Annotated in this window: 43 protein-coding genes, 3 pseudogenes and 1 riboswitch; of the genes and pseudogenes, 10 read left to right on the forward strand and 36 right to left on the reverse strand. The window is 38.8% G+C overall.

The features are described from left to right. Nucleotides 1-253: 253 nt before the first annotated feature. Nucleotides 254-385 carry a hypothetical protein gene (locus N9I19_RS14545; RefSeq protein WP_317778191.1) on the reverse strand — a complete coding sequence of 44 codons (132 nt, stop codon included), beginning with the start codon at nt 383-385 and terminating at the stop codon, nt 254-256. 310 nt (nt 386-695) lie between these two features. Next, nucleotides 696-1,646: pseudogene (locus N9I19_RS14550) on the reverse strand (IS4 family transposase); the annotation flags it as partial. Between the two features lie 966 nt (nt 1,647-2,612). On the opposite strand from N9I19_RS14550, the gene N9I19_RS14555 reads away from it, so the two are divergent. Then, nucleotides 2,613-4,277, forward strand: coding sequence for a beta/gamma crystallin-related protein (locus tag N9I19_RS14555; protein ID WP_317778192.1), 1,665 nt, complete (start codon nt 2,613-2,615; stop codon nt 4,275-4,277). A gap of 191 nt (nt 4,278-4,468) precedes the next feature. Here N9I19_RS14555 and N9I19_RS25465 read toward each other — a convergent pair. The 13 genes and pseudogenes from N9I19_RS25465 to N9I19_RS14620 all read right to left on the reverse strand — a co-directional run. Next, a pseudogene (locus N9I19_RS25465) lies at nt 4,469-4,540 on the reverse strand (IS6 family transposase); the annotation flags it as partial. Between the two features lie 624 nt (nt 4,541-5,164). Continuing rightward, nucleotides 5,165-5,980, reverse strand: coding sequence for a lipid II flippase Amj family protein (locus N9I19_RS14565; RefSeq protein ID WP_317778193.1), 816 nt, complete (start codon nt 5,978-5,980; stop codon nt 5,165-5,167). Between the two features lie 161 nt (nt 5,981-6,141). Further along, nucleotides 6,142-6,309: a hypothetical protein gene (locus N9I19_RS14570; RefSeq protein WP_155727302.1), complete on the reverse strand. Its 168-nt coding sequence runs from the start codon at nt 6,307-6,309 to the stop codon at nt 6,142-6,144. 29 nt (nt 6,310-6,338) lie between these two features. Beyond that, entirely contained in the window at nt 6,339-6,503 is a 165-nt protein-coding gene (locus tag N9I19_RS14575; protein WP_156404358.1) for a hypothetical protein, read from the reverse strand. 240 nt (nt 6,504-6,743) lie between these two features. Next, nucleotides 6,744-7,736 carry an anti sigma factor C-terminal domain-containing protein gene (locus tag N9I19_RS14580; RefSeq protein WP_317778194.1) on the reverse strand — a complete coding sequence of 331 codons (993 nt, stop codon included), beginning with the start codon at nt 7,734-7,736 and terminating at the stop codon, nt 6,744-6,746. After that, nucleotides 7,726-8,229, reverse strand: coding sequence for an RNA polymerase sigma factor (locus N9I19_RS14585; RefSeq protein WP_317778195.1), 504 nt, complete (start codon nt 8,227-8,229; stop codon nt 7,726-7,728). Before N9I19_RS14585 ends, N9I19_RS14580 begins: the two co-directional genes overlap by 11 nt. Nucleotides 8,230-8,598: 369 nt before the next feature. Then, entirely contained in the window at nt 8,599-8,979 is a 381-nt protein-coding gene (locus tag N9I19_RS14590; protein ID WP_061463106.1) for a hypothetical protein, read from the reverse strand. Nucleotides 8,980-9,252: 273 nt separating this feature from the next. Continuing rightward, a complete protein-coding gene (locus tag N9I19_RS14595; RefSeq protein ID WP_317778196.1) occupies nt 9,253-9,759 on the reverse strand; it encodes a hypothetical protein in 507 nt (168 codons plus the stop codon). Between the two features lie 276 nt (nt 9,760-10,035). Beyond that, nucleotides 10,036-10,668 carry a type 1 glutamine amidotransferase family protein gene (locus tag N9I19_RS14600; RefSeq protein ID WP_317778197.1) on the reverse strand — a complete coding sequence of 211 codons (633 nt, stop codon included), beginning with the start codon at nt 10,666-10,668 and terminating at the stop codon, nt 10,036-10,038. Between the two features lie 221 nt (nt 10,669-10,889). Then, nucleotides 10,890-11,537, reverse strand: a pseudogene (locus tag N9I19_RS14605) (transposase); the annotation flags it as partial. 386 nt (nt 11,538-11,923) lie between these two features. After that, the gene (locus tag N9I19_RS14610; RefSeq protein WP_317778198.1) at nt 11,924-13,237 is read right to left on the reverse strand and encodes an HAD family hydrolase; all 1,314 of its coding nucleotides are present in this window, start codon (nt 13,235-13,237) and stop codon (nt 11,924-11,926) included. A gap of 251 nt (nt 13,238-13,488) precedes the next feature. Next, nucleotides 13,489-14,196 (reverse strand): DNA alkylation repair protein, encoded by a 708-nt coding sequence (locus N9I19_RS14615; RefSeq protein WP_317778199.1) that lies wholly within the window; start codon nt 14,194-14,196, stop codon nt 13,489-13,491. Nucleotides 14,197-15,152: 956 nt separating this feature from the next. After that, complete coding sequence (locus N9I19_RS14620) at nt 15,153-15,722, reverse strand: hypothetical protein (RefSeq protein WP_317778200.1); 570 nt, start codon at nt 15,720-15,722, stop codon at nt 15,153-15,155. Between the two features lie 238 nt (nt 15,723-15,960). Here N9I19_RS14620 and brnQ point away from each other — a divergent pair, with 238 nt between their 5' ends. After that, on the forward strand, nt 15,961-17,295 hold the full coding sequence (gene brnQ / locus N9I19_RS14625; RefSeq protein ID WP_284469525.1) for a branched-chain amino acid transport system II carrier protein: 1,335 nt from the start codon (nt 15,961-15,963) through the stop codon (nt 17,293-17,295). Between the two features lie 197 nt (nt 17,296-17,492). On the opposite strand, the gene N9I19_RS14630 is transcribed toward brnQ, so the two are convergent. The 8 genes from N9I19_RS14630 to pdxR all read right to left on the reverse strand — a co-directional run bounded on the left by N9I19_RS14630 (nt 17,493) and on the right by pdxR (nt 31,138). Continuing rightward, nucleotides 17,493-18,035, reverse strand: a complete 543-nt coding sequence (locus N9I19_RS14630; protein ID WP_089362774.1) for a DinB family protein — start codon at nt 18,033-18,035, stop codon at nt 17,493-17,495. A gap of 164 nt (nt 18,036-18,199) precedes the next feature. Continuing rightward, the gene (locus tag N9I19_RS25470; RefSeq protein ID WP_472673206.1) at nt 18,200-18,358 is read right to left on the reverse strand and encodes a YuzK family famiily protein; all 159 of its coding nucleotides are present in this window, start codon (nt 18,356-18,358) and stop codon (nt 18,200-18,202) included. Nucleotides 18,359-18,638: 280 nt separating this feature from the next. Beyond that, nucleotides 18,639-19,514, reverse strand: coding sequence for an L-serine ammonia-lyase, iron-sulfur-dependent, subunit alpha (sdaAA, locus tag N9I19_RS14635; protein ID WP_089362772.1), 876 nt, complete (start codon nt 19,512-19,514; stop codon nt 18,639-18,641). 40 nt (nt 19,515-19,554) lie between these two features. Further along, nucleotides 19,555-20,217, reverse strand: coding sequence for an L-serine ammonia-lyase, iron-sulfur-dependent subunit beta (gene sdaAB / locus N9I19_RS14640; protein ID WP_061465145.1), 663 nt, complete (start codon nt 20,215-20,217; stop codon nt 19,555-19,557). A 47-nt stretch (nt 20,218-20,264) separates the two neighbouring features. Further along, nucleotides 20,265-21,299 carry a PTS sugar transporter subunit IIC gene (locus N9I19_RS14645; protein ID WP_317778201.1) on the reverse strand — a complete coding sequence of 345 codons (1,035 nt, stop codon included), beginning with the start codon at nt 21,297-21,299 and terminating at the stop codon, nt 20,265-20,267. Nucleotides 21,300-22,086: 787 nt separating this feature from the next. Then, a complete protein-coding gene (locus tag N9I19_RS14650) occupies nt 22,087-26,418 on the reverse strand; it encodes an endonuclease (RefSeq protein ID WP_317778202.1) in 4,332 nt (1,443 codons plus the stop codon). 53 nt (nt 26,419-26,471) lie between these two features. Beyond that, the gene (locus N9I19_RS14655) at nt 26,472-29,282 is read right to left on the reverse strand and encodes a bifunctional metallophosphatase/5'-nucleotidase (protein WP_317778203.1); all 2,811 of its coding nucleotides are present in this window, start codon (nt 29,280-29,282) and stop codon (nt 26,472-26,474) included. Between the two features lie 464 nt (nt 29,283-29,746). Further along, the gene (gene pdxR / locus N9I19_RS14660) at nt 29,747-31,138 is read right to left on the reverse strand and encodes a MocR-like pyridoxine biosynthesis transcription factor PdxR (RefSeq protein ID WP_317778204.1); all 1,392 of its coding nucleotides are present in this window, start codon (nt 31,136-31,138) and stop codon (nt 29,747-29,749) included. A 184-nt stretch (nt 31,139-31,322) separates the two neighbouring features. Here pdxR and N9I19_RS14665 point away from each other — a divergent pair, with 184 nt between their 5' ends. Beyond that, nucleotides 31,323-32,186, forward strand: coding sequence for a DMT family transporter (locus N9I19_RS14665; protein ID WP_317778205.1), 864 nt, complete (start codon nt 31,323-31,325; stop codon nt 32,184-32,186). Between the two features lie 150 nt (nt 32,187-32,336). Here N9I19_RS14665 and N9I19_RS14670 read toward each other — a convergent pair whose 3' ends face one another. Then, entirely contained in the window at nt 32,337-33,122 is a 786-nt protein-coding gene (locus N9I19_RS14670) for a PhzF family phenazine biosynthesis protein (RefSeq protein WP_317778206.1), read from the reverse strand. A 384-nt stretch (nt 33,123-33,506) separates the two neighbouring features. On the opposite strand from N9I19_RS14670, the gene N9I19_RS14675 reads away from it, so the two are divergent. After that, the gene (locus tag N9I19_RS14675; RefSeq protein ID WP_317778207.1) at nt 33,507-34,214 is read left to right on the forward strand and encodes a 4'-phosphopantetheinyl transferase family protein; all 708 of its coding nucleotides are present in this window, start codon (nt 33,507-33,509) and stop codon (nt 34,212-34,214) included. A 161-nt stretch (nt 34,215-34,375) separates the two neighbouring features. Here the strand turns inward: N9I19_RS14675 and N9I19_RS14680 are convergent, their stop codons facing one another. Next, a complete protein-coding gene (locus N9I19_RS14680) occupies nt 34,376-34,906 on the reverse strand; it encodes a GNAT family N-acetyltransferase (protein ID WP_317778208.1) in 531 nt (176 codons plus the stop codon). Nucleotides 34,907-35,293: 387 nt separating this feature from the next. On the opposite strand from N9I19_RS14680, the gene N9I19_RS14685 reads away from it, so the two are divergent. Further along, entirely contained in the window at nt 35,294-35,488 is a 195-nt protein-coding gene (locus N9I19_RS14685) for a hypothetical protein (RefSeq protein ID WP_317778209.1), read from the forward strand. A 137-nt stretch (nt 35,489-35,625) separates the two neighbouring features. Here N9I19_RS14685 and N9I19_RS14690 read toward each other — a convergent pair whose 3' ends face one another. The 4 genes from N9I19_RS14690 to N9I19_RS14705 form a co-directional block, all read right to left on the reverse strand. Continuing rightward, the gene (locus N9I19_RS14690) at nt 35,626-36,327 is read right to left on the reverse strand and encodes a GntR family transcriptional regulator (protein WP_061465163.1); all 702 of its coding nucleotides are present in this window, start codon (nt 36,325-36,327) and stop codon (nt 35,626-35,628) included. 304 nt (nt 36,328-36,631) lie between these two features. Continuing rightward, nucleotides 36,632-37,252 carry a VanZ family protein gene (locus N9I19_RS14695; protein WP_089362766.1) on the reverse strand — a complete coding sequence of 207 codons (621 nt, stop codon included), beginning with the start codon at nt 37,250-37,252 and terminating at the stop codon, nt 36,632-36,634. Between the two features lie 244 nt (nt 37,253-37,496). Next, nucleotides 37,497-38,513, reverse strand: coding sequence for an ABC transporter permease (locus N9I19_RS14700; RefSeq protein ID WP_317778210.1), 1,017 nt, complete (start codon nt 38,511-38,513; stop codon nt 37,497-37,499). Continuing rightward, on the reverse strand, nt 38,510-39,235 hold the full coding sequence (locus N9I19_RS14705; RefSeq protein ID WP_317778211.1) for an ABC transporter ATP-binding protein: 726 nt from the start codon (nt 39,233-39,235) through the stop codon (nt 38,510-38,512). The genes N9I19_RS14700 and N9I19_RS14705 overlap by 4 nt, the downstream gene beginning before the upstream one ends. Nucleotides 39,236-39,352: 117 nt before the next feature. Here N9I19_RS14705 and N9I19_RS14710 point away from each other — a divergent pair, with 117 nt between their 5' ends. Beyond that, complete coding sequence (locus N9I19_RS14710; protein ID WP_089362763.1) at nt 39,353-39,952, forward strand: TetR/AcrR family transcriptional regulator; 600 nt, start codon at nt 39,353-39,355, stop codon at nt 39,950-39,952. Nucleotides 39,953-40,020: 68 nt separating this feature from the next. Here the strand turns inward: N9I19_RS14710 and N9I19_RS14715 are convergent, their stop codons facing one another. Together N9I19_RS14715 and N9I19_RS14720 are read right to left on the reverse strand one after the other, a co-directional pair. Next, nucleotides 40,021-41,280 (reverse strand): MFS transporter, encoded by a 1,260-nt coding sequence (locus N9I19_RS14715; RefSeq protein ID WP_317778212.1) that lies wholly within the window; start codon nt 41,278-41,280, stop codon nt 40,021-40,023. Nucleotides 41,281-41,737: 457 nt separating this feature from the next. After that, complete coding sequence (locus N9I19_RS14720) at nt 41,738-41,929, reverse strand: hypothetical protein (RefSeq protein ID WP_317778213.1); 192 nt, start codon at nt 41,927-41,929, stop codon at nt 41,738-41,740. A gap of 332 nt (nt 41,930-42,261) precedes the next feature. Continuing rightward, nucleotides 42,262-42,404, forward strand: a riboswitch (cyclic di-AMP (ydaO/yuaA leader). A gap of 172 nt (nt 42,405-42,576) precedes the next feature. On the opposite strand from N9I19_RS14720, the gene N9I19_RS14725 reads away from it, so the two are divergent. Further along, nucleotides 42,577-43,911 (forward strand): TrkH family potassium uptake protein, encoded by a 1,335-nt coding sequence (locus tag N9I19_RS14725; protein WP_411730449.1) that lies wholly within the window; start codon nt 42,577-42,579, stop codon nt 43,909-43,911. Between the two features lie 23 nt (nt 43,912-43,934). Further along, a complete protein-coding gene (locus tag N9I19_RS14730; RefSeq protein ID WP_317778214.1) occupies nt 43,935-44,591 on the forward strand; it encodes a potassium channel family protein in 657 nt (218 codons plus the stop codon). A gap of 49 nt (nt 44,592-44,640) precedes the next feature. Here N9I19_RS14730 and N9I19_RS14735 read toward each other — a convergent pair whose 3' ends face one another. The 5 genes from N9I19_RS14735 to N9I19_RS14755 form a co-directional block, all read right to left on the reverse strand. Then, entirely contained in the window at nt 44,641-45,045 is a 405-nt protein-coding gene (locus tag N9I19_RS14735) for a DUF2283 domain-containing protein (RefSeq protein ID WP_176431908.1), read from the reverse strand. Between the two features lie 138 nt (nt 45,046-45,183). Next, nucleotides 45,184-46,017 (reverse strand): STAS domain-containing protein, encoded by an 834-nt coding sequence (locus N9I19_RS14740; protein ID WP_289336966.1) that lies wholly within the window; start codon nt 46,015-46,017, stop codon nt 45,184-45,186. Between the two features lie 425 nt (nt 46,018-46,442). Then, the gene (locus N9I19_RS14745; protein ID WP_317778215.1) at nt 46,443-47,147 is read right to left on the reverse strand and encodes a class I SAM-dependent methyltransferase; all 705 of its coding nucleotides are present in this window, start codon (nt 47,145-47,147) and stop codon (nt 46,443-46,445) included. A gap of 261 nt (nt 47,148-47,408) precedes the next feature. Continuing rightward, a complete protein-coding gene (locus N9I19_RS14750) occupies nt 47,409-48,092 on the reverse strand; it encodes a class I SAM-dependent methyltransferase (RefSeq protein WP_317778216.1) in 684 nt (227 codons plus the stop codon). Between the two features lie 459 nt (nt 48,093-48,551). Then, nucleotides 48,552-49,169, reverse strand: a complete 618-nt coding sequence (locus tag N9I19_RS14755) for a class I SAM-dependent methyltransferase (RefSeq protein WP_317778217.1) — start codon at nt 49,167-49,169, stop codon at nt 48,552-48,554. Nucleotides 49,170-49,573: 404 nt separating this feature from the next. On the opposite strand from N9I19_RS14755, the gene N9I19_RS14760 reads away from it, so the two are divergent. Continuing rightward, entirely contained in the window at nt 49,574-49,852 is a 279-nt protein-coding gene (locus tag N9I19_RS14760) for a PadR family transcriptional regulator (RefSeq protein WP_375166274.1), read from the forward strand. 16 nt (nt 49,853-49,868) lie between these two features. Then, nucleotides 49,869-50,588, forward strand: coding sequence for a pentapeptide repeat-containing protein (locus N9I19_RS14765; protein WP_317778218.1), 720 nt, complete (start codon nt 49,869-49,871; stop codon nt 50,586-50,588). Nucleotides 50,589-50,972: the final 384 nt, after the last annotated feature.

The following is a 50,972-nucleotide window of genomic DNA, read 5'->3' on the forward strand; positions in this document are numbered from 1 at the left end:
CAATAGAGGAAATAGAAGAAGGTATCTACAGACTAAAACAAGCTCTAATTTAAAAGTTACATATCCATCCATATGGAACGGTTTAACTATTAAACGTAATGTTTAATGTTAATTAATTTTAATATGAAGGTAGAAGTGACTAAAAGGAAGGCGAATTTATTTTGGCTATAATAGATATTGACCAATTGCTTTTAGATACTGAAGAAATTGCCGAAGAGTCAATTCCATTCTATCTCGATACATTTGACATTGATCAATTATTAGATAAAACGAATAACTGGTAAAGCAAAGCATGCCCAAAGTGGATATGCTTTTTTTCTTCCTTGTCTCTTAAATACATTCCCGGTTTAATTGTCATTTTGTTTAGCTTGATTGATACGTTCATTGTCATCGTCCCCTTGTTTTTAGACATTTGCTGTGTCATCAATCTTAACCCTAACCTTAAGGTTAGGGTTAAGATATTAACTAACGGTAACTTTGTAACAAAGTTTGATAAAATTAATACACGAAACCTTATAAAGGGGTACCACCACATGCCCATCAAGCTAACAACATAAATTAATAGAGCCAAATAATAAAACTATCCAGTACTGGGAAATTAGGCATGTCAAAGAAACCTTTAAAAAAGCGATATTTTTTGCTAGGCAGCTTGTCTAACCTTCACCGTCGTTTGATACACAACCCCAAGAATATCAAAGACAGCCATATAAATGGCACTCAAGGCGTTCTTTTTTGATTGTTTTACATTCATCGTTTTCAAAGAATGACTTCCATGTTTTAAATAAAATCTCAATCTGCCACCGCAAGGAATAGAGGGAATGGACATAATCAGTGGGGACTTCTTCTGGGAGATGTGTTCGTAATATAGACGGTCATGCCCATCAAGTGCTTACTTTTATCTTTCATGACAATGCCTTTCTTCTTTACTCGTAGTGCTTGGTTTTTTAGGCGTGTTTGCGTTTGATCGTCGGTTCGTCTATGGATAATAACACGTGCTGGGAGCTTCTGATTTTGTCCAATGTATGCCTTTGATATTTCCAGCGTTTCACCAGGGGTTAGACTAGACATCATTTGTGTCATATCAACCTGGATGTATTCGGTTTTTTTTTACCGTTCCATTGTTGAAGAATTCTGGGTCGAAATTCTTGATATAAATACGTGTATTTGGCTTCAACCGAGAGATAAAATAAGCCTCTTTATCATGAATGGCTTGTAAGTCTCCTATATCAAAGTAACCAAGATCACGTAAACATAAATCGCCTTTCTCTACAGTTTCAAGGCAGATTGTACCGTATGTTTTATCATTGTTTTTTCCTGGTCCTAACTGTACGTTTAAAAATTGGCCACTTAATAAATCGTATTCCAATTGGATTTTCACCCCTGCAGTATTACTACTGCCTCCAGAGCCTTGATAATTTGTGGCGAAGGAATCAGGTAGCTGAAATACAGTCGCATCTAGTAAGTGATGTACTAGCGACTTCTTGGCTGAGCCAAACGCACAGGGCGATAAGTCCATTTGCTTGATACTTACTAGTTCGTTGTACAAAGCCCACCTGTTTGGCAGTTTCTTGTAGGACTATTGGGGATAGAAAACGTTGTAATTCTTTTGCAAAAAGTGTCAGTTCACTGGAGACGATAGGATTCATAAAAAAACACCATCCTTTCTCGTAAACTTCTTACGATAAGCATAGCGTTTTTTCATTTTTGAAGGTATTGTTTAAACTTAGCTTGATGGGTATGGGGTTCGCCGAGATACGTGTAAAAATAGGTCACGTGGATACATTTTTTACCAAACGTTTTTTTCGGTGATATTTGTAACATAAACGAATGTTTCCGTTACGTTTTCTATTTATCATACCGCCTACATTTTAACAAATATACTCTAAGTAAAATCCGACATAAAAAACTCTAATTTTACTACTCTAAGCGCTTTTTATAATCGTCTATAAAAGTGACTTTTGGATTCTTTCAAAAAGCAACTGTCATACGGTTAATACTTTCATAAAAACAAGAAACATCTCTATTGTTAGAGATGTCAGAGTGTAGACAAACTCCTTTTCCAAAAGAATTGTTGGAGAAAAAGGGGTTTTTTTATCTTTTAATTAGCATATTTATTTGTAAATTTGAAAGAAGGACACAATATATTGTTGCTAAACTTTTTATAAAAAACAGCTGTCGACTTTGTCGACAGCCTGACATCTCTATTGTTAGAGATGTTCCTTGTTTTTACGAATTTTAACTTCAATAAATAATCGCTATTAAAATTAGAGGAAATTGGAAATATTTGTTGAATATTTACGGAGAAATTCATTTCTAACACGTTTGACAGGCGCAATTAGATGTGACTTTTTTACTTGTATTTCTCGTCCGCCATAAAAGTAAGAGATATGCCATTTATTACTCCTAAATATCCCCTTTAAATGACGAGATAAAAATACGATCAATATCAGAAAGAAGGATTTATATTTTTTACTATTACTAGTAGACTTTACCAAATTATTCACTGGATTTTGTACGTTTAGACACATTTTGAACACGATTTAACCCCTTTACTGTACGCTAAGAGATATTTGTTCAGAAAATCATACCATATTTATAAAGGAGGATTACCTATGAACTTTAATGAAAATTCTTCAAATTCAACAGAATGTGCACAGACACAAGCGATGAACGGTCACAGTCCTTTATTCGATCGTATAAGTACAGATGGAAAACCTTACTGGGACTATATTACAAGATATGCCCCTGTTATTTATCAAGATATAAATACAGGGTCAGATTATGCAAATGGAGTAGTGGATTTAATTGCAAAATTTAATGCAGATGGGAACTGGAACATGGCTGACCAATGGGAAACAATAGGAGTAGTTCCTCAAATCCCATATGTATATGCTTCTGTTCAAGAAACGAAGACACATCTCTTTTTAGGATATTATTTTTATCATGCACGTGATGAAGGGTACTTTAACTCAGAGGACCACGAAAATGACTTAGAAGGAATCATGCTGGCGGTTCGAAAAGATGGAAGTTATGGTGTTCCTGTGGCTATGGAAACAATACATCATAGTGATTTCCTACGGTATCGTTTAAAGGATTCTAATGTGCAGCCAGGATATGCTGGAATCGAAAGTACTACAGTCCGTTTCTCTGAAGTAACCCATCCGGAAATTTTTATAAGTGCTAGTGGTGATCTGATTGGCGATTACGGGCATAGTGTGAGTGCTTTTACTGGTAAGGAAGATTCTGGAAATGATGGGATTGTTTATAAATTCGGAGAGCCTTCATATCCCGGACAGCCTACTCAATTTTCACCATTGTGGCAACATACTTATAATTATGGAATCTTGCCAATAGATGAATTATGGGAGAAAAAATTCCACTATAACAATACGCCGTTTCAATCGTTTGGTGTTTTTCCAAATACAAGAGCCGGAGGCACCGCAAATGCAAACGCTCCTTGGAATTGGTCTGATGAAGATCAAGATGGAACAATAGGAAAGGGAATCTTTTTCACGGATCCAGCTTATTTGTTTGATATTGACTTTAATGGATTAGGGACATTTTCTCATGAATATGTGTACAATCCCTATTGGACACATAAAGTGACACTCAAGTCTGTCACCCCTCTGGCTTATAAAGACCCTAGCAGTATTCTACCTGATATATATATTAGTATGGATACATATCCATTGAGTAAAAAGAGATATATAAGTGAAAAAGTGTGGATGAAATCCGATGCTGCTTTAAATGTACCGCACACCGTCATTTTTGGTGGTGACCAAAAAACCGCAAATACTACTTTTTCAGAGCCTACAAATACACTTCATATCGCAGTGTCTAATATTAATCCTCGATTGTGGCTGGAAGTAAAGGATTATGATCCATCAGACGCGGATGATGATATGGGATCTATTGTAATACCTTTAGATACAGGGAATATTGCAGGAAAAGCTTATGTATCAGAAGCAATAATTGACTATGAAGTGATATCAAACCCGAGTTTTCCATTAGCGCCAGAAGGAGTCTATATTTACACGGATGCTAACTTTTCAGGGACCTCTAAGCAATTGACAAGTAGTGTTACGAACTTTAAAGATATTAATATGAATGATGCAGTGAGTTCTATTAAGATTGTTGGACCTTATGATGTCATAGGCTACTCAGATGCGAACTTTACAGGACGTTCCACAACATTAGTAACAAATGATAATCTAGGTTCTACCCATATTGGTAATGATGAGATGTCTTCCATTCGAATTACACGAAGAACCATCTAGAATAGATTGGGTTCTGTTGCAAAGTTTTAAGCACAATATGGAATTAAAATACAATTATTTAAAATAAACGCTAGATACTATATAAAAGAATGTTTGACATATTCAATATTTTGCGATGTTTTTAAAGTTTTCAACAGAACCCGTTCCTTTTTCCGTATCTGATAGATCGGACTGCCATATTAATAGACTCAACGCATCATGGTTGTCGGATGAACCGAAATTCTACGCTCTTTCAGAATTACAGAAACATCAAAATAGCTTAAAGGGTTGCAGCTAACGTACTAACTTAAAATTCGCGCAAAGGATTATTTGTATCGTAACAATATTGAACGTTATATTACAAAATATCACCGAAAAATAACGTTTAGTAAAAAAATATTCCCTATGAGCTAGTTGGGGGTTTCTATTGGTGAAAATAGTATTATTGGTTCAGGGAAAAGAATTCTAAATATCCTTTAGGATTCTTTTTCTTGTGAAGAGTCAACAACTTGGGTATGAACTTTCTATAGATAGAACCGTTATAAGATGAGGGCAGATTGAAATAGGGGATCTATCACATATACTGCGCGCATAAAGGGTGCTTGAACTCCTTTACATGGATTTTATTGATGCCTTTAGAAAGGAAGATACTACGGAGGCCATTCAAAAAATCATTAAATTATTGGATAATGAACAATAAAAAAAGACGCCAATAAAGGGCATCTGAAGCTTTGAAACAAAGTTTGATCAAATTAATACAAGAAACCTTGATAAATGAATAAATGGAAAGGGCATGTTTTGAAAAAGATTGATCAAAACATGCCCTTATTCTATTTAAAAGATTGATCATTTTTGTGTTTCTTAATCAACTAACGCACCCGTTAGTTCATTAAGAAATCAGATATTTATTAGACAATAAATTTAGTAAACCACGCAATATATCCTGCCCCTGGAATAAAAAATACTTGGGCTAGAATCGTTCCTAATAAACGAGAAGTAACCATCATAAGAGATACACCCTTGAGATTAAGGTAACTTCCCTTTTGATTTATTACGTCATCAGCAAGAATAGATATTTTAGGGTCAATAAAAATTATAAGTAAAATTGTAGCTATTCCATTTATTAGACCCGATGCCATAATAGCTGTTGTTGCTCTTTCTGGAGCTATTAAAGCAGCATATAACGCAGATAACACTCCAATTGTATAGATTGCAGTTATTACCATATTAATTAAGAACAATCTTATGGGAATATCTTTCAATCTAATATCCTTTAAGTAAGAAAACTTTGGTAAATGAATGTGTTTTACCCCACGTTTAATGTATTCGAAAGTTAATCCCTTTTTTATTAAAGCTGGTATAGAACCTCTTTCTTCAGATAAATGAACAATAGCCCTTGAAAAAATTGCAATAAAAGTAGGAAGTAAAAGAATACCCATAATTGTTCCTAATGTTGATGAACCAATAATGATTCTATATTGGTTTTCAACAAACTCTAGGGTATTTACTTTTGGAGCATTATCAACCAGGCTCCCTGTAAATGGTTGCTGCATCATATTCGCTAATCGAGAAATCATAACCATCAAGTTAAATAAGGATAGAGCTGAAGCTAACAATCTTACTCTTGCACCAGATAATCTGACTGCATATGCAAGTGTTTCGATAGAATGGATAATAAATATAAATAGAGATATAAGAATTAATTTTTCTGTTAAGAGTTCCAAAACAAATTACCTACTTTAATATTTTTCTTCCCATATTACCACATATATTTCCAATTTGTGTTATGGAACTATCCTGCCCCGATAGTTGCATAAAAAAAGGAGCTGCTGATCAGCTCCTGGTAATGAAGTAAAGCACCCGTTAGTACATTAAAGCTAGTTTTTTATTTGTGATTTTTTAATATCTGAACCTCTTCTTCGAGATTATCTATTCTTTGTTGAAGTGCTTTCTTCGGTTCTGAAATCCTTCGACCTAATATAACGAAGAAACCAATAATAGCAATAATTCCTCCAGCAAAAGCAATAATAAATAACAGTGCAACATCAAACATATAAACAACTCCTAATTTATTTAGGGATTTCAGATTGAAATAAATCGTCCCCAGTATGACAACAGAATTAACAAAAATAAGATAGCAGAAATAACCAACACTTTTTTACTGTTATTTTCACCTTCTTCTTTCTTTTGCATCATTTTCTTTCTATATTTCATTTGTACCTTTTTCTTTTTATCATCTAATTTCATATTGCAGGTAGACTCCTTAACGAAGATAATTAAGTTAATTTTACCATAAAAAACCACTTTGTTATGGAACTATCCTGCCCCGTTAGTGGCATAAGAAAAAGGCTGCCTCAGCAACTCCCTTAATGAAGTAATGCACCTGTTATGCATGCCAGCTGGCAGCCTGATCTTCAACTTAATTGTAATTCATTATATTTTTTCTAGTTTTTAAATTGATAAGTTCATTTAGTCTTTTACCTGCTTTCAATACTTATCAATCGTAGCGCCAATGACGGAGGCGCGAAGGAAATCTAGTTTTTTGAAACGTCTAAGCTCCACTGCCGTACCAGTCACGACTGCCCCGTTAAAACGGATTTCCCCTTTTGAAGATTGGGTGTTTTCCTTGATTCCCTTCAGAGCTTCTTTAATAGAGCTTTTATGGCTGTCTGTTTTAGTCAGTTGCTCCAACTCGTGAATGAATCCCTGCCCACTTTCTCCAGAATAAGGAACTTCTTGGCTGACATCAAATCCAAAAGCACCGCCACCGCCCTTAGTTTTTAAGCTATCAGAATCCAGCTCCTTTGTCATTCTGTCCATTAGAGCGACAGTTGTTGTATCGACCCATAGCCAATTGACATTTTCATAGCCAAGCTTCTCACCCATCTCTGCTAAAGTCATTGGCTCCTTAAAGGAAAGGGCAACCTCGATTAACGTATTTTTGTCCAAATCAACGGCAGTATCAAGTTCATCTGGTAAATAGTCATAGGACAAACCTGGATAATAAAAATCAATTTTTCTTTCATTATTGAAGTCATTATAACGGACTGTTCGTTGCGCCTTTTCGTTATAAACATTGACTTCAACCATTCCACTTCCTCGTTCAATGGTGTCTATCCTTCCGAACAATGGGATTTTCTCGGTCTTTTTATCCCATACTATTGAACGGTCACCAATGCTTTTACGATATGTAGTTTCTTTTGTTACACTAAATAAATTGTAATTATAGCTGCTATCCCCAAATGATATATTTGCCCCATGAACCATCTCATATATACCATCCTGATGCTCTAGCCGTTTATTGAGGATGTATTGACTGCCTGTGAAAAGAGTGGTCAACAGGATGGTAGTTGTAAGTACAGCAATGATTACATACTTGATTGTCTGCCTCCTTTTTGTTTTTTTGAGGGCCTTTTGCAAGGAAGGCGTGTTGATAAAATCGATTTCTTTCTCTTTTTTTGATTCGTGATTATCGCTCATGGTTAGCCTCCTTATAAATCTTCGCTAATTGTTTCCTGGCTCTGAATAAATTCGTCTTAATAGAACTGATAGGTTTCTCTAATAACTTGGATATCTCTTCATACGATAAGCCTGATTGATACTTTAATAACAAAAGTTCTTGAAAGTGCGGCTTTACCTTTGATAGTGCATCCCCAACCTCTCTATTCCTTTCTTTTTCAAGAAAAACCACCTCTGGAAGCTCCTTTTTATCCGTCTCTAAAAGTCCTTCATTTAAATTGAGATCGTACCGCCGTTGCTTCCGGCACTGATCATAATGAAAATTTAATGATACACGTATCAGCCAACTCCTTATCTTAGAAGTCTGAATTGTATCGTAATAAAGCAGATACTTATAAGCCGTTTCCTGAACAACATCCTCTGCATCGGCTTGTGAAATACCCAATTTCCGCAAGTATCTATATACGATATTAAGCTCTGAATTAAGCTCGTTATTCTTATTTATGTCATCCATCATCGTCCTCCTGCCTACTAGACGTATACCGTAAAGAAAAGTTTACAATTTTAATCACACAAAATAGTTTTTTAGTAAATAGTTTCTAATTTTAGTAAGAATCGCTATGTATCTTTGAAACAACGTTTTATAAAATTAATACAAAAACACCCTGGTAAATGAACAAATAGAAAGAGCATGTCCTGACTAAAAGATAAATCAAAACATGCTCTTAACTATTCAATTGAATGGTTCTTTTAAGGTTTGATCATTCTCCATACTTCTAATTGAACTAACGCACCCGTTAGTTCAACAAGATAAACCATAAAACCTCCATTAAACAAGGGTGGTTAACATAATTTTCGATTTGTCGCTATTTCAAATTACGGATTATTTCATATAAATTACTACAAGCATCCATAAAGCTAAAACACCAAGGATAGCGAGTGTTATACGCGTAGATAGTATCCGTACTTCAAAGTTGGTTTTCTTAGATGGTTCAGGATATGCAATTACATAAATTCCCTTTAATAGTGCGAGCCATGCAATCAGTGTAATGAAGCCTTGCCAGTTAAGTGCCCATACATTATGCAGGATAACAGTACCTAACCCTAGGAAAATTGATAGAAAGCCATACATAATCCCAAATCCTCTGTCTTCGACCACTAGTTTTTTCAGTTCACGTAGTACCGATGGACGTACGAAAAGTATTCCCGATATGATAACTGTCGTCCATCCCCAAAACAGTCCTAAAAAGGTACTTGCTTCCATTGTTGTCTCACTCCTTTCGATTATATTTATATTTCAGGTACTTCCTTTTTAGAATTGAATCGGAAGAGGCGTTTTCATATCCTTTTGATATTAATGATGTATGAATATCGTATTCATGTGAGGTTTGAGGTTTACATAACCATTCATATCAGAAATAGGAGCAGTTAAAAATTCAATTATTTGTTGAACTAACCTGCCCCTTTAGTGCCATAAGAAAAGGTTGCCGCAGCAACCCTTTGTTAAACTATCGACCTTTAGTTGAAGGATGGTTAATTAAAACTTGATGTTTAATAATTCTTTCATTTCAAGAAGAACATCAGAATGTTTTTCTTTTGATAAATACATCATTTTCTGTCCTGCTCCATTTGCTTCTTGCTTCTTTCCGTTCGGTTCTTGAAACATAATCCTTCCATCATTAAAAAAATTCATCGTGTACACTTTGTTATCCATGGTTTCTTTATCGGATAATATAAAAAAGTAATTCCCTTTTTTATTTAATTCTTTACTCTTCTCCAATAACTCCTTATTAGGAGGTTGCACAACTTCCATTTTGTTTACTTTTTCTATAAAAGCCTGTATTTCATTAATATCTGTAATGACCTTTGAAGTTGACTCGGAAGATACCCCGTTCTCATCAACACTTTGCACTAATAAGGTTGTATATTCATCTTTATTAGGTATTTCTAAAATTTCACTTTTCGTTTTTGTAGTATCTAAACTACAAGCATTTAAGAATACTATCATTAAAATGCAAAAAGAAAACATCTTGAAAAATCTCAAATTTCATCCCTCCATTTCTTCCTTCTACATTATATGTAAATTGAAAAATTATCCATCCTTATTGAACTAACCTGCCCCGATAGTTCCATAAAGAAAAGCTGCCTTAAAGACAGCTCCGATCTTCAGCTAACGCACCCGATAGTTTAAGTATAATTATCACAATCTCTATTAACTTCTCTAAAATTTTTAAGTTATGTACAAAAACTATACTTTGACATCGCATAAAGTATGGAGATTATTTCAAGTAAAATAAAACTGCCAAGTTGATTTTTAAACTCACTTATTTATTGAGTTCATTAGTTGGAAGAAGTATTCAAGTTTGTGAGTCTTATTTAGGCTATACCACGAATGTAATGTATCTGGTGCAAATACATCTAATTTTTTCAGTACTTCCATCGCAAATTCCAAAGGAGCTACTCCTGATGCAGTAACCAAATTTTCACCAGTTACTACAGGTTCCATCTCATAAAAATTTTCTCCTTTATAATTAGGACAGACCATTTTAATATACTCTAAGCTATTGCTTGTATGCTTTCTAGAATCTAGATACCCCATATTCGCTAGTCCCTCAGTTGCACCACAAATAGCAGCAACATTAGTGCCAAGCTTTAAAGCCTCGCCAATTTTTTTCAAGATAGGTTGATGAATAGCTTCTCCCCAAGTATTCCCTCCAGGTAGAATTACAAGATCTTTACAATCAAAGTTACATTCATTAAGGGAAATATCTGGTTTTATACTCATTCCCCCCATCGTAGTAATATTTTCTTTATTCGCTCCTACTGTAATTACTTTTAAAGGTGCTAAATCTTTTTTGAAATATCTTCCTGAATTTAGTTCAGCAATTAAATATCCATATTCCCAGTCTGACATTGTATTAAATACATATAGATAAACTTTTTTTATTGTCATCCACTAACACTCCAATCATAATTTTCATAGTTTATTTTTTCCACATCAAAAGCTACTCCACTAAAAAAAAGAACGTACGTTCCTATCAATGTGATTATATACCACAATTAACCAATAGTCTATTTCTTATGGAACTAACCTGCCCCGTTAGTTCAATAGACTTATTGTAGAGGTGACATATACTGTGACATAAAAAAAAAAGACGGTTTTACCGTCTCGGTTTGTCGACAAAAGCTTGTAATGGCTGGTGTTTTATAAGCTGCATCTGCGGCAACGGCTTCAGGCTTTCCAACTTTCTCAATCACTTGTTCAACCAGTGGCTCTAACATATGGCTATCATGCGTATTTCCAGGTGTTACAATCGACCCTAGCACAAAACCATTGCGGTCTGCAGCCGTGTGAAATGAATAGGCAAACTGTTTTGTCCGTTCATCTTTCACATAGTAACCACTCTCAGGATACTTTCTTTCGGAAGCTGTCATTAAGATGCGATAGAAAATCTGTTCAAACAGGTCAGTATCTTTAAAGCGTCGCTCGTAATTTTTCCCGAACGTTGAGAAGTGAGGCACTTTATCATGGAAACCGTAACCTAAAAACCAACGGTAAGCCATATTCGTTTCAACTTCTTCAATTGTTTTACGCATCGAACGAATACCGAAGGTATATTGAATCAATGTTAATTTAACTAAAATAACTGGATCAATACTTGGGCGCCCTATCTCTGAATACATATCTTTCACCAAGTCATAAATGAAAGTGAAGTCAATGGCCGCCTCAATTTTACGAACCAAATGGTTCGCTGGCACCAGTTGATCCAAAGTAATCATTTCAAGTTGATCTCGCTGAATAGAATGATGTTTCGAAAGCATCGTCATCACCTCAAGTTTTAATACTCCTATTTTAAAACAAAAAAGACTGTAGGCAAAAGCGGTTATATCTAATTGTTAAAACAAAGTTGATTGGAACGGAAGGTGCGAGACTCCTGCGGGAAAAGCGCGTCCAAGGGAGACCCCACAGGCGCAAAGGCGCCGAGGAGGCTCCCGGACCGCCCGCGGAAAGCGAGTGCCTGGAGTGGAAATCAACGTTCGAATTTTTAAAACCCTCAAAAAAAAATGTAGACAAACTCGATTTTCATCGAGTTTGTCTACAGTCTGAGACGGTTTTACCGTCTAATAGATTGCACTAGTTTTTTAAATAAAACTAATATAGCGAAAAGAGAAGTTAGAATTAATCCTGGAATATTGGACGAATCTTTTTATGGATTCGTCAACAATTTTTCTTCATTTGACCCAAGCTTGATCGTGTATTCAGTCGGTATCCATAAGCCTGTATTCTCATTTCTTCCTTGGAGAACATATTTCGGGTTGTTTTTGCCCATCCGTTCTGCAGCTGTTTTCGCAAGCTTGCCGATATCACCTGTTTTGAGGCGGTTGATAATTAAACCGAGTTTCAAACTCTTTATTGTCAGCATTTCATAATCTGTGCTGCTGTCTCCCGCTACGAATATCGGACCGTATCCGCCCCGCGTTTTGGAGATGGCGTGTTCGATCACTTCCACCTTACCTTCTCGAGCAGTGATCGGCCAATTGTCTTCATATTCTGCTTGAGTAATTCCTTCCTTCTTTTTTAATCTCATCCCAAAGACATTTTCCTTTGGAACGTTGTAGCCGTATTTTGGATTTGACGAAAATACCTCCACCACCTCTTCCATCGAAGCCGAAATAACAAAAACGTCAATCCCATTCTCCATAAAAGTATGCATTAAGTTTGCGATTTCCGAGGCCAGACGCAGTCCTGTTGTATAGGTAACTTGAACAGTACCGGCTTTTCCTAACATTGACCCAGGACTGATAAGCGTCACCGATGCCATTTCCGCCCCTAAATTATAATCATTTGAAGCCTCTGCAAGCTGCTGTACTTCTTCGGTCGACATGTTGGCAAATAAATAAAGCACCCATGGATATCCGATTTCAACACCGTATGTTTCCCCAATGGCTTCATACAGAAAGTACATTTTCGCTTTAAAATCTTTAAACTGATCAGTTGAATGAAGCGTTTCTAATCTCTCTTTTCCATTCATCCCATTATAGTTGGAATAAAGAAATTCGTAATCGCGCTTCAGATCCTCGGCGATTTCCTTAAGAGTTACCGCATTTCCTTGAAGGTTTTTAAACTCTTGTGAAAAGGGTCCATTCGGCACATTCTTTTTGATCACTTCATAAAACTCTTCCGGTTGCATGTTATATGCCAAGTGATCAATTTGATAAAGAAAGAGGGCCTCCTCCGTATCATTCATGATGCTCGTATGATCCCAATCAAAAACAACATAAGGTTTTCGATTGGGATCGTATCCTGTACTTCCAGCACAATGCTTATCAATTAGGTTTTGAACAGACTTATAGGTGTCAGGAGCCCATTTCCCTTCATCCAGCACTTGAATACAATGGCCCTCCCTATTTTGCGGAGTCGAAACTGCTTTTCCGCTTGCAGCCGCTCCTAAGGAAGCATACAAAAACAAGCAAATAACGATCATGCCAAATAAAGCTTTTAATTTAGTTCTCTTATTCATATTATCCCTCCCTGAAAAATGCAAAAGACGCCTGCCCAATAGCTCGTTATTAGCTATTGAAACAGGCGCCATTGCCGATTGATTCTTTTATGCATAAATATTATCACGAATTTTCAAAATAATCAAATATTTATTCATGGTTCTTTTCTTAACAATTGTAACTTTATAAAAAAGGATTTCTGTGATACTTATTCAATTAAGCGCCTGTTTTGCTCAAAAATCACAAAAGAGCTACATTCATACGGCTAATTTTAACATCTTACATGTTTGCGTTTAAAACCAAGCCTTCCTTTATCAACTGCTTTTTGAATACTTTCGTAAGCATTTAGAATACTGCTTTTTTTCTTGTCCCGTTTGACTTCTACTATTCCTAATGCCTTTGCGATCTCGACTGCCTTTTCATGGAGTGGCACATATGAAATCGCCACGGTGTATAGAAAATTATTCATAGCGGATTTCGTTCGTTCTGGCGAATCGTGAATCGTATTTTTCACAATGTCAAGCATATTGGAAATCTTGCTTTCTGAAAATTCAACGTCTAGTCGATTCCCTAAAAGCCAGCAGTAGCAACTCCAGCCCGCTGACATTCTCAGCTCTTCACCGCTTGCGATCCATTTATCTGCAACTTCTTGTGCAATATCTGACTCTGATAAAGTTACAGCCACTACAAAATCGGACAGCATATAAAAATACGCAGCATCCATCCAACGATCATAATCCGACTCAGTCATGGCTTTTGGGTCTGCAATAATGCCTGCAAAGTACATTGCATCGTAGTTCCCCGTGAAATAAAGCTCTTCAGCTAAACTTTGACTTATTTTTATTTTCTTTGCAATTGGTTTCATAGCTCCTGTAGCCACGCCAAAAAGCGGCTCATGCGCACCATTGGATATGTATATTTTTTTAGTTCGTTCCTTGCCAAGGGCTTCAAGCTCCTGCATAACCATTTCTAAATTCATCGTTTAGCACTTCCTTCTTTTTGGAGTTTTTCACCTAATATTTTACCCATCAAATATATGACCATTATCCTATAACAAACTACCATTTGTCAGCAGAACTACCGTCTAAGCATATCAGTGTTACGCAGGAATCCACTAAATGCATGTTGGCACTTTGTTCTCGAACAGATGGTAAGAAACAACGCCTTCTGTTACAGCCAAGGCTCATCCTTTTTATAAAAAGCGTTTTACCAGGTCTATTGTTGTGGTTTTTTCTAGATTTTTTGTTTTTTTAATTTTCATGGGAGTTCATTAAGAATAAGGCGATACTTCAATAAAGAAATAGGGTATATCCTGTTATGTATTACTATTAGTTCATTTATTTAATTTCATTTTAGACTTTAAATTTAAGATAAACTCGTACCCGAAAGCTACTAACAATCCAGTCCAAAAAATTACAACGGAAGTAAAAGGCTCAATTCCATATATTAGAAAGTAAATATAATTTATAAATAATAGCAACATATAGGTGTAAAAACCAAGTATTGCCCCTTTTCTCCAATTAATTGACTCTTTTTTAGACATACTTCTGAAGAATTTCATTTTAACCCTCCACAATATAAATTTACCCTTGCAGTTCCATTAATGCTCTTTAGTCACCCTACTGCGAATCTTTTTGTCATTTTCGAGTATTTGAAGTAAAGTTTGCTCATTTGTAGGAAGAAAGGCACATAAATATACGTTCAATTGAATTGGACGATATTTGGCTGTCTGTATTATGACAATTCCCCCATGCTCTGACCCACTAAAATAACCTGTTCAGATTCACAGCCAAAATGCTCATAGACAGTCAGTAAAGTCTTCCAACGTAACTTTGGAAGATGCAGTTTTATCCTTTTCATGTCCGGGTAAATCCAAGGTTAATACCTGATGTCAAGCGCCACAAAGGGACAACCCTCTCCCAGCTACACTCTCCATTAAAGTCCACCGTCTAAACCATCAATCTTTATCCCTCTACTCCAATCACGAGTGACTTTTAAATCATGATCTATGGTGGTTATCGTGACCTCTCCTTCTTTCTCATAAACTTTAGATGAATTCTCGTCATAAACTTTAAATTCCGTTGTGTATGTGTAATCTATTGTGCCATCTTCATTTTTCCTTTGTTCTTCAAGCTTCACATCTTGCACTACAATGCTTTTATTAATTTCTTTGGCTACCAATGAAGGGATTGAATAATAACGGTTAAGAATTTGGGCATTATATTCATCTTCTGATAAATATTCTTTAACATTGTCTGCAATTTCAGCAAAGGTTGGCGGATTTGCTGGATCTTTGATGGTATATCGTGCAGTATAATAGCCTTTAAATAACTTTTCAGCCTCTTCCACTTTGACCACATTTTCCTCTTTAACAGGTTTCCACTCTGAGGCCTCACCGTTTTCTTTGACTACTTCCTTGTTACATGCACTTGCCCCTATAATCAGCACAAATAAAAACAATGAGCCAAGAGTTTTTTTTATATTAGCCACCCCATTTTTATACATTTCAACTATTACCAAAATGAATTTTATTAATGGTATGAGAAGCTTTTAGTTGTTCAAAATAAGATGAGGGCAGATTACTTATCATACAAAATCAACAAAAAACAAAAAATATATTGAAATATCAATTTTATTTAGTTATAATACGATACGTTCTTAAATATTAGTTTGTATATAATTTTTAGAAAATTTAATAATTTTCCAAAATAGTAAATTTTGGTTTTTTCGTGGAGGGTTTATTTTGTCTAATAAAGTACCATTTTCATTTATAGTAGTGATTGGGTTAATGTTATTTGCCCTATTCTTCGGGGCAGGAAATCTAATTTTCCCGCCAATGCTTGGTCAGTCAGCTGGAACGAATATCTGGTCAGCTAATGCAGGCTTTCTAGTAACCGGAGTAGGATTACCGTTACTTGGTGTAATGGCACTAGGTTTTTCGGGAAAAGATGATCTGCAATCATTAGCAAGCCGCGTCCATCCCGTGTTTGGTATTGTATTCACAACCGTTCTTTATTTAGCCATTGGTCCATTATTTGCAATGCCAAGAACAGGAAACGTATCTTTTGAGATCGGTGTCAAACCATTTTTGCCGGAAGGTTTCGGGCCGCTGCCTTTACTTATTTTCACCATCATCTTTTTTACGATTTCGTGCCTTCTTTCGCTCAATCCTGCGAAATTTGTCGAAATTGTGGGGAAAATTTTAACACCCATCAAGTTAACGTTCATTGGAATCCTGGTGATAGTCGCTTTTGTTCATCCAATTGGTGATTTTCAAGCACCTGCCAAAGGCTATACGATTCAACCATTTTTCAACGGGTTCAAAGAAGGCTATTTAACAATGGACACTCTTGCATCTTTTGTTTTTGGAATCATCATCATTAATGCCATAAAAGAAAAAGGTGCTAAAACAAAAAAACAAATAATGATCGTTTGTGGAAAAGCGACCGCAATTGCTGCCGTTATCCTTGCTACCTTTTATACAGCTCTCTCTTACATGGGTGCTTCAAGTGTCGAGAAATTTGGACACTTGGATAATGGAGGCAATGTCTTAGCAAAAGTCTCGGATTACTATTTTGGAGCATATGGTGGGCTATTATTGGGATTGATGATCACAGTAGCTTGTATAACGACGAGCGTTGGACTCATTACATCGTGCTCGACGTACTTCCATAAATTATTTCCAAAGCTGCCTTACAAAACAATTGCAATAAGCTTATCGATATTTAGTGCAATAATTGCCAATATTGGACTAACCGAGTTAATTGCAATTTCCGTACCTGTAATGACAGCCATTTATCCATTGGCCATTGTATTGATTTTCTTAACATTTTTCCATTCCATGTTTAAAGGAAGGCCTGAAGTTTATCAAGGCAGCTTATTTTTAACATTCATCATCAGTTTAATGGATGGATTAAATGGAGCAGGGATTCACATTTCGTCCATCAATGATTTCTTCACTAAAATCCTTCCAATGTACGATACAGGGCTAGGGTGGGTCATCCCTGCAATAGTCGGAGGAATCATTGGGTATGCCTTCAGCATCTTACGTCCGGGTCATAATCATCAAATTGATTAAATGATATAAAATCGGTCCAGGAATAATTCCTGGACTTTTTTCCTGTAGGTCGATTTATTTTCCGGTAGGTCGAATTGTCCTCTCGACATATGTAATTTGACCGTTTTGTTATCAATTTGACGGACACCTATAATCTCATAATGATTGGAAAAAAAACTGCGATAAAGGCAGCTCCGGCTATAGCTGGATAGCAGGATTTAAAATCCCATTTCTTGTATCTTCTTATTCGTTCGTAATTTCTTCAGCAATTGAAAAATTTGCCCCCTATGATGTGATTCATGTTCAATCAAATGGTAAACGACCCACTCAGGCGTGACGTCATATTGGTCAAGCACCCTCGGTTTACGCCAATCCGTTAGATTCATTGAACGGAAGTTTGAAAGAAAAACTTGACGTACTTTATTAAGGCGGTAGAAATGTTCTTCTAATGTTTGTCCTTCAATATGTGTTAGGGAGCCATCATCAGCACGGCATTCCAATGGAAACAAAGCACGGATTTCCGAATCCCATTCCGTAACAAGTACCTCCTCGTATAACCAATCTGCCTCGACCAATGCTATGTGATATAACATCGAGCCAATCGTTTGCCTTTCATCCATTTTCGAATCGAGTGAATTTTGGCTGATTCCAGTTAATTCCGTTATAAGCGTACGGCGAACATCTTCTAAACACCATAGCCACCGCCCAATTTCTTCTTCATATTCCGGTAATGCAGATACAATTAACGCTCTTCTCTCCAACAGGATCATCCTCCTCTTTTAAAAATACATTCTATTTAAAATGTTTGCTTCCTTCTTTACATTGAAATTCCCTGTTAATAATGAAAAAAGAGCAACCTTCAGATTGCTCTTTCGTTTGTATCTGATTTTTTCGTTTTATGTTATCTGTGACAAGTAAATCGATATTAACTCCCCAAAAAAAGATTGGATCTCATCTCCTCTGATATACGCCTGCTTTGTAGATAATCCTGTTCCCGTTCTTGTTCAACCATTATGCGTTGCTCCAGTTTTTGAGCATATAGTGCATAGCCGATACCATGAGCCTGAAACATTGCTTTTTCCATTGCCGACGTGTACGTTAATTCGAGAAAATTAATGAAGAATCAATCCTTTCCAAAGTAAATTTCGTACTCATTTTATCATTGAAAATGATAACTTACAAAGTTACTACAGCTCCATATTCACTGATAGTTCAGATTTCCTGACAGCTGTTCTTATCACCGTGTACGTAAACGCCATATCCCTCCACCTTCCTTAATTTTCCTTTTTTAATTACAAAATTCTCCAATTTTTTTTAAAAAAATTAAAAACCCCATTAACAAATTGGTTAATGGGGCTGAATGTTTATTTATATGAACCGAATATTTCCTTTGCCAATCTACGCCCAGTCGGAGTGGCAGCAAGGCCGCCTTCTGCCGTTTCACGTAGTGCAACTGGCATGGTCAATCCTATTTTATACATGGCATCGATAACCTCGTCACATGGAATGCGGCTCGTAATGCCTGCAAGTGCCATATCAGCTGCCGTTATCGCGTTGGATGCCCCCATTGCGTTGCGTTTCACGCAAGGAACTTCAACCAAACCTGCCACTGGATCACAAACCAATCCAAGCATATTTTTCAGTGTGATTGCCATCGCTTCCGCGGCTTGACTTGGTGTACCGCCGGCCAGTTCTACAATCGCAGCTGCCGCCATTCCACTTGCCGAGCCCACTTCTGCTTGGCAGCCACCAGCTGCTCCAGAAATGGAAGCATTGTTTGCTACCACGAATCCGAAGGCAGCGGAGGTGAAAAGAAATTCAATCATCTCTGCCCGGGTCGGGTTTAGTTTTTCTTTCACGGCAAACAACGTACCGGGAACCACGCCCGCAGAACCGGCAGTCGGAGTAGCACAAATCATCCCCATTGCTGCATTCACTTCGTTCGTCGCAACCGCCTTACTGACGGCATCCAATAATAAATTGCCTCCGAGAGCCTTGCCCGTCTTGATATAATTTTGCAAAAGAACGGCATCCCCGCCCGTTAGGCCTGTAACGGATTGCACCCCTTTCAGACCTCTTTCCACCGCTTGTTCCATCACTGTCAAATTCCTGTCCATCTTTTCAATGATCTGTTCTCTCGACAAGCCGGAGAATTCCATTTCTTGTAAAATCATGATTTCCGCGATTTTTACATTTTTACTTTCAGCAAGTTCAACCAACTCTGCTACATTTCGGAACATGTTTTTACCTCCTTATCTATACCAACACTTTTAAAAATTCTCATTCAACCATCCTTATGACTTGCGAAACGTTTTCCAATCCCTCAATTTCTTTCATGATATCGCCCTTGATCTTCTGATCGACTTCAATCACCATGAGGGCCATTTGACCTTTTTCTTTTCGTGAAACTTCCATATGTCCAATGTTAATTTCATGATTCGCCAATACTGTCGAAACCGAAGATATGATTCCAAACACATCGTTGTGTACCACTAAAATAGCTGGGTTTTCACCTGACAATTTAAGCTTGAACGTATTCAACTCCGTTATTTCTATTGTTCCCCCGCCAATGGAGATCCCAACAAGCTCTATTTCTTTATCCTCGTCGAACAGTCTGATCTTGACTGTATTAGGATGATCCATCACCGTATCCTCGATTGTAAAGGTAACTTCCATACCCGCTTCTTCCGCTATCGTCAATGAAGTGGGAATTCGTTCATCATCCGTATCGAAATCCAAAATCCCGCCTACGACAGCAACATCCGTACCATGTCCCCGGTAGGTTTTTGCAAAAGAACCATACAAAGAAATGATGGCTTTCTTCGGTTGTTTTCCAAATAATGTCCGTGCTACTCTGCCGATTCTGGCAGCTCCTGCTGTATGTGAACTAGAAGGTCCAATCATAACAGGACCGATTATATCGAATGCAGATCTGTATTTCATTGTTCAATGCCCCTTTTCTGGCAATAGATTTTTTTAACGGCCATTCATTATGCCGCTTTTTGCTCTTCATTCACCCTTATTTGTGAAACGGTCCTGATCTTATAATTCTTGAACACGATCGAGCCAAGGAAACCAACCGCTGCTCCCACAACTGCACATATTCCAGCTGTGATCGTCACCTTTATAGGGTCATTGAAACCGTACATAACTGCCAACCCTGCAATTGGTGTTGCCGTCCCTGTCGCATTATTCACTAAACCAAACATGGCCACGACCACACCTGCAGCCGCTCCGCCAATGAAATTGGTTGCATACACAGGAATCGGGTTGGCAGATATGACATCCGCTTGTGTCAAAGGTTCTATCGCAACCGCAATTGTAGTACTTCTATCTCCAAATTTCAAGCGATCGAACAAAACTAAGTTCATGAAAGATGATCCAAATACGGCAAGGGCCCCGATTGCCATAGGAAGTCCCGTCAATCCAAGCATTGCTGTCAAGGCCATCGAGCTTAATGGTGCAGTGGCGACGACGGTGATGACTCCGCCAAGAATGATTCCCATTAAGACTGGATTACTGTTTGCCGTTTCCGTAATGATTCCTCCGATATTCAAAAGCGTTGCATTGACCAAAGGCGTTAAATGCTCACCAATAAACCGAACGAGCGGTGCTGCAATGATGATTGTAACGATTAGATCCAGCCCAGCAGGGACTTTTTTCTCGATCACTTTCACAAGGAAAGCAACGAGATATCCGGCGAAAAATCCAGGCAGCAAACCTAAACCAGCACATGAAACACCAAGTAATAGAGCATATACAGGGGAAACCCCTAGTGCTAATGCAACAAGTGAAGCCGCTGCAACGCCTCCCATGCTACCTGCCGCATCCCCTACTTCTCCAAGGAATTTGATATTAAATAAATCCCCTCCGACATACCGCTGAAATGCTTCCACGAGAAAAGCGGCAACCGCTGCATTGGCAAGAGCACCCATTGCTTTCATCCCTTTTGGGGCTTTAAAACTGAATAAAGAAAATAAACCAAGTACCAATAATAATAAGGCCGTTCCTTTTAAAATTTCCATTAACGTCTCTCCTCTTAGTGAATAGTTAGTATACTTTGACTTAATATTTATAGGAGAACTACTAATTCATTTGCGATTTTCCGATTAAAGAACAACATCATCGGTCCTTTGTTTTCGTTCCATAGTTGGCTGTGTCTCTACGAAAAAATAAGGAGTAGAATTAAATGAATTCTTACTATATTAAGATATCTTTATTCTACCTAGAATGTAAACCCTTTCATTTTATCTCTCATATTAACATATATCGGTATGCATACCTATCAAAATTTTTTAAATTTTATAGCAGAAGTAATGTTTGATTTTTCAGTATTTTGAAATAATTAAATCACCTTTTAATAATGAGTTTAACTGCTTGACCCTTTATGAAGAATATTGAAATTGAAAACGTACTGGTTCATTTGGTTTTTCTTCTCTCTGTTTTTCAATGTATTTGGGAAGCTCATCTTGATTTAATCCTAGCAATACATCAACTCCCAACTTTTTTCTAGTGAGATCACTCGCTGTTTCTGCAACATTTTGCGAGATTTTCCCTTTCTTGCTTGTACACTTAAAAATGCACGTTTGATAAAATTCATTTTTATACCTCTCTTGATATAAGGACCAATCCGGATCTATATGGAGATAAAGAGGAGTGCATTTGGAGAGTTGCGATGTTTTTACCGAACGTTATAAAAGTTTTATTAAAAAATAACTTCATTTGGAAATAAAAAAGACTATAGGCAAACACGACTTTCATCGAGGTTGTCTACAGTCTGTAGTGTAGCTTGCATTCAATATAAGAACCGATCTAACTCGCTTTTTTCACATCCATGGATTCAGCGGCCCCCCAAATTTCGGACGCCCATTCAGGATGATCGATGAATGGATTGCGGTTATTCTGCCAGTCATAAATTACATCATTTCGGTGGCTCTCGAAATCGTCGACTGGATCGAGATCATTCCATTTCAAAAGTGTCGATAGCTTTCCGTGAAGCGGCTTTGGATACGTATTGACTGTATCGGACAATTCCAGATCCAACTCACCGTTTCCTTCATAACGGACGGCCATGTAAAATAACATCCGGGCTATATCGCCTTTAACATGATCCGGCGGCTCCCATGAATCTGAATCAAACTTACATTCACAGCCACTATATGTTTGACCGCCCTCGTCAAAATCAAGGTGGCCCCGTTTACCATTCACTGTCACATCAGCTGGGCGGAGGTGATGAAGGTCGGTCCCAGGGCCTTTGCTTGTTCCAAAATTACCGTGGGACTTGGCCCAAACATGTTCACGGTTCCATTGTCCGGCATTGCCTCCATTGGCGTTCTTCGAAATAGACTTTCCAGAGTAAAGCAAGATGACATTCTGTTTGTTATCCGGATCTTCATCCGTTTCTTTAAGGGCATTCCACACTTGATCATAAGATAACATCGTATGACCCTTGATTATCGTGTGAAGAACCGATTTCAATTCCGTTCCGGTTTTTCCTGCCGCCGTTTCATAATAAGCTTCAAGCGGCTTATCATTCGATACGGTCAGCGTGAAACGGGCAACCACTTCCGATTGCTGGTCCTCGGCCTTGACTGCGACAAGGTATGTTCCATCTTCATTTGCAGGAAGGGTTAATGTCGGGCCGGTGACTGTACCGATCGTGGATGAAAAGGTCAGTTTATCTTCATCCGGATCTGAGAAGTGCTCACTCAAATCGATAGTGACCTTGGAACCGGTTTTCACTTCAAGATTTTCCAGTTTTTTCGTTACGACGGGCGCATGATTTTCTTTAGGGTCGAAAGGAGAAGCAATTGCTTCCCCTTTTGAATCGAAAAACTTGATATTCTTAGTGTCGACACCTTCCGTTACAGACCATTTCTGAACATTTTCAGCGCCCCTGATTTCTTTTACATTGGCGTTATCAATGATGACTTCCTTCACCGCCATGCCTCCAAAATCAATGATTGCACCTTCCTTATCCGGTTTGACAGCCACAGTTGCATTCTTCAGCCCAAGGCCTTTGAGTACAGCATAGGAACCTTTTAACCAGATACCTTCTTCGATGTTGGATGTTTCGTCAAGATCGATCAAAACACTAGGTGAAGCAATTGTAAGCCTTTTTGTTTTAACGTTTGTTAAATGATACGTTTTTTCCGGAGCAGCGGGTTCAACTCCCCCTGATTCAGTTAAAGCGGTTTGAATCAATACAGGGTCGTGATCGCTTGCCCTTCCATGCACTTCCATGAAGGATGAGTTAATATGGACAATATCGACTTTCGTGGCTGCCGCCATATTATTCGATACCAGGATATGGTCCAGTACTTGTGAATTGCCTTGATATGTGTATGAATAACGTTTTTCAAAAGGGACTTTCTCGATCATATTAGTTAAATCTTTACCCTTTAATGTTTTAAGCGGAGCTGAAAATTCATAATCATTAAAATCTCCAAGTAAGACGATATTCGCCTTGGCATCCTGTGACTTGATATCACTGACGAACCGATTGACGATGGAGGCAATTTGAAGCCTTTGCGTCTCACTTGAAAGGAAAGGAGGTTGGTTTCTCCCGAATAGTGGCTGATCGCCGCCCTTCGAATTAAAATGATTGGCCACCACCACTACATTTTCCCCTTTAAATTCGAATTGAGCGGCCAAAGGCTTCCGACTCGAAGTGAAGGCAGGATCTGTAGGCTCGATTCGTCCAGGATTCAATGAAAGTTTTCCATCTTTGAAGGCAACGGATTGAGTCGCCGTTCCTTTCGTTCCCTCCGTTAATTTGACACGGTCGACATTGTATAAAAAGCCTACACGGATATTCCCGCCAGGTGCCCCGCCATCACGTTTATCTTCTGGAGCGATATCGATGAATTGATATTGCGGGCCGCCCAACTCTTTTATTTTGTCGGTCAATTTCTTGGCACTTTGAGCAGAATCCGTTGTCCCGCTATCTGTTGCACCATCATTATCTTGCATTTCCGTTACGCCGATGATATCGGGTTGTTTAAGATTAGTTATGATGGATGTTGCGATCGTCTCAACTTTCGAGTTAGCGGTTTGAGTGGAGAAATTCTCGATATTATAGGAAGCGATCGATAGTTTATCGGAATCCTTCTCTAGGGAAGTCACTTCCCGAACCGTTCCGCCATCCTTTAGCGCCGGCAGCTTATTTTTATCCGTCAATACCCTATAGTTGCTATATCCATAACTGATGACACCCGTAACCGAGCCTTCAAAAGAATCACCAGTTTTCGCCACAAATGATTCATCATCCATATCGAGGGTTATTCTTTCAGGATTGAAATCCGTTTCCGTTATTTTGACACCTCTAACTGCAGTGCTCGTTTCCATATTCCCTGGGATCACGACCAATTCACCATAGTCTTGGGGAGCGACCACTTTCGGGTTATATACTTGCACGAGCATTCCTTCCAAACTCTCATAGAAATCAATGCCATCTTCAGTCGGATTGAAGTCTGTCAATCTATCATCATCGATGTTCTCAGACGGCGGAATGACATCTTTTCCAATGACGATCGGTTCTGGTATCGCTGCAGTGCCAAGCTTTTCAATAGTCGTATTAGTCAATTCAGTTGTTGGCAGATCCGTCGTTTTCATTTCAGCGTATCCTTCGACATACCACTCAACGACTTTACCGGCCACTTTGACATGATCTCCCGCTTTTAGGCCATGCGCTTTGTTGTAAACAAGTATTCCCTCTGAAGTCGTTAAGTCCTTATCTGGATTCAGATCTTGCATGTAAAAGTTATTCGCATCTTTTACATAAGTGACGACACCTTCCACACCTGAGACGAGCTGATTCTCATATGATGAAAAATGATTCATTCCCTGGATGTCACGAATCTTCAAATCATTGGTTTTGGTAACGGTATAGGCAAATGTGAAAACTTCCGATGTCTTGTCGTTGACAGCGATTGCCTTGATGACAGTATCTTTCGTTAAAATGATAGGTTCTGTATACAATGCACTTGAAGACGTCGGAGTGGATCCATCCAGCGTATAATGGATCTTCGCTTCTTCCCAACCCGAATCAAGTGATACTTTTGTATTTTCACTTACCGTACCAGGGAAAATATCCGTGTAAACTGCTGGCTTGTTCACCAGTTCATAATCTTCAAGACCACGTGGCTTCAGTTGATACGTGTCATTGAATTGCGATGATATTCCGGTTACGGAAATGACATCCCCTTCTTTAAAGCTCTTCAGGAAATCTTCATAATTCGACCCGTTCCGGTTATCATGGCGAACGATAACAGAGTTCCCTTTAGTATCTGCCGCCTTGAATTCGAATGTTCCATATGTTCCCGATGCGGCCAATTCTGTAATGGTCGCTTTTTCAATGGTGACCAGCTCACCTTGTGTTTCCCCATTGACGCCAGCCGCATCAATTTTTTGGATTTCAGGAAGTTCATTCCCAGAAGAAACGACTTTAAGGGAAGTTGGTTGAATTTGTAATTCCTTATTATAAGCGGATACTTGTCCGATTAAACGAACCTTATCCCCTTGCTTTACATCCTCAGGCCATGAAGAACCATATACATATAGCCCAGCCGTTTCATCTTGAATATAAAAGCCTTTTCCTCCCCAATATCCAAGCCCTGTGGTGACCACCCCATCAACCTGCACAACATCTTCCGTATTCGTGCGGGCCTCGGCGATGGATTCCAGAACCTTCACATCAGGCTGTTCAGGAGGTGTTCCTCCATCAGTGATGATTGTGTAATCCGTTGCTGATTTCAGACCTGGTACTGAAAAATATTTTTCCAGCTTCCCCGTAATCGTCACCTGTGCTTTGAGTAAATCCGGATGTTCGACTAGATTCAAAGCCGTTCGGATATTTCCGGCTGGAAGCTGAACAGGCATGATTTTCTTTACATCCTTTTCATCCGGACTATCTGCAATACCTATATTCGTACCTTCAGTAAAAGGCGATGTATGTTGATAGCTTGTACCGCTTTTAGCTGTACCGACGATGTATCCCTTCACCGTTGCCGTTCCGCTGTTATTATTAATCGCTTCCGTTACCGTTATTGTCCCTTCCGCTTTTGCAGCGGCTGCATATGGCAAAACCGTTGATAGCACGATCAATATGGCAAAGAAAAGCTTGCTTATCCCATTCTTCTTCAAGATCTCAACCCCTCCAACTTTTTACGTAGGTGCAGCAATCATTTGAATATCGCTTAAAAAATGGTTTCACCTTTCACCGTGACACCGTTCATGCTCACGGTTTTACCGTTAAGCCCCGATAAATCCAAATTGCCTTCGACTGTAACATTTGAAAAGGTAAAGCTATCTGATGGAGTTCCTGTTAATGTAAGATTCCCTTTAACCACTGCATTTTCCAATGAAGCGATATCCGTGATATCCACAACTACATTACCTTCATGGTTTTTTGGCGCATCAGCCGTTCCGCCAAAGTCTTTAGCCAATACCAAAGTCGGGTCTGTAGAGTTACCGGCCACATCTTTGATGCGTCCTTCAATGCTTGGATCGACAGTTTTCAGCCCGCTTACATAATCCCGTAGATTCTCCCAATCAGCAAGTCCGATATCCGTCACTCTTCCTTCTTCATAAGCCTTCTTGAAAACGGAGAATCCATCCCCGCCCTTAGCTGTAAATGCATTGGTCGCCACGACATATTCCTTGGTTGCATCCAATTCGGAATATGTTCCATCTTGTCCCAGGACTTCAACCTTTGTCACCCGATTGCCTGGTTCCTTCGAACTATCGTAGCTGAATTTCATCCCTGATACATGCAGGAAGCCGCCATTTTCCTTAGGAGCGAGGCTTACACTATGCTCTAATGCTTCATTGATTTCTGCACCCGTAAGCTTCATCGTTGCCAGCGTATTCCCAAACGGTAAAACGGTCAGGATTTCCCCTAAAGTGATCTCACCTTGATCAATGCCAGCGCGGATGCCACCGCCATTTTGGAAAGCAATGACCGCATCCTTATTAAATTCTTTTGCTTTTTTAAGCATTCCGTCCGTAATTAAATTTCCCAGTTCGGTTTCATTTTTACGAACACTCGGTTTCGTTGCATCTCCTGCATCACGCGGGGTTTCCAATGCCTTCACAGCTGATGCACCAGTCTTCGTTTCCTTCAGCTCCTTAATCTTCGAGGAGTATGTTTCGAGAACTTTTGCCGCTTCGGCATCATCCTGTTTTTCAGAAAGCTTAATCAGCTGTCCGGCTTGTCCGACAATCTTGCCTTCCTTATCGAAATTCACATCGATCGTTCCTAAATAGTCGCTATATTGATACCCTTGAACGATGACAGTCGGCTCTTTCGTTTTCCCTTTATCATCCTTGTCAATAACAACGGGAGCGTCTAACTGCGTATGGCTATGTCCGCCCACAATCACATCGATGCCCTTGACCTTGGCAGCTAATGTTAAATCATTGTCATAAGCTGGATTGTCATCGTAACCAATATGGGATACGGCAACTATCTTATTGACCCCCATGCCTTTGAACGCCTTGACCGCTTTTTCGGCTTCTTTAAGATAGTTTTCAAATTCTATACTTCCAGGACTTGAGATATCTTTCGTTTCTTCAGTTGTAAGCCCGAAGAAACCTACCTTTTGACCATCCACTAGTTTTACGATTCCATTGTATATCTTCCCTTGCTCCGGCTTACTTGAAATCAAGTCCGAGAATAGTCCCTTAAATTTATCATCTTTGGAGAAGTCCACATTCGAACTGACAAATGGGAACTGTGCCCCTTTAATGAAGTCTGCCAAAGCTTGATGCCCCTCAGCGCTTGATCCCAAATCAAACTCATGATTCCCGAATGTCATGACGTCGTATTTCATTAAATTCATGAAGTGAAGATCCGCTTGCCCTTTGAATTCATTAAAATAGAGTGTTCCCGAGAATACGTCACCAGCATCAACCAAAATAGCTTGCGGCTTACTCTTACGCACTTCTTTAACAGCTGTCACCCTTTTGGCCACATTGTCCAAGTGGGCATGCGTGTCATTCGTATGCATCAAGGAAAGCGTGATTGCCTTCGCTGGATTTTTCAAAGCTTCTTCAGCAGCGGCAACTTTCTGATCCGCCAATGCTATTTTAGCTTGAAAATCCTTACGGTCAGACTCCTTGATTCCATTTAAATTGATGGCAGCTTTCGCTTTTTTAGCTGCGTTTATCTGTTCTTTCGTTTTAAGTTCCCCATTGGCAAGAGCTACATAGGCATTGACCCGTTTTGCCACTTCTTTTTTCTTTTCTGCATATACCGCATCATCATACTTGCCTTTCACTTCTTTCACATAAGCATGTATGGCTTTTCCGAGTTTGGATGTTTTGCTGACCTTTTTCAACTGCGAAGAAACGGTATTCATCCGCTTGTCTGCGGTTTTTAAATCACCTTTCGTCACCCAGTAAGCAACTTTTTCATAGTAGTACGGCACTTTCAGGTCACCGTTCAAAGCTGTTTTGGTCGATTTAGTGAATTTATCGTATAAAAGCTTTTCGATTTTCGCACCGTAAACCGTATCTTTAATGGCTTTGTCTGTCTTTTTCACAGCTTTATCCAATGCATTGTATTGATCCCTGATATCATTTGATTTCTTGGCAATGATTGAATTCATAAGGGCGTTAATCGATTTATCATTGGCAGCCTTTGCTTTTTCTGCCGCTTTATACCCTTTTACATATCCCTCTGAACGAGTGATGTACTTATCATAAGCTTCGATTTCTTTGTATTTGGCATCTTTTTCTTTTTTGCTTAACATTGATTTTTTAATGGTAGAGTTGATGTCTTTTTTTGCTTGTTTTGCTGACTTGATTTGTCTCTCAACAGTGGACACGGAAGTGAGTTTAGAAGAGTAGAAATAGGTGTCGAATGGTTTTTTGATAGTGGCCTTTGCCGTTTTAATTTTACTATTCAGGCTAGTGGCAGCATCTGATGGTGCAGGTGCTACTGCTACGATCGTTGTCGCAGCCATTATGGTAGCTGTTGCAATTTTTACGATTTTCTTTTTCCCCATTATAGTTAATCCCCCCATATGTTCTATACTGATATAACATATTGCTAACATACCCATAGAGTTGACATACTTTTCAAAAAATTGAATCTAGATAAATTTAATTACTTATACACAAATCCCCCTACTTTTTTCCTCTAAAGATCCGTGTATATCCTATATTACAACAAAAAAATCCAATTTTAAAACAAATTTACAATCTAAAGTGAAATTTTAACAGAATATTATCATTATAATCACCCCAAAATACCCATTACCTTATAGATGATATACCAATAAAATTATTCAGTAGTAAAATAGTATCACTCCTTATTAAAACCACCTTTGGTCTTTATACCTAAATTTACAATTGACCAAAAAAGGAGAGTATCACTTTGTTAGCTCTGGTTATTTGCAGTAGTTATATTTGATCGTTAAACCGTCTTTTCTAAAGGAAAAGTAGATATCGTAATCAAAACCAAAAGCTGTTATATTATCCAAGCAGCTTTCAGTTTTTTTATGCCCTCTTGTATGTTGTCTTCAGAAACACCTGCGAATCCAATTAAGACTGTGGTTGCCGGCGGTTGTCTTTTATAAAAAAGAGAGGCAGGATAAATTTTCACGCCATGCTCTTTTGCTTTCTCAATGAGCTCTTTTTCACTAAATGGTGAGTAAACGTCAAGCAAGATATGCAGCCCCGAGTTTCCTCCCCGAATCTTCACTTGCCCTCCTAATTCGCTTTGTAAGGTCTCTAATAATATGGCTCTTTTTTTTTGGTACAGCTTTCTCATTCGGTTGATGTGTTTTTGCCATTCGCCCTTTTTAATAAATTCAGCAAGCGTCAGTTGATTGTGAGAGGACACCGTTTGCTTATATAAGGAAGTGATTTCACTGCCTTTTTCTAAAAGAGGTAACGGAAGAATCATATAGCTAATACGCATTGAAGGGAGAAGAGATTTAGAGAAAGTGCCCATATAAATGACACGGTCATGCTGGTCAAGACCTTGCAAGGAGGGGATCGGCTGTCCGCTGTATCTGAATTCGCCGTCATAATCGTCCTCGATGACAAATGATTGATTTTCTGCCGCCCATTTAAGCAGCTGCATTCTTCTGTTAATCGTCATAATTGTTCCGAGTGGAAATTGATGAGATGGCGTTACATACACAAGGCTCGGCTTCTCTTTTCGGATTTCTTGGATACAGATTCCTTCATCATCGACTGGTATGGGAAGAATCTTCATATGATTGACTTCAAAAATCTTTCTCGTTCTCGGAAAACCCGGATCTTCATACCCTATGGAAATGTTCGGGCCGAAGACTTGGCACAAGATCTGCATCAGAACAGGGTTCCCAGCCCCTAAGATGACCTGTTCAGGTTGACAATTGACGCCGCGCGATTGATACAAGTATTCTGCAATGAGTGTTCTCAGCTCAAGTTCTCCTAAAACATTCCCTGGCCGATAAAGCTGTTGACCATATTGATCTAAACTACTGACCATGCTTTTTCGCCAAGCGGAAAAAGGGAAGTGGGCACAATCCACATTGCCATAATGAAAATCAATCGATTGTTCATTCTCTTCTGTTTTTGGCTTAATGGATGAGGTGCTTGGCATTTTAACAAGGATAAAATCAGAATCATTATAATCAGCAAACCAGCCGCTTCTCGGCTTGCTCACAATGTAGCCTTCAGCAGCAAGCTGTTCGTAAGCCCGTTCTACAGTCGTTTGGCTAATTGAAAGCTGAGTGGCTAGCAACCTTTTTGAAGGGAGTTTCATTCCTTTTTGAATACGGCCCTCATGCATATTTTTTTTGAAGAGCTGATAGAGCTGTTGATAAAGTGGAATGTCTAGATTTCGATTTAAAAAAAACGTGATATCCATTTATATGATTCCTCCTAACTGGCATGGTTTTATTTAAGGAAACTGGCTGTTTATTAAAGGTCAATGTAAGTTTATAGTCATTGTAATCCATTATGAAAGGGTTAATAAGAGGATCTAGATAAAAAATTGATTTAGTCATTTAAAGGAGTTTAATCAAGAAGAAACATGATTTGGAGTGATTGTAATGAACAAAGCAGCAAATGGTTGGATGAATGGTTTTCTTGGCGTACTGATCTTTAGCGGCTCGCTACCTGCGACACGATTGGCTGTAGCGGATTTCGATCCGTTATTCCTCACCGTCTGCCGCGCTGCGATAGCTGGCGTATTGGCTGGCGCTCTCCTTTTCATCTTCCGGCAGCAACGTCCTGTCAGAAGCGATATCGTTCCTTTATTGGTGGTAGCATTTGGCGTGGTGGTTGGTTTCCCGTTGCTGACAGCCTTGGCCCTGCAATATGTCACGTCTGCGCATGCCATTATCTTCATTGGGCTTCTTCCGCTCTCGACGGCGATCTTTGGGGTACTTCGGGGGGGTGAACGGCCTCGACCCTCCTTCTGGATCTTTTCAGTTGCAGGCAGCTTCCTGGTCGCAGGTTTTGCCCTAATCCAAAATGGGGAATCATCGCCGATCGGTGACGCATTCATGCTGGCTTCCATCATCGTATGTGGTCTCGGTTATGCAGAAGGAGCTCGGCTCTCACGCAAGCTTGGGAATTGGCAGGTGATCTCTTGGGCTCTCGTTCTATCGCTTCCCCTTATGCTGCCACTCTCGTTCTATTATACGCCGGACTCGTGGGCGGACATCGGTGATCCTGCTCTCTTCAGCCTTGCTTATGTGTCTTTATTCAGCATGCTCATCGGCTTCGTGTTCTGGTACCGCGGTCTCGCCCAGGGCGGTATTGCAGCGGTTGGGCAGCTACAGCTTCTTCAACCTTTTTTTGGGCTGCTCCTTGCTGCTATGATTCTAAATGAGAAAGTCAGTCCGGCACTCGTAGCTGTGAATATTGCCGTTGTACTATGCGTGGCAGCCGCCCGGCGATTCGCAAGGTAACACATGGCCCATTTTAAAAACGAGCGGAACAGAATCCTTGCTCCGGCTCGTTTATCATTTTGCAGTGTCCGTATTTTTCATAGACTCAAAGAATATTGACCCTCTGAGCTTGACCTCACGTTTAAAATGATTTTCATCCGTGACCAAGCGTTAAATAGTCAAGTTCCCTTCGAATACTGTCACGGCATGGCCAGAAAGTTTAACTGTGTCCTCCGCTACTTCAACCTTGACTAGCCCTCCTCTTTCCGATGCCTGATAGGCAATACAGATATTTTTATCCAGCTTGCTTTCCCAATATGGCCCCAGACAACAATGGGCAGAGCCCGTAACATAATCTTCGTCAAGGCCTTGGGCAGGGGAAAAGAAACGAGAGACGAAATCATATTCATTGAGATTCGATCGACTCGTTACAATGACACCCCGAGTCGGTAATTGGGCAATCAAATCGATATCTGGTTTTAAGTTCCTTACGATTTCCTCTGATTGAACTTCGACTAGATAATCCCATTTGTTTTGACCAACATACGTAGGCACAACGCCCAAAGCCTTTATCAGTAAATCCGGGGCAGCGGTCTCCTGCTCCATTAATGACGGAAATTCCAATTGAACCATCCCATCCACGAATTTGGCAGTGAGAATCCCGCTTTTTGTCTGATAGACAATTGCTTCATTCCTTGGTACGTATCCTTTCTCCCACAAAAAGAAAGAGCTTGCCAACGTCCCATGTCCACAAATCGGGATTTCAATCGAAGGTGTGAACCAACGCAGCTGCCATTCATCATTATGAAGGTGAATAAACGCAGTAACAGGTAAATTAACCTCTTTAGCTATTCGTTGCATCCACTCACTGTCCTTTCCCCCGCTAAGAAGACAGACAGCAGCAGGGTTCCCTTTAAAAGGTTGATCTGTAAACGTATTAATAATCGTTAATTCCATGAAAAAATGCCTCCTTAAATAGTATTGCCCGTCATGCATTTCCACAAAAAGCAAACTGTTAGTTATAATTATACCAAATCACATTTGGAATAGTTTACCTATTGAAGTCAGCAACCTTAGCCGAAGTTACTCTATGTATTAACACTTTTCTCTCTTTTTTTAGTTTGAAACCTTACAGTTATAGATTAAGATGAAATTATACAATTTTTTCAAGAAACGAAACATGCTATTCCTTAAGGCATTCATAATAATAGGATGTAAACTAAAAAAAGAAGTTATGATACATAAGAAATAGATAATAAGGAAAAGCAGCATATCGCTTTGTTAGATGAAAATGCAGAAACTGAAAAAATCTAGTTTTGTTAGTAAAGGGAGAAATTCAAAATGGAAATTTACGCAGTTAACATTGAGGGTATTAATGAATTTAATTTTGAATACACAACATACAATCACATTTTATCAAAACAAACCCTAAGGAAAGCAAAAAATTTTAAACACTATAAAGATAGTGTTAGAACTGTAGTCGGTGAATTATTAATTCACTATATCTATCTCCAGAACCAGAAAGAGGCTTTCATCCCCCTTGTGATACGACGAAATGAATATGGCAAACCATATTGTAATGAAGCAGCTTTCCATTTTAACGTCTCACACTCTGGCAGTTGGGTTGTTTGCATTGTCGATACTAAACGAGTGGGTATAGATATTGAACTAATGACAGATATAGACTATGAAGCTTTAATTTCATTTTTTCACTCTTTTGAAAGCCGAGAAATGAAGGAAACAACTAGTAAAAAGGATTATTTTTACAAACTCTGGACGATAAAAGAAAGTGTCATAAAAAATATCGGAAAAGGCTTAAGTATTCCATTAAACAGCTTTTACGCCCGTCAAAACCGACAAGTAACGTCGATCCATTTCGAAGAAAGCACATTGAATGACACCAAATTTCATGTGAAAATGTTTGATTTTCAAGAAAATTATAAGCTAGCAGCTTGTGCCCTTCATGATAAATTTCCTGAATCTATTAGTTTCTTAGATGCATCTAAAATTTTTTCTTATCTCATGCACGACAGTAGACTTCCAAAATAATTAAATATCTTACAATGTAAGCCGACTAAATAACGAGCCTGCATTGTTTGTTCATTCAACATGAACAATAAAAAGACACATGACTGTGGTATTTAAACTCCTCAGTCATGTGTTCATGCATAAAACCTTATTATGATGATTACGTGTCTTTCTTACATACATTATTTTTCAGGAAGAAAAGAGTAAACATTTGTATCATATACTTCACCATTTTGATACATATAGTTTTTTAGGACTCCTTCTTGTTGAAATCCCATTTTCTTAAGTAAATTGTTTGACGGTACATTTTCAATAAAAACTACAGCACCAATTCTCGTTAATCCTAGAGTTTCCGAGCCGTATAAAAGAATTTTCGAGACTGCTTCAGCCATATATCCCTTTTTCCAATGGTCAGGATGGATTTCGTAGCCTATTTCCGCCCGTTTATGTTTAGGAGACCAAGCATTAAATCCAATTGTTCCTATTAACCCTTTTTCTCCTTTTCTTTCGATCCCCCACCTTATTCCTCTTTTTTCCTTTAAACTTTTAGAAAAAAAATCTACAAATCCGCTAGCTTGTTCGACGCTCTCTAATTTATCTTGACCATAAAAACGTATGACGTTAGCGTTAGAAAAACAAGAAAAAATGGCACCTGCATCCTCATGAGTTATTTCTCTCAAGATGAGTCTGTCTGTTTCTAAATTAGGAAACATTTAATATTCCTCCTATGAATTCATATATGACAAATCACTAGATAAATATTTCAATTTGCAGGTTCTTAACTTTTACTTTATCTGCGAAAAGTGTCACCAAAATAGGGGGCTACCTTCATAATTCATCGCCCTCTTACCCTAGTTTTTTTACCAAAAAAATTAAATTAAAGACTGTTTAATTGGATATAAATGGCACTTTCACAATATCAAGTTTGCAGAACTTTTACAAGAATTCTTTGCGGATAAAAAAATTAAATGGCAGAGTGACAGATACGAATAGCAGTTTCTCTGATGATAAAAAGAGGAATACCCGGAATTTTGTAAATAACATCAAACTCCCTGAAGATTACAAGGCGTTCTTAACACTCCATAATGGGGCAAGAATATATGAATTACTCGGGTGACGACGGTGAAAAAATAGGGGGCGGTCTTCATGTTTTTAGTTTAGATGAAATAAAAGAGGTTCAAGAAATTGACTACCTGAGTGAACATGGGATTCCGATTGCCCACCTATTGAATGATCGCTATCAAATAATAGATACAAAGAGAAACTTATGGAGTTTACAGATCTTTCGTCTCTAAACCTTAATTGTGTAATTTTCTTGGATCGCTACATTATTGCACACGGTGAGGTGTTTTGGAGTTGGCCCATTTATACTGCTGAATAAATAATAAGAGCGATTGCCAATTAAATGCAGTCGCTCTTTTTTCAAAGCATTTTAATTTGTCAATGTTAATAGTTTTGCGGAAGTATAATTATATTTCTCAATCGAAAAATCAAAAACGACTCCTGCTTTTAAAAACACCGTATTTTCTACAATTAAAGTCGGATCTCCTGGTTGCAAGTCCAAAAGCTTTGCATCATCATCATTTAGTTTCTCACACGAAATGATTTTATCTGCAAAACCAATATTCAGCTTCAAATCCTCGACTATATATTCATAAATGGAACCATTTGCGATTTCTTTATTTATGATGGGGATGATATCTTTATTGAAAAAGGACTCTTCTATTACAATGGGTTCACCATTTAAGCATCTAACCCGTTTGAGGTTATAGATTTTGGTTTTCAGATTACATTTCATTTTTTCGGCCAATTTTTCATCAGCTTCTATTAAATCTAACTTCAACACTTCACTTGTCATTTCATCCTTTTCAAACTGTTTCGTTAAGCCATTCATATTCTTCATCGAAATACAGCCAGGTCTGGAAAATTCCCTTAGGAATATCCCGCTTCCTTGAACTTGATAAATATAACCCTGTTCAGCCAATATATTGATTGCTTTTCTTATGGTATTCCTGCTGACATCGAACTTCTTCATCAACTCTTCTTCAGTAGGTAACTTAGTATTTAATGTATATGTTCCTTCTAATATTTCTTTCTCCATTTGTTCTACGACCATTCTATACTTTACACCCATATTTCCCTATACCTTCCTCTATACATAATGATTTCGAACAATAATTTAGACTAAATGTTAGGTTTTCTTTACAATAGTTTATTTTATAACGATTGTAAAGAAACCTCAGTTTCTTTTGGAACAGGCATGTTCAATCCTTAAGCCGTTCCTTATTTCAAACCAAAAAAAGAGACATCAAATCGTTTAACGATAGGATGTCTCCAAATCTATTGAGTATCATAGTTATTTATAATCTTGGCGAGGAACCGCATTCCCTTTCAGGCCCCAAGTTAATTTGTTCAGCATTTTACCCTTGAAGTGAGATTTACTGCCTCTGCACCCTTTTACTTTTTCCAGAACGGAACACTACCACACTCGTGAACAAAGGATACAGTACGTACCCCAAATAAACACCCATCATATTCAGTATCAGGTCATCGACATCCAAACTTCCGCGCCGAAAAACGAGCTGACAGATTTCAATACCTGAGATCGTTATGAATGGATAAAGAAATTTCCTTAAAGCAGATGGCTCTTTCCCATCCCTGGACAACAAATACAGCCCGAATGGAATGAACAGACCCACATTGGCGCTAAGGTTATAAAATGACACAAGCCCGTTCATTTCGTTCGATAAATATGAAAGTATCGTAGAAAAAGGAATCAAATTATACGAATAAACCTGCCCTTTTGGTCGGAAGAACAGCAAAACCAATAATGATAAACTGTAGCAAATCAAGGCTGCCTGCCACAAAAGGCGCGGAATCATCACCGTTTCACCTCGAAAATAAAGGACCGCAAACGAAACGAAAAGAAGTATACAAAACCAAACAACCATGATCACCAAAGGATTCAAATATAATAGAAGCTGAAGGAAAAGAGGTAAACCGCACAAAAACAGGGCTTGCGACAGCAAAAGGGAAAGCATGGCGGATTTTCGAGACATGTAACTCCCCCTTCTATTTCTCTCCAAATCAATGCATATCATTATATCCTAGGACATCTTTAACAAGCCGTCAACAAACTACATACACCTGTCATTTAGAAAACTGCCGGTATGTTCGTCAAGGGGAAGTTCTTTCGAATAAATCAACCGAAACGAAGGATAATTCGACCTTCATCCGGCAGAACAAAAAAAGCCGGTTCCTCACTTTCCAGGAATCCGGCTTTTTTGTTTATTGATGTTCATTTTATAGTGCACGGTATTTTTTTAAACTTATAATATTGATGGTTATAAAAACGACGGAAAATGCCAGGAGAATGAGTAAATCCAGTAAAACCTCATTGAAAGTGAAACCTTTGTACATAATCCCGTTCATGGCATCCGATGCGTAATAGAGCGGCATGACCTTGCCGATTTTTTGCAGCCAGTCTGCCATGCCATCCAATGGGAAAATCCCTGTGAAGAAGACTTGCGGCACGATGACCAACGGAATGAATTGTACCATTTGGAATTCAGATGTTGCGAAACTCGATAGTAATGTACCAAGCGATAATGCAACAAGCGCGACAAGTATATTCGTTAATAAAACGAGCCAAATGGAGCCAACAAGGACGATATCCAACACATTTACAGCATATAGTACGACAATTAAGGTTTGAACGAGCGCAAATATGCCATATCCGATTACATACCCCGCTACGATTTCGTATCGTTTAATCGGTGTAGCAAGCAACCGTTCCAACGTACCACTTGTTCGCTCCTTCAAAAGTGCAATCCCTGCTATTAAAAATACAAAGAAGAACACGAGAAAGCTGACGAGCATCGGACTGAACGTATCAAAACCTTTTGTTTTGGCATCCCCGTATACATATTGCTTCTCAATTGAGGGTGTATTTTTTCCATTCCCTTGCAGCCCTTGCATCATTTGCATTTGAACGGCCTTTGCACGGTTAGGTTCGTCGTTCAATAGTGTCAGTTTTATCTTGCCATTTTCAACCTGCAGCCAGCCATCTGTATCATTTTCAATCATTTTCCCCTGTGAAAATTCCTCAGCAGCCGTTACTTGAAAATCCGCTTGTTTCAATACTTTAACCATAGCTTCATTACTGCCTGTAACAACGATTTTCAAATCACTCGCTTCTGTATCGAAAATAAAATACATGAGCGTTAAAATGAGCAATGGAGCGAGGAAAAATAAAGCGAGCGTCCTTCGATCCCGGCGCATCTGCTGTGTAATCCGCGTAACAAGAGAGGCAATTCTCATTTTAGGCCACCTCCAATCCTTAAAAAAACATCATCAAGCGTTTCCGCTCCATATTGTGTTTTTAAAGCCGCCGGGGTTCCTGATGCGATGATTTCACCCTCACGCAGCATCGCCAGTTTATCGCATCGCTCCGCCTCATCCATCACATGCGTCGTGATGATGATCGTCTTATGATCTTCATTTCTTAAACGCTCAAGTTCCCGCCAAATGGATCGTTTCAGCAAAGGGTCCATTCCCACTGTCGGTTCATCCAAAATGAGAATCTCCGGATTTTGGATGAGTGCAACCGCCAGTGACAGACGGCGTTTCATCCCCCCGGAATAATACGCAACCCGAACGTTCAAGTCACTCGTCAACTGTACGATTTCAGCTGCATATTGAATGCGTTCCCTTCGTTCCTTTTTCGAAAAACGGTATAGCTTCGCAAAAAACTCGAGGTTTTCAGCACCCGTCAGATCTGTATATAAAGCATCGGATTGTGCCATATAGCCGACATCCATTAACAGTGCTTCATTTGGCACTTCATGATCCAGAACCGTGACTTTACCAGCATCGGGCTTAATCAATCCGACAATCATTTTAATCAAGGTCGTCTTTCCGCATCCGGATGGACCTAACAAGCCAAAAATTCCACTTTTTTCAATATTCAGGCTCAATGGCTGAATGACCTTTTTATGATGAAAACCCTTAGCAATTCCTTCAATGGAAATCGCATTTTTCATTGTACACACATCCTCCCTCTTTAATTAACACGGTGTTGAGTGTATCATCATTCTAAGGTAGCTTTTAGTCTAATACAATCAACACATTTCGAAAAATGTTTAGTGAGGAGACATTCAATGGCGGAATTTCATGAGGATATGGTACAAAAGACGAAAAAGCAGATACAACATCATTTTATTGCACTCGTTGAAGCAGAGGGGTTCTCACATGTCTCAGTGAAGAAAATTGCAGAGCGCGCCAACATTAATCGGGGCACATTCTATTTGCATTACACAGATAAATATGAATTGATGGATCACTTACAGCAGGAATTGTTAAATGAACTTCAAACTCGAATTACTGCCATTTTGCCGAAAGAGGCTTTTTTGGCTCTCCATCAACAACAACTTTACCCGCCTTTCGTAGCAATTTTTCAATTCATCAGTGAACATGCGCACGCATTAAGGGCCATTCTTGGAGATAAGGGAGATCCTTCTTTTGCAAAAAAAATAAAGCTTGTGTTCGGTGAAGTACTATTGGAGCGTTTGATCAGCCAGCATCCAGCAGCTAAAGATGAAGCATTCCGCATGTATATGCACGCCTTCATGACATCTGCGATTTTAGGCGTTATACAGGAGTGGCTGGAGAATTGCGAAGAGCAAACGGCTGAAGAAATGGCGAAAATTCATTTTCAAATCCTGAACTTCATCAGCCAATTACGGACATTCATTCAATGAACTTTTATAAAGGCATGTTCCATTTACATGCCTTTAGGATAATAAAATGGGATAATCCCCCTTTAAACTTACATCTTTCCCCCCGCTTTGACCTCTGCCTTTCCAACCTGATAATACCTGCTCTTCGAGGCCTTCATACTAAGCATGGACAATAAAATGGATATAGCAAACATGAGCATTGAACCTGAAATCACCACGAACCGAATCGAAATGAAATGAGCTGAAACACCGACAATTGCGGTAGTGATGATGATCAATAAAGCTTCTAACAAGCCAAAAACACTTCCGACCCTGCCCATGATTTCCACAGGAATATTATTTTGATAAAAGGTTTGAAAGCCTGTATTGGCAAAAGCCAGAGAAAAGGCAATGATGAAGAAACCGATGGCGGCCAATGAAAAGGAATTCGAAAAGGCATAGATCATATAACCTATCGAGACAAATAAAGATCCAAGACTAATCATGTACGAGATTTGCACTTTACTGATGAATACGGCATTTACTATGGCACCCGCAATGATGCCTGCCCCGGCGATGCTTACAAGGAATCCGTAATCGCTGTCCGACAAAAGGAGTATGGCCTTGGCAAACGCTGCTTCTTGGGAATCGATGGCCGTTTCCATCACCACCATGCAGCTGAATAAGAAATAAATGAGCATGATATAGGAAGATTTCCGGCTGAAATCCAGGACGATGCCCCAATCCTTTTTCATGATGGTCCAAGACAGGTAATGACTGGATTTTCCAAGGGGATGATCCTTTTCAAAATTAGGCATGAATAGAGTGATGATACCGGATAATAATAAGGCAGCCGCGTTAATATAAATGGCTAAAACCGGTGTACCGATTAAGAAAAGGATACCCGCTATCGCTGGTCCAATCAAAAAAGCTCCAGAATCGATCAAGCTTCGTAACGAGTTAAATCGTTTCCGCTGTTCAATGGGGATTAATTTTGTTATATAAGTCCTTGATGTCGTTACAAACATGGCCTCTGCCATATTGATCACGAAGACAAGGGAATAGATGACCCAAATAGAAGAAGCCAATGGCAGCAAAGCCATGAATACCGCTCGAAATAGATCAAGTGCGATCATTAGATTCCGCTTATTGATCCGGTCGATCACGCTGCCGGCCCAAACATTCGTAAATATGGCAGCCATCGGTTTAACGATATACAGTCCAGCAACCGCCAAGGCTGAGCCAGTCATATCCAGCACGATTAAATTAAGTGCAATGAAATAAACCCAAGCACCGAAGTTGGAAATCCCGATCCCGCACAATAGAATGGAAGGATATTTCCAAGATACTAATGAATTTCTGAATGTCAACGCTTCCCCCTCCCTAGAAAGAAAATATAAAAACAATAAAAAAAAACCGTCCCCAAGAAATGCGTCTTGGGGACGGAATCAATAGAACGGTGCCAATTAATATGTCACCATTATTAATCTTATGCCGTATTGCATTAACAGCATGCAATAACTATGCACTATAACGGGAACTCCCTTTAAGCTTCAATACATCCCAGTTACTCCTTTCCAGTTTACCAAGCGCACTGGAAAGTTGCGTTTCATTTACTTTTTTCTCATCGGAATCACATTTTCCCTAAACTTTAACATTAATGGTCTAATTTTGTAAACGTTATAATTTTCAAAACAAAAAAACTCATTCAAAATTAAATGAGTTTGAAAGCAAAACAAGATAGGAATTTTTCGCTCAGCGTTCCCGAATAAGACACAGGAATGACATAATTGAATACCGTTAAATGAATGTTTGGATTCAGCTGATTTACTTTAGGGAAAACAATTTTAATAACGGATTCTTTTTCTTATCCGTTATCCTTAACTCATTCATTATGATTTGGTCCTCATGATCGGCTATCCATTTCCTTAGTGCATCTTTATCCTGGCATTGTGTTAAATATGTCTGGCCACCCTTGCCTGTAGCGTTAATAACATATCTATTGAACGTCTTCTCCATAATTGCCCGCCTTTTTTATAAAATGTCTGAAACCTTTAAATACGAATGCAATGACTTTTTCTTTATGCTTTTCAAAAGAAAAATAATTTATATATATTAATAACATTGATTGGCAATGACCTGTTCAGCTAGAAAGTGTTGAATCAAGTACACCGAAACTGTTATCATAATCGGATTAATCGAACCTATCATAATGTGCTAACTAATATTTGTCAATACGTTTTATCAATGTAAATAAAACGTAAATTTTCAGTTTTATTAAAGAAATATTTTTTTACAATTTAGGGGTTTACAACTACTAAATGTTGGGAGTAGAATACGTTTATCAATTTAATACATTTCGGCCAAAACTCAAAGGAATTGAGTACGGAGGACCCAATCATTTGGGGTTAATTCTGCCATGCAGAAGGGATGAGATCAGCTCTTTCGCCATCCTACCCGTCAGCTAACTTCGTCGGCTAAAGCGAAGGAGGTCATAAGACCGCCTATTTCGGGAGCTATTTTTTCACGCTTTTTGTGACAAAATAGCTGTTCGATGTTTACGGAGGTCTTTTTATTATGCTTAAAAAGGATTTGATAACAGGATTGATGGTTAAGATATTCATACAGTTTTACACATGTCATTTTAAGGTAGGGATGATCAATTGATAAAAGCAAAAAATTTATTCGATCCGCCAAAAATCCTTGTACTCGGCTTTGCCACCCTGATACTTATTGGGGCCTATTTGCTGACCCTGCCGATTTCTACTGAAAATGGGAATGGCCTTGCTTTTCTGGATGCTTTATTCACCTCAACCTCCGCTACATGTGTAACAGGACTTGTCGTAGTGGATACGGGAACGACCTTCACCACCTTTGGTGAATTGGTCATCTTAACACTGATTCAGATAGGCGGCTTAGGATTCATGTCATTTGCGACGTTTTTCTTTTTCCTTTTAGGCAAAAGGATTTCTTTAAAAGGCAGGTTACTCTTGCAGGAATCCTTAAATAATCTTTCCATGGCAGGTATAGTCAAGTTAGTAAAACGGCTTTTAATTTTCACGGCCATCATTGAAGGCATGGGTGCCCTTATCTTATCGATTCGCTTTTCTTTTGACATGCCAATCGGCAAAGCGATCTATTACGGGGTTTTTCATTCCATATCGAATTTCAATAATGCCGGTTTTGATTTAATGGGAGAATTCAAGAGTTTGACCCCTTATGTATCGGATCCATTCGTAACCCTTACGGTCGCCTTCCTGATCACGTTTGGCGGAATAGGTTTTATCGTGATGAATGAACTATACGAATATCGTGATACCCATCGTTTATCCGTACATACGAAGGTTGTTCTGATGACTAGCCTGACACTTACAATCGCCGGCGCAATTTTAATCTTTTTATTCGAGTTCGGTAATGCCAAGACATTGCAGCCTTTATCTTTCATGGGTAAAACGTTATCGTCTCTATTTCAATCGGTTTCACCAAGGACGGCCGGCTCCAATACGCTGAATATCCCTGATTTGACTCAACCCACATTACTGCTCATCATTTTCTTGATGTTCGTTGGGGCTTCACCCGGATCGACTGGCGGCGGGATTAAAACAACCACATTTGCGACGCTTATCGGAACGGTCTGGTCACAGATTAAAGGAAAGGGTGATGTGGTATTATTCCGTCACCGCATTATAAGTGAAACGATCTTTAAAGCATTATCCGTTACATTCATTGGCGTATTCATGGTTTCAATCATCTCCATTCTGCTGACCATCACTGAAAGCGGAAGTGACTTCTTGATGATTTTATTTGAAGCCACTTCAGCATTTGCCACCGTGGGACTTTCAATGGGTTTGACCCCCGAATTATCACCGGTTGGCCGGATGCTCATCATTTTCACGATGTTTGCAGGCCGTGTGGGTCCTTTGACTTTGGCCTTTGCCATCGCTATGAGGCGCAAACCAGATCCGTTCCGACGTCCAAAAGGGAAAATCATGATTGGTTAAACATAAATGAAGGAGTGTAAAAGATGGGAAAAAGACAATATGCCGTGATTGGTTTAGGCAGATTCGGAACCAGTGTGGCCCATAGATTATATACGGCTGGCCAAGAGGTATTGGGTGTTGATATTAGCGGGGAAAGAGTCGAGAATGCGGAACTGAGCGTTACCCATGCAGTCATTGCGGATACGACTGAAGAAGAGACATTGAAATCCATTGGAATCCGCAACTTCGATTGTGTCATCGTAGCCATCGGAATTGATATGCAATCAAGCATTTTAACTACCTTGCTTTTAAAAGAGCTTGGAGTCAAAAAGGTGATTGCCAAGGCCCTTAATAAAAATCATGGTCAGGTGCTCACTAAAGTTGGAGCCGACTGGGTCATCTATCCTGAGAGGGATATGGGGGAACGGGTCGCGAACCAGCTTCTGTCCCCTAACATGCTGAACTATATTGAACTCTCTAAAGAATACAATATCGAGGAAATCATAGTCCCCATGAGCATGAAGGGAAAAAGCCTCAGGGAGCTGGATTTACGCGCAAAATATAATATCAGCGTCATTGCCATCGTGAGTAATGGGGAAATTATCATAGCACCATCACCCGATCAGGATATCCATGAAAAAGATATGCTTTTAGTGGTTGGCAATAAAGAAGATCTTGCCGTCTTTGCAAATATTGAATAATGGTTCCCCTTCTCGTTTCCGGTTCTGGCTGTATGAAGATGAACTAAAATCAGCCGATTAAGAATGATTCATCATAGGACTTCGTGTCATATATATCGATTCCTATAAATTCCCTGCAGTCAGGATCTGAAAAGAGAAACACTATTTTCTTGGCATCAGGATGAGTAACTGACCGTTTTACAAGTACATCATTCAATCTTAAGGAATAATAGCTTTCACCATCAGCTGTAATTCCTATTGTGAATGTAGGCATTTCATCAGCCAGACCTTTAATTTTCAAGGCTGTTCCACCTTCCAATTCAATTCCTATGATTGGAATGCCTTTGCCGAAATCCAGAATGATATCCTCGTTAAGCGGGAGCTCGTCCGTTTTTGTAATGGTGTGCTTCAATGGTTCGGCTAAATAGATATAGCCCATACCCGCATCATCATCAAATGTCATATGCCTTTCCATAGTTCCACCTCCCTTTTCTGTAGCGGTTTCATTTTTATGTTTACCCATTCAAGAAGGCCGCTTTATGGCGGTCTTCTTGAATGGATTTTATACTTTTTTCACTAAAACGAACATTCCCCTGCCATGAATACGTATGTATTATTTAATGGTATTGATGGCTTGGGCAAGAGTGGATTTTATCATCACTTTATCAAAAGGCAGTTGAAGCTTAACAGCAGTCTTGGCTATTTCCGGCCGAAGTCCTGAAAGGGTTGTCCGGATTCCAATCAAAGTTAAGGATTCAATCAATTGTGACAGTTGGTGGGCGGATACACTATCTATTGCATGGACGCCCGATAGGTCAATGAAAAGCCTGGTGACATTTTTTTCAGCGCATTTTTGTAATGTGTTTTCAAGCAAGGACATGCCTCTCGACGTGTCAATATCACCGATCAGGGGAAGCAACGCCGTGTTATCTTTAAGGGAAATGATAGGCGAACTCAATTCATCGATCGTTGCCTGCTGGGCTTTCATAATTTTATTGGCATATCTATGATTCGCTTCCGTAAACCGCTCCATCACTTCACTGAGCACCTTGACCACTATCCGGTACCAGGAGTTTATTTCCTCCTGTGTATGTTGATCTCCATGCAATGCCACGAATTGATCAATATAATCCAAGTATTGCTCTTGCGTTCGAAAGAACTCCCTCAATATAAAATAGATGGGTGTGTTTAAATGCTGCTCATCCTGACCGATATCTTCAATCCACTCACCAAGATGCTCAAAGTATTCCCTTTCCTCTGTATCAAAGACCTGAAAGAAACGTAAATGGAATTCATTATTTTGTTGCTTAAGCTTTTTAATTACTTCGGGATCAGGTGAGCTATAAACCCCCGCCTTATCATTTTTATTCAATGTTGCGTACCAATCCTCAGTCAATTGTGCTGCAACACCTAATAAAAATGAATATAGTTCTTTATTTCTGTGCATAAATTCCCCACCTATTTATTTTTTTATCATCCCAATTGGTCTCAGCAATCGATAAATCATCGCTACTGAAAGACTGGAATCAGCATTGTAAGGGTATTGAAAGTTAACGATTCAATCAACAAAGTAAGCATCAAAGATCCCCCCAATGGTCCCCTCTTTCCATTTACCTTCCCAGCTATTTTTGAAACCATACAACTGCCGATTTTTAAAAAAAGGATTCTTAAAAACATTCATCTATTATTCTGGTCATTTTTTTGTTATAGTTTACCATCTTTATTTTTTGTTAACAATTTCACCTTCATCCAAACCATTTTCTTTTCACGTGAAAAAAGGACCTGATCCCAGATCCTCCGTTTAGTGGCATTGAGCCGCACTATCCATAACCTTTAAACCATCCCATCACCGTTTCACCCATCTAATGATCATTACTTTTTCATAAATAAAGCCGTCCATAAACCTTGCACCCCAAAGGTTTCATCAGATTCTTCCTTTTTCCTCATTTTACGCATTTCCACCACTTCAAATTCCTTGAAAATCATTCTAAGTTTTTCTTCAGTAAAACCTAATCCGCCTTTAAGGCTTCTTTGCCTATATACCTCCCAATCCGAGATGTCGGCACCACCTAATATGCCGCCTTCTATAAAACAAGTAATCGAATACAATCCCTTAGGCCTTAACGCCTTTTTCACCATCTCCAAATAATTGATCCTTCGATGTGGTGCGATATGATGAAAACAGCCTGAATCATATACGAAGTCATATCGCCCTTCCTCAATTTCCAACTCAAATATATTCCTTTGAATGAAGTTCACTTGGACTTTCTTTTCTGCCGCTCGTTCTTTTCCCCATTCCAGGGCTTCCTTTGAAAGATCAACCGCATCAACAGAACAGCCCTTTTGAGCAAGGTAAATAGCATTTCTTCCAGGACCGCACCCAAGCTCAAGAACCTTTCCAGACCCAAGCAGCTCACTATCAAAGTAATGAACCAAATTCTCATCAGGGAGATTTCCGAAAAAGGGAACCCCCTTTTCCCGGTCTTCATAAAAACCATTCCAGAATGCAGTTGGCTCACGCAATAACGAATCAAGCATGTTCAATAGATCTTCATAGGATGTAATCGTCTCCGACAAAACCATCACCTCTTCCCATTATATCCCACAATTTAATTATACCGATTTCGCCCGGCGGCCATGTAACACCTGCATCGTTACATATGACGTAAAGCTAGCAAAGTCGCACTCAAACTGCCTTCTGATTGATAATCCAACATTACTTAATAACCGTTGATCAGCTCAATATCCATTAGAAAGGCAAGAAATGATAGACAACGGTGCTCTCATACTTACGCTCCTTGATAGAAACACCCCATTATCAACATTACGGACAGGTTCCTATTTTTTAGCTGCCAAACAATAAAACTCATCTCTATTATGTATCCTGATGTCCTTGAATCCGCATTGTACCAAGCTACTTTCTATCTCCTGGATTGAATACAGTTTAAAGTCCTTCGTTTGCTCCATCATTTCCATATTGGTTTTAGATAAAAATAACATTCCATGCGGTTTTAACACTCGGTATGCTTCACATATGCCTTGATCAATATCATCCCAAAAATAAATGGTATGGACGGTGAATACTTTATCAAAAAAGTCATTTCTAAAAGGTAAGCTTTCAATATTGGCTACCTGTATATCCACCACCCCATCGTACAGATACTTCCTATTCCTCCTCATTGCTTCTTTGACCATCTTTTCGGAAATATCGACACCATAATTTCTGCCAAGAATATTCACTTGAGCCAATCTAGTTAATGTGGAGCCATTTCCCATTCCGACTTCCAGAATTTTTTCGTTTCCATTACTATTCAATAAGCCAATTGTCCAATCATTTATAGTATGGTTCCCTCTCTCCATATACCTGCCCACCCATTTGGAGAGAGGTCCTTTCGGATTTTTCAATTGACTCCCAATCCACTTCTGAAACATGCCTCCACCAGCTTCCTCAATATTATTGTTCTTTACCATCACTTTGGCAGCCATAACTATAACAATCAAAATGGCAAGACTGACAAACAAATAAATCCCCCATGAAAAAAATATCCCAGCCGATTAAGAGAATCCACAACTACCTCTCTATCACCAGCAGTTCTCGATATCTCCAAGAAAATAATAATAGGGTTAAAATCATACTGATGGCAGTAAGCATTGAAAAGATATAATCATGGCCAATCATTTGCATACTGATAAAGGATGTAATAACGACGATTAGAAAAACCAAGGAAGACTTAATTGGGATTTTCCGTTCTATAAATCTACTTAAAAATTAGCCAACCAAAGGCAAAACAAACAAAAGGTATGATTGATGAGTATATGAACGATGATTGGTAATCATTTTAGATTACCAAATCTATATGAGTACTGTAAGTTCATTATCATTATAAAAATATAAGGTTATAAACCATGATGAAGAAAATAAACTTCGTTGAACCCTTCCATTTTTCAGAATGATTTTCACACCTTTTAGGTCTTTACTCTTCATATCCGTTTACTGATAATTATCTTTCTATACATTCCATTCAGCATGATCGATCGATTTTCTTCCATTTTCATATTTTTTTCATGTCTACTGAACAAGTCTTCAAACCTCAAGCCAATATCTGTACCTAAAAATCTAATGATGGGTCTCAGAAGCTTTTTGGGTAATGAAAGCCGTTCATCTTTAGAGATAAACTTATCGAATATGATTATTTTCCCCTCGCCTTTTAAAACCCTGATCATTTCCTGAAGACATTCATTTGCATCAGGTACGACGGAAAGGACCAAACTTCCAACTATATAGTCAAACGATTCATTATCGAATTCCATATGCTGTGCATCCATCTCCAGGAAAGTGATCGATCTATCCCCATATTTAACCATCGCCTTTTTTAGCATATCAGCCGAAAGGTCTATCGCCGTTATCTCAAGGTCAAGGTGCTTGATCAACTCTAAATCGGCACCCGTTCCTACGCCCACAAACAGAACCTTTGCATTGTCATGAAATGATATCTCTTCAAATATACTTTTCCTGGCTTTTAAAAAGAGGGCACTGAAGGTTTTGTCATATATTGGAGACCAAACCTTATAAATTACTTTATTCCACGAATTATTCAACATCCATACCTCCCCGGTCTCTTACATACTTCTTCTATAAAGCATATGAAATCCCTTCCAAGCGGATATGTAAAGTTCATTCAGAATGCGATGTTTCCTTCCACGATAACGGTCAGGTATGCCATATCTCTAAAAAACTGTTCCCACTATTGGTTTTCTTCCTTAAATCATCATAAGTTTGCTCCTGCCGTGTCCGACATTAGGTTTCCCTGTATTTCTTTCCATAAAGAACAACCCTCCAAATCTAAAGGCCATACCTTTTTAAACACAGACCTTACACCTGCAACCATTTTAATAAATTACCTTGACTGTCATAGTAATACATTATAAGATATACCACAGGAGGTGAGGATTTGGTTCAACGACAGCTATCCTCTGACCTGCTTCGCGGACATGTAGATACGATGATTCTAAAACTCCTGCAAAGTGGCGATAAATACGGTTATGAAATCAGCAAACTGATATATATGAGTTCAAATGAGCAATATGAATTAAAGGAAGCGACCATGTATTCCAGTTTAAAACGTCTAGAAAAGGACGGATGCATCATCTCTTATTGGGGAGATGCTTCACAAGGCGGAAGAAGGAAATATTACAAAATCACCCCCATCGGGGAAGACACATATACGCAAAATAAAAATGATTGGGAACTTGCCAAGCAAATACTTGAACGCCTCTTGTAAGAAAGGAAGATGAAATGTGATTGAAAAACTGCATGCACATGTTCATGGCATTTTTGCACCGTACAAAAATGCAAAAACAGCAAATGAATTGGAAGAAGAACTGCTGCAAAACTTACTGGAAAAATATAATGACCATAAAAAGAATGGCTCTAGTGAGCAGGAAGCGTATAAGCTGACTGTGGATTCAATTGGAGAAGTATCAGAACTCATGGAATCACTCAATCTTCACTATAGTGAGCTTGAGCAGGCGATAAACATGGACTATTCCAGACATCGCTTATTGGATTCAGACTTTCGCTCGGTTTCCGTGCATGACGGGAAATTCAATTCCTGTGATTTAAGCCGCTCTGATTTCAGCCATTCCGACCTAACGAACAGCACCTTTAAAAGCAGTAACTTAAATAAATGCATCTTTGAAAACGTCAATTTAACGAGCACCTTATTTAAAAGCGCGAATTTAAAAGGCGTAACTTTCAAGAACAGCATTTATAATAAGACCCATTTTAAAGGCTGTAATTTATCTGGTCTTACATTTGATGGGGAAACATTCAACCAAACCATTTTCGAGGGTTCTTCATTGAAAAAGGCATCATTTCGTGATGCCACACTCATCAATGTTCAATTCCGGATGTCCGATTTAAAGAAAATCGACTTTACTGGAGCTTCGATGGATAAACTTACTTACAACTTTTTAAATGGTGCGAAGGTTGATCTTAGCAGCGTGACCATCATCTAAAGGAGGGATTTCCAATGACTTTACCAATTGCGATTGTCGTATCCACCTCAATCATTTGCGTGACCGTATTTTTGACTGCGGTCGTTTTAAAAGGGATGAGCATGGGGGAATGATTGATTAAAGAACCCTGTGCTAAGACAATACACGTCTTAGCACAGGGTTTTTACGTTTTCAATTTACCTTTTCACGGCAGTACGTTCCCCATCATTTGGGTAATCCATGAATGTAAAGTATGGAAGTAACAATCCTAAAATCGATACCGTGCATATCACTGAACCTATCAATATGTATAAAAGCCGGATCGACTACCAAACAGTGAAGCGGTCATCGTCGAGAAACCGGCAATGATGATCGCACCATTAAATACATGAGGGAAAAATGTCA

This window comes from Peribacillus sp. CSMR9, from assembly GCF_033141925.1.
Lineage (GTDB): Bacteria > Bacillota > Bacilli > Bacillales > DSM-1321 > Peribacillus > Peribacillus simplex_A.

Bases quoted from the DNA above. Each gene is read 5' to 3' on its own strand.
- N9I19_RS14545 (WP_317778191.1), bottom strand. From the start codon at position 385: ATGAACGTATCAATCAAGCTAAACAAAATGACAATTAAACCGGGAATG.
- N9I19_RS14555 (WP_317778192.1), top strand. From the start codon at position 2,613: ATGAACTTTAATGAAAATTCTTCAAATTCAACAGAATGTGCACAGACA.
- N9I19_RS14570 (WP_155727302.1), bottom strand. From the start codon at position 6,309: ATGTTTGATGTTGCACTGTTATTTATTATTGCTTTTGCTGGAGGAATT.
- N9I19_RS14575 (WP_156404358.1), bottom strand. From the start codon at position 6,503: ATGAAATTAGATGATAAAAAGAAAAAGGTACAAATGAAATATAGAAAG.
- N9I19_RS14580 (WP_317778194.1), bottom strand. From the start codon at position 7,736: ATGAGCGATAATCACGAATCAAAAAAAGAGAAAGAAATCGATTTTATC.
- N9I19_RS14585 (WP_317778195.1), bottom strand. From the start codon at position 8,229: ATGGATGACATAAATAAGAATAACGAGCTTAATTCAGAGCTTAATATC.
- N9I19_RS14590 (WP_061463106.1), bottom strand. From the start codon at position 8,979: ATGGAAGCAAGTACCTTTTTAGGACTGTTTTGGGGATGGACGACAGTT.
- N9I19_RS14600 (WP_317778197.1), bottom strand. From the start codon at position 10,668: ATGACAATAAAAAAAGTTTATCTATATGTATTTAATACAATGTCAGAC.
- N9I19_RS14610 (WP_317778198.1), bottom strand. From the start codon at position 13,237: ATGAATAAGAGAACTAAATTAAAAGCTTTATTTGGCATGATCGTTATT.
- N9I19_RS14615 (WP_317778199.1), bottom strand. From the start codon at position 14,196: ATGAATTTAGAAATGGTTATGCAGGAGCTTGAAGCCCTTGGCAAGGAA.
- N9I19_RS14620 (WP_317778200.1), bottom strand. From the start codon at position 15,722: ATGTATAAAAATGGGGTGGCTAATATAAAAAAAACTCTTGGCTCATTG.
- N9I19_RS25470 (WP_472673206.1), bottom strand. From the start codon at position 18,358: ATGGAAAAAGCAATGTTTCAGGCTCATGGTATCGGCTATGCACTATAT.
- sdaAA (WP_089362772.1), bottom strand. From the start codon at position 19,514: ATGTTCCGAAATGTAGCAGAGTTGGTTGAACTTGCTGAAAGTAAAAAT.
- sdaAB (WP_061465145.1), bottom strand. From the start codon at position 20,217: ATGAAATACAGATCTGCATTCGATATAATCGGTCCTGTTATGATTGGA.
- N9I19_RS14645 (WP_317778201.1), bottom strand. From the start codon at position 21,299: ATGGAAATTTTAAAAGGAACGGCCTTATTATTATTGGTACTTGGTTTA.
- N9I19_RS14655 (WP_317778203.1), bottom strand. From the start codon at position 29,282: ATGGGGAAAAAGAAAATCGTAAAAATTGCAACAGCTACCATAATGGCT.
- pdxR (WP_317778204.1), bottom strand. From the start codon at position 31,138: ATGGATATCACGTTTTTTTTAAATCGAAATCTAGACATTCCACTTTAT.
- N9I19_RS14665 (WP_317778205.1), top strand. From the start codon at position 31,323: ATGAACAAAGCAGCAAATGGTTGGATGAATGGTTTTCTTGGCGTACTG.
- N9I19_RS14670 (WP_317778206.1), bottom strand. From the start codon at position 33,122: ATGGAATTAACGATTATTAATACGTTTACAGATCAACCTTTTAAAGGG.
- N9I19_RS14675 (WP_317778207.1), top strand. From the start codon at position 33,507: ATGGAAATTTACGCAGTTAACATTGAGGGTATTAATGAATTTAATTTT.
- N9I19_RS14680 (WP_317778208.1), bottom strand. From the start codon at position 34,906: ATGTTTCCTAATTTAGAAACAGACAGACTCATCTTGAGAGAAATAACT.
- N9I19_RS14685 (WP_317778209.1), top strand. From the start codon at position 35,294: ATGAATTACTCGGGTGACGACGGTGAAAAAATAGGGGGCGGTCTTCAT.
- N9I19_RS14690 (WP_061465163.1), bottom strand. From the start codon at position 36,327: ATGGGTGTAAAGTATAGAATGGTCGTAGAACAAATGGAGAAAGAAATA.
- N9I19_RS14695 (WP_089362766.1), bottom strand. From the start codon at position 37,252: ATGTCTCGAAAATCCGCCATGCTTTCCCTTTTGCTGTCGCAAGCCCTG.
- N9I19_RS14700 (WP_317778210.1), bottom strand. From the start codon at position 38,513: ATGAGAATTGCCTCTCTTGTTACGCGGATTACACAGCAGATGCGCCGG.
- N9I19_RS14705 (WP_317778211.1), bottom strand. From the start codon at position 39,235: ATGAAAAATGCGATTTCCATTGAAGGAATTGCTAAGGGTTTTCATCAT.
- N9I19_RS14710 (WP_089362763.1), top strand. From the start codon at position 39,353: ATGGCGGAATTTCATGAGGATATGGTACAAAAGACGAAAAAGCAGATA.
- N9I19_RS14720 (WP_317778213.1), bottom strand. From the start codon at position 41,929: ATGGAGAAGACGTTCAATAGATATGTTATTAACGCTACAGGCAAGGGT.
- N9I19_RS14730 (WP_317778214.1), top strand. From the start codon at position 43,935: ATGGGAAAAAGACAATATGCCGTGATTGGTTTAGGCAGATTCGGAACC.
- N9I19_RS14735 (WP_176431908.1), bottom strand. From the start codon at position 45,045: ATGGAAAGGCATATGACATTTGATGATGATGCGGGTATGGGCTATATC.
- N9I19_RS14740 (WP_289336966.1), bottom strand. From the start codon at position 46,017: ATGCACAGAAATAAAGAACTATATTCATTTTTATTAGGTGTTGCAGCA.
- N9I19_RS14760 (WP_375166274.1), top strand. From the start codon at position 49,574: ATGATTCTAAAACTCCTGCAAAGTGGCGATAAATACGGTTATGAAATC.